The following is a 57,671-nucleotide window of genomic DNA, read 5'->3' on the forward strand; positions in this document are numbered from 1 at the left end:
CGATACCTCTCGCTTTCCGTGGGCGGCTGGTGAGCCTCCTCGGGCTGTCGCCCTGCGGGGTCTCACCTAGGCCTGTCCTCCCACAGGAGTCTCGAGGTATCGGGACTGCTCCCAGCAAAAACCTGACTTGGAACCCTATTTATTATATCAGGAATAGAACGCTTATCATAACACGGGATAGATACCATTGATAATAACCCTCTCTACCAGTTCAGTTGCCCGGCGGACGGTGACTCCTACGGGAAAAGCACGTGTCCAGACCAGAGCAGGAAGCGGTTTTCTTCCGAGGAGGCTGAGGCCGTGCCCTTAGGATGCGCATCCGTCCGTCGGACAACTGAACGGCGACCAGAACGCTAAACTTAATGAATGATCAAAACCCTTACGCTGAATGGGAGTAGTAAGTTTGGTGTTTAACGGAAATAATTGCGGATTGTTTCTTCGTCATCGGCAAGCTGGGCGATTAGCTCTTCTTTGCCGGCAAATTTCTTCTCATCCCGTATAAACTCATGCCACTCCAGCTGTAATTCTTCTCCGTATAAATCATTATTATAATCAAAAATGTTTACCTCAACAGATAAATTTCCTTTATCTTCTTTGAAAGTCGGGTTTGTTCCGACACTTGCCATTCCTTCATAAATTGCATTTTTATATCTTACTTTTACAGCATAGACACCGAGTTTAGGAAGGAGTGCATCTTCGTTAATCCTTAAATTTGCTGTCGGATATCCTAATTCCGGGCCTCCGCGCTGGGCACCATGAATAACGACACTTGTATATTTTAAGGGTCGTCCGAGCAACCGATTAATCGTTGCAACTTCGCCTTGTTTTAACAAATCTCTTATCCTCGTAGAGCTTACCTTTTCGTCATCCATCGTTACTTTATCGATTACAGTATAATCAAATCTGCCTCTGGAATAGTCCGAGATATTCGACATATTCCCAGCCCCTTTATGTCCAAAGCTATAATCAAAGCCTGCAACAAGATGCTTTATATGTAAGCCGATTATGAAATGATCAATGAAATCTTCAGGACTTAGCTTCGATAGTTCTTCATTAAATTTAATAATATATAGCCGATCAACATTCATTTGTTGAAGGATTTCCTGTTTTTCACGGAGAGGTGTAATATATTGCACACGCTCTGTTCCTTTCTTTAAGACAACAGAGGGATGGGGATGAAATGTTATGACAGCACTCTCCATGTTTTTTTCCTTTGCGACTTCGACAGCCTTCTCGATTAATCGCTGATGTCCTTTATGTATCCCATCAAAAAAACCAATCGCACATACAGTTTCGGGGATATCTGCTTCTGTAAGGGTATGCGGATAAGTTAATTCAAAAGTTCTCATATCTATTCACCTACTTTTTATCAAACTGAAATACACGAACAGGCTTTATTTCTCGCTCGTTCTTTTCATGAATCTGATAGATGGCCAGCAGCTCACCTTGATGCATCATTAAGAATGGATTCGTCTCCGGCAATTCGTCGGGTCTTGACAGTTTTTGACCATATTGCACTTTATGCTTTACTTGTTCAGACACTTCAAGAGCAGATAAATGATCAACGCCAGTGAGGAGAGGCTTTAGCCATGCAGCTCGTTCCAGATCATTTGACGCCTGTTCAATCTGATCGAAAGTGATTGCTTCTTGTTTTGTAAAGTTTCCAGTCCGGATCCGCTCAAGAAATGACATATGAGCAGGGTACCCCAACTGCTTTCCAATGTCGACACATAGCGTTCGGATATAAGTACCCTTCGAACAAGTAACTTGGAATCGGATTGTATGATCATTTTCATTTTGTGCTATGCGTTCAATAGAATGTACCTCGATATTACGTACTGGACGCACGACTTCTTCATTCGCTCTTGCATATTCATAAAGTTTCTTTCCATTTACTTTAACAGCTGAATACATTGGCGGGATTTGCTTCGTTACGCCTAAAAAAGACTGTAAGCAAGCATCTATTTCACCGATTTCAGGGAAAACATCGACATTCACTGCTTCAACAATTCCACCGTAGCTATCTTCTGTTTCTGTTGTTTGACCGAGTTTTACTTCAGCGATATATGTTTTCTTTGTATCTGTTAAAAATGGCACGATTTTCGTAGCTTGACCAATACAAATAGGAAGTACCCCTTCCACTTCTGGATCAAGTGTCCCAGTATGTCCGACCTTTCTTGTCTTGTACAGTCTTCTAATTTTCATGACGCAATCATGAGAGGTCATCCCTCTTGGTTTCCATAATGGCAAAATTCCGTTCATATCATTCACTTCCGTTCCATACAGGTAAAAGAATCATGGAAAAATCTGACCCTGTCCACATAAGATAAGGAGTCAGATTTACCATTTATTTATTTAAATCTCGCAAAATAGATTCGATTCGATTCCCGTACTCATAAGCTTCGTCAAATTCAATAAGCAGCTCAGGTGTCTTTCTAAGACGGATTCGTTTTCCGATTTCTGAACGGATGAACCCTTTAGCCTTCGTCAATCCGAGTAGTGTATCTTGTTTTTCTTTCTCCGAGCCAAGTACAGAAATATAGATGGTAGCTTGCTGAAGGTCTCCTGTGACTTCCACATCTGTAACTGTTACAAAACCAATTCTCGGATCCTTCAGTTTCGTCGTTAAAATTTCACCTAATTCTTTTTTCATCTGTTCAGCAACCCGATTAGCACGTAATTCCGACATCTTCTCACCTCATTCATAAAATCATTAATCGTTTGAAGGAGGGTTAGCGTTCCTCAACCGTCGTAATGGTTCGCTCCAGTTCCGGATACTGATCAAGCACCCGCAATACCTGCTGGATTACTTTTTCTGCATGTACTGCGCTTTCTGATACTGTCACAACGCCAAACTTTGTCCGCTGCCAGAGATCTTGATATTCTAACTCGGCAACGGCAACATTAAAGTCTTTCGTCAATTTGGCAAATATCCTTTTCAATAAAGAGCGTTTCGCTTTAAGCGAATTCCCTTCGTAAAAGAAGCACTCTATTTCCGCATAGAGAATCATGTATGTTTGATTTCCTCCATAATAAATGCTTCGATAACGTCTCCTTCTTTTATATCATTAAAGTTCGAAATTGTAATTCCGCACTCGTAGTTTGTCGCTACTTCACGCACATCATCTTTAAATCGTTTCAGTGCAGCAATTTCACCTTCAAATAGAACGACCCCGTCCCGGATTACTCTTACTCCTGAGTCTCTCGTAATCTTACCATCCGTTACATAGCTTCCAGCGATTGTTCCGATTCGGGAAACTTTAAACGTTTCGCGGACTTCCGCTTGTCCGATAACTTTCTCTTCGTATTCAGGATCGAGTAAACCTTTCATCGCTGCTTCGATTTCTTCAATTGCTTTATAGATGACACGATGCGTTCTTACATCGACTTTTTCTCTTTCCGCAGCATTTTTCGCATTTACATCAGGTCTTACGTTGAAGCCGATGACGATTGCGTTGGAAGCAGATGCGAGGATGATATCAGATTCCGTAATCGCACCTACACCGGTGTGGATGATTTTCACCTTAACGCCTTCAACTTCGATTTTTTGTAAAGAAGAAGAAAGTGCTTCAGCTGAACCTTGAACGTCTGCTTTAATAATAATATTTAAGTCTTTCATTTCACCTTGTTTAATTTGTTCGAATAAATCATCAAGGCTTACTTTGCTCTGTTGACCGCGATTTTCCACGATAAACTTCTGTTCCCGTGCTTCACCGACCTGTCTTGCCTTCTTCTCATCTTCAAAGACAAGGAATTGATCTCCAGCTTGCGGTACACCGCTAAGACCAGTAATCTCAACTGGTGTGGACGGTCCAACTTGTTCAATCCGTTCTCTCATATCATTCACCATCGCACGCACACGCCCGTATGTGTTTCCGACAACGAGGGAATCACCTACATGCAGTGTTCCATTTTGAACGAGCAAGGTCGCGACAGACCCTCTTCCTTTATCTAGTTGAGCGTCAATAACTGTACCAGATGCATTAGCGTTCGGATTCGCTTTTAATTCCTCAACTTCCGCGACAAGTAATACCATCTCAAGAAGATCATCAATACCTTCATGTTTGATCGCTGAGATATTAACGAAAATTGTATCTCCGCCCCAGTCTTCAGGAATCAGTTCATATTCCGTTAACTCTTGCATGACACGGTCGGGATTCGCTGATTCTTTATCCATTTTATTAACAGCCACAATAATCGGAACTTCAGCTGCTTTTGCATGGTTGATCGCTTCAACAGTCTGTGGCATTACACCATCGTCTGCAGCGACAACTAATATCGCAATATCCGTAACTTGAGCACCACGTGAACGCATGCTTGTGAAAGCGGCGTGCCCCGGTGTATCAAGAAATGTGATTTTTTTTCCATTTGATTCCACTTGATAAGCTCCAATATGCTGTGTGATTCCTCCAGCTTCTCCTGCTGTTACCTTTGTTTTTCGAATGGAGTCCAGTGTCGTTGTCTTCCCGTGGTCAACGTGCCCCATAATCGTCACAACTGCAGGACGTTCCTCCAAGTTCTCTTCTTTTTCTTCCACGCGATATTTCTCAAAATCTGTATCTTCTAACACAATTTCTTTTTCTACTTCAACATTGTACTCACCGCAGATTAATTCAATCGTATCATCATCAAGATCCTGGTTTTTCGTAGCCATAACCCCTAAAAACATGAGTCTCTTAATAATCTCAGATTCTTTTTTGTGTAGTTTTGCCGCAAGTTCACTAACCGTCAGCGTATTACCATACGTAATCTTGTCTGGTGTTAAATCTGGTGCGGGTTGTGCTGGCTTCCTTCTTTGCTGATCCCGTCTCTTATGATTACGACTTTTATTATGGTGAGTCTTTTGCTGTCCTCTTTTTCCTGTCATTTGTTGACTCCCTTTGTTGTTTTGTCTTTTATCAGAATACTTTTTATTATCTTCCTTTTTCTGGTTAGGTTTCGAATTCGTCGGTGTCTTCTGTCCTTCTTTATCGTTAGTCGATGGATTGAACTTTTTATCAAGTGATTTCACGGTGTTTTCCGATATCGTAGACATGTGATTCGTTACTTCCACATTCATTTCTTTTAAATAATTAATCACTTGTTTACTCGTTACTTGATTCTTTTTAGCATATTCATATACACGCATTTTAGTCATACGTTCACCCCCGAAATTAATTACCTTAGAAAACTTGGCATTCGTCAAGGTTTTACGGCGAATGCCTTAGTTGCACTTATGCAGTAAGAGAGGATTCACTTTCTTATCTGTCAAAATAGGAGCTGATTTTCTTAGCAAACCCTGCATCCAATATAGCGATTGCAACTCTTTGGGATTTCCCTATCGCATTCGATAATGTTTCCCTGTCGTCTTCCACAATAATATATGGAATCCGGTAGTACTTACATTTATCCGTAATGCGCTTCTTCGTCCGGTCCCCTGTATCACGGGCAAGTATTACGAGCTTTGCCTTCTCGCTGCGGACATCTCGTAAAATAGCATCTTCCCCGACGGAACATTTTCCGGCCCGAAAGGCGAGACCGAGTAAATTCAAATAATTGTTCATGATTCACTACTCACAAGCTTTCGTAATTCTTCATAGATTGTTGACTCAATCTCTGTATTTAATGTCCGGGCAAGAATGTTCGATTGTTCAGCTTTCTCGATTACTTCCAACGTTTTAGTTACGTATGCGCCCCTGCCGTTCTTTTTCCCTGTTGGGTCGACAAACACTTCCCCGTCTTTATTACGGACAATACGGATCAGTTCTTTTTTCGGTCGCATTTCACCGGTTACAACACATTTTCTTTCTGGTATTTTACGTTTTGTCGCCATTTCATTTCCTCCTATTCAAACAGATCGTCATCATTCATTGAATAAGATTCTTCTTCGGTTACTTCGCTATCAATTTCCATCAGGCCTTCATTTCTAGCCTCAGTTTCACTCTTGATATCGATTTTCCAACCGGTCAGCTTAGCAGCAAGCCTGGCATTCTGCCCACGTTTACCAATTGCTAGTGAGAGCTGGTAATCAGGGACAATAACCGTTGTTGCTTTTTCTTCTTCATTCACAAGCACGTCAATAACCTTGGAAGGACTGAGTGCATTCGATACGTAAACAACCGGGTCTTCTGCCCATTCAACGATATCAATCTTCTCACCCTTCAACTCATCGACAATTGCTTGGACACGCTGTCCTCTTGGACCGACACAAGAACCTACTGCATCAATCTCTTCGTTCTCCGCATATACGGAAATTTTTGACCGGTCGCCGGCTTCCCTTGCCACCGATTTGATTTCCACAATACCATCATAAATTTCAGGTACTTCCATTTCAAATAAACGCTTTAACAAGCCAGGATGAGACCTAGAAATATAGATCTGCGGCCCTTTGCTTGTATTTTCCACTTTCGTTACATATACTTTGAGACGGTCATGGATATCGTATTCTTCTGTTGGCATTTGTTCCGCTTCTGCAAGCTTTGCTTCAATCTTTCCTAAGTTTACGTAAATGAAGCGGGCATCTTTACGCTGGATGATCCCAGTCATGACGTCATCTTCCCGGTCGACATATTCGGAATAAATAACGCCCCGTTCTGCCTCTCTTACTCGCTGTGTCACTACTTGCTTAGCCGCTTGAGCCGCAATCCGACCAAAGTCTTTCGGTGTAACTTCCACTTCAATTACATCATCTAACTCATAATTCGGATCAATTTCTTTTGCTTCATCTAAAGATATTTCTTGTTGGCTGTCTTCTACTTCTTCTACAATTGCTTTTCTGGAAAAAACTTTCATACTGCCTTTTTCTTCATTAAGTTCAACTCGTACATTCGTTGCGGATTGAAAATTCTTTTTATAAGCCGATATTAATGCTGCTTCCAACGCTTCAATTAATATGTCTTTTTCAATGCCTTTTTCCTCTGCTAATAAATCAATCGCATCAAACAACTGACTGCTCACTTTTCATTGTCCCCCTTTTAAAACGTTACAGCTAATCTTGCTTTAGCTATCTTTTCATATGGAATTTCAACTTGTTTCTTTGCTGCTTTGACCTTATATTCAATGGTCAGATGATCATTTTCAAAGCTGGTTAATATACCTTCATATTCCTTCGCACCATCAATTGGTGCGTATAATGTTACATAAACATTTTTATTAACATTTGCTTTTAGATCTGCTTTTGTTTTTAGCGGTCTTTCTGCTCCAGGGGAAGAAACCTCAAGGAAATAGGCAGCTTTAATCGGGTCGGTTTCATCAAGCCTCTCACTCAGTTGCTCTGAAACAAGGCCGCATTCAGCGATATCGACACCACCCGGCTTATCAATATAAACACGCAAGAACCAATTTTTACCTTCCTTCACATATTCAATATCCACGAGTTCTAAACCATTTTCTTCTAAAATCGGATTCACTAATTGTTCTGTCGTTTCAATAACCGAAGTCATCCGTCATCCTCCTTCTATTACCATTTATTCCTTATTATGCACAAGTTTAATCTTTTTCATCTTAAAGTAGTAAAGTGGCAATATAAAACCCTAGCCTATTATGTAGGGGCTAGGGGCGAAGTTAGAGCATAAATTCCTAAGAAGAAGGAGTGGGCTTTAGACCCACTCCTTTAAATCGTTCAATCGACACTTTCCGAAAATTATTATATCATAGCTGGAATATGTTTGCAAATCACTGATATATTAAAAGAGAGAAAGTTGGTTCTTTTCTGCCATCCCCTCCAGACAGCCGTGTTGATCAAGATATTCAAGAACTGTCTTTGGAACTTTACTTCGTTCATGAAAATCTTCTTTCGATAAGAACTCTCCATCTTTTCTTGCTTCCACAATATTCAAAGCTGCGTTCGTACCTAGACCGTCGACTGCATTAAATGGTGGAATTAATGTATCTCCTTCCACAATAAATTCTGTTGCACTTGAACGGTATAAATCAACTTTTTGGAAAGAAAAGCCACGCTCACACATTTCAAGAGCAACCTCAAGAACGGTTAAGAGAGATTTCTCTTTCGGCGAAGCATCATTTCCTTTTGCTGTGATTCCGTCGATTTGTTGTCTGATTGCAGCTGAACCTTTAATCATGGAATCAAGGTCAAAGTCATTCGCACGGACAGTGAAATACGCTGCATAGAAAAGAATCGGGTGATGCACCTTGAAATATGCAATCCGTATTGCCATTAACACGTAAGCTGCTGCGTGGGCCTTAGGGAACATATACTTAATCTTTTTACAAGATTCAATGTACCAATCCGGCACGTTATGTTTCTTCATCTCTTCAATCCATTCGTCTTTCAATCCTCTTCCTTTACGGACGAATTCCATAATGGTAAAGGCAAGTGCTGGTTCGAGGCCTTTCTGCATCAGGTACACCATAATATCATCACGGCAACCAATTACATCAGACAATTCGCAAATTCCTTCATTAATTAAATCTTGAGCATTCCCTAACCATACATCCGTACCATGAGACAGCCCGGAAATAATTAATAACTCTGCAAACGTACTTGGTTTTGTATCTTCCAGCATCTGCCGGACAAAACGTGTTCCAAATTCCGGCACTCCAAGTGTTCCTGTTTTACAATTTATTTGTTCCGAAGTCACTCCGAGTGATTCCGTTCCAGAAAAGATTTTCATTACTTCCGCATCATCGGTAGGAATAGCTTGAGGGTCAATTCCACTCAAGTCTTGCAGCATCCGGATAACGGTTGGATCATCATGTCCGAGTATATCAAGTTTCAGCAGGTTCTCATCAATAGAATGGAAGTCAAAATGGGTCGTTCGCCACTCACTCTTCCGGTCATCTGCAGGAAATTGAATTGGTGTGAAGTCAAAGATTTCTTTATCCTCGGGAACAACAATTATTCCACCAGGGTGTTGACCAGTTGTCCGTTTTACTCCGGTACAGCCTTGAACAAGCCGATCGATTTCCGCCCGTTTAAATTTCAAATCCCGGTCATTTGCATAACCTTTAACATAACCATAAGCAGTTTTTTCTGCGACCGTTCCTATTGTTCCTGCTCGGTAAACATAATCGTCCCCAAATAGTTCTTTTGTATAATTATGAGCTCTTGGCTGATATGTACCAGAGAAGTTCAAATCAATATCCGGTACTTTATCTCCTTTAAACCCAAGGAACGTTTCAAATGGAATATCTTGACCATCTTTGGTTAAATCTGTTCCACATTCTGGACAAGCTTTATCAGGTAGGTCGAAACCACTTGCAACCGAACCATCTGTGATGAACTCGCTATAATTACAATCCAAGCAGACATAATGTGGCACAAGGGGGTTAACCTCTGTAATTTCCGTCATCGTAGCAACAAAAGACGAACCGACAGATCCCCTGGAACCTACAAGATAACCGTCGTCCAATGATTTTTTAACGAGTTTATGGGAAATCAGGTAAATAACAGAGAACCCGTTCCCAATTATACTATCCAACTCTTTTTCCAGACGAGCTGTAACAATTTCCGGTAGCGGATCACCATAAATTTCTTTCGCTTTTGTATAGCAAAGGTCCCGCATTTCTTGTTCTGCACCTTCGATCCTCGGTGTAAATAAGCCGTCTTTAATCGGAGAAATTGCTTCAATTCGATCAGCGAGCTCTTGTGTGTTTTTCACGACAACTTCATATGCTTTTTCTTCACCTAAAAACTTGAAGGCTTCAAGCATTTCTTCTGTCGTACGCATTGGTGTATCTGGTAATGTTTGGCGATTCAACGGATTCCCCGCTTGGGATGAGATCAATATTTGCCGGTATTGTTTATCATTTTCATCCAAATAATGGACGTTCCCAGTCGCTACTACGGGTTTATTCAGTCTTTCCCCTAATGCAATTAGCTTCTTCAGAATATCAAATATTTGCGCTTCGTTTTGTACTAGTTCTTTATCGATTAAATGGACATAGTTAGATGGTGGCTGTATTTCAATATAATCATAAAAGCTTGCTACTTTCTCCGCTTCATCCGCAGATGTTTGCATCATTTTTTCAAAAACTTCACCTTGATCACAAGCCGTCCCAATTATTAATCCTTCCCTGTTTTTCTCCAAGACGGAGCGGGGTATCCGCGGAACCCTGTAGAAATAATTAATATGGGCATAAGAAACAAGCTTGTACAAGTTCTTCAAACCAATTTCATTTTGGGCTAAAATCGTACAGTGAGATGGGCGGGAGCGCTGATAGGCATCACTTTCACCCATATGATCATTCAATTTCATATGATTCGTAATCTCTTGCTCTAGTAACTGCCGCACAAATTTCCACGTTAAATAACCTGTCGCTTCCGCATCATATATTGCTCGGTGATGCTGTGTCAATTCAATGTCCATATGTTTACACAATGTATTCAGACGGTGGTTTTTCAATTGTGGAAGTAAAAACCTTGCAAGTTCTAATGTGTCAATAACCGGATTTTTAACTTTTTCAATACCGATTCTTTCAAAACCTTGGTTAAGGAACCCAATGTCAAAGGATGCGTTATGGGCTACAAGAATATCGTCACCCATCCAATCGTAGAAGTCTTTTAAGACATCCCCTACTTCGGGTGCATTTCTTACCATGTCATCCGTAATCCCGGTTAAGTTAATCGTCGTTTCCGACAAGGCATGATGCGGATTAGCGAAAGATTCGAAGCGATCGACAATTTCGCCTTGTTGGATACGCACTCCTGCAAGTTCAATGATCGTATCATATACGGCGGAAAGCCCTGTCGTTTCCACGTCGAAAACGACATAACTTGCATCAGCGAGCTCAATGTCTGCTGAATTATAAGCAATCGGAACACCATCATCAACTAAATTCGCTTCTACTCCGTACAAAACTTTAATATCGTGCTTTTTACTAGCGTCATGTGCCTCCGGGAAACCTTGCACTCCGGCGTGATCTGTTATCGCGACAGCTTTATGTCCCCACTTTGCTGCTTGTGCGACGAGTGCACCAGGAGAGACGACCGCATCCATTTGACTCATCGTCGTATGTGCATGCAACTCGACCCGTTTTTCTTCTTCAGGTGCTGTATCCAAGCGCTCAGCTACTTCTACTTCTTGGATATCATTCGCCATCATTGCAAGCTCATTGGAATACATGTCTGTCTGGATACTTCCCCGTGCTTTAATCCATATCCCTTTTTTAGCAGATTTGAATTTCTCTGCATCTTCATCTCCGCGGGAAAACATTTTAATCTCTAATGAATCGGTGTAATCTGTTGCTTTTATGATGAGTAAACTACGTCCAGACCTTAGCTCTCTTATGTCCGATGAGAATACATAGCCTTGAACAGTGACCCTTCTTTCCTCTTCTTCGATAACTTCCATCGCTATCGGTTCGTCCGGAATCCGGTAACCGAGAAGTAATGGTTTATTATCATCTTCCACTTTAGCTTTATCACGTTTCGCCTTTTCTTTCACCGTGTTCATGACAATTCTCTGATCTTCAAGTACAGTCTGTTCTTTGAAGCGTTGGATGGCATCTGGGTTACTGTTCACTGTCATCTCTAACATGAATTGCATGGCACCAATAGCAGAAAAGTAGTTTTGCATCGGTTCAATTAATCTATTTTTCAAGGCTTGAGCCTCTGCTTCATTTCTTGCTGTTAACATAATTTTATTACCGTTAACTTTAGGAGTTTGTTGTTCAACTAGTTCTTTGTAAGCTGGAGATAGTGGCGGAACTTTTTGTAAGAAATCATTCCAATAACTAACTAAATTATCCTCAGCTATATCGGTGTCAGCTGCTTCAATCGTCAGCTCGACACTCGCTATTTCGCGAAAAGCATCGTTAAGTTTCATGCAAAAAACTTCATATACTTGATAAGGAAGGATAGAATCTACGTGTACATAAAAATGCCAGATTCGTGTTTTCTTATGAACAACTAATTTTTTTAAATAACTATTTGAAAAATGACTCGCCATATCCTGTGGAAGTTCGATCTGTTCGAGCAGGATATTCATTTTTTCTTGTTTGGATAAATCCATCATTTCTCCTCCCCTTGGTTATTAATTACACAACCATTTTAAAACCCTTAATCTTCATTATAAGACAAGGGTTTCGTAATTTGAACTATTTAAGATTAAACGATTTGAAAAGATACAATTCTATCCGGGGTCCGCAGTCCCGATACCTCTCGCTTTCCGTGGGGGCTGCGGAGCTGGGAAGAGTCGTTGGTTTACAGGAATAGTCGTTGGATGTCGTTCCAAGTTACTACGATCATGAGTAGCATGAGTAATGCGAATCCGACGAAATGGAAAAGTCCTTCTTTTTCAGGTGGAACTGGTTTGCCACGTAAGAGTTCAATTCCCACAAATAAGAGCCTGCCACCGTCAAGGGCTGGTAATGGAACAAGGTTGATGACACCTAAGTTTACACTGAGCATTGCTGTCCAGAGCAGGAAATTCCAGAATCCGGTTTGAACAATCTGGTCTGTTGCATCATATATCCCGACTGGCCCTGACAATAATTCGATGGATACTTGACCTGTAACTAACATCATTAGGTTAGTAAGAATGAGCTTTGTCGTTTCGTACGTTCGCTCAAAGCCATAGGTCAGTGTACCAAGAACTGATTTTTCATAAGCGGGAAAGACACCGATTTGTCCAATTTGAATCGGCTCTCCTTTTTCATCAACAGTTTCGATTTCATTGGGTGTAACCATAACTTGTTCTTTTTGACCCTCACGTACAAAGGTTAATTGCAGTTCACTAGCCGGGTTTTCCCGAACAATCGAAGTGAACTCCTCCCAAGTTGAAATTGGGGTATCATTAATCCGGGTTACTTCATCTCCCTCGACCATCCCAACTTCTGCAGCTGGAGAATCGTCAACGATTTCTCCCATTTTCGCTTCCTCAACCGGCGTTCCTTGAATGATACCTAAAATAATGAATATGACAATTGCCAGCACAAAGTTCATCATCGGACCTGCAAATAATTGCATTGCCCGCTGAGCAGGACTTTTCGAAGCAAATTGTCGATCATAGGGAGCGATTTGCGTCTCTCTCTCATCCATAATGAAAAACGCCTTTTCATCAACGTGGAACGTCAATTTCGTATCTTCATCATCCAATTCATAACCCTCAATAATTAAATCATGATCAAGATCGACGCGCTCCACTTCAATAATCCGTGCATTCAGATGCTTGTCTTTATTATTGACAATAATCTTATCTACTTTATTATCTTTATTAAAATCAAGACCAATATGATGTCCAGGTTTCAATTCAATTATTTCCGGGTCTTCACCTGCAACACGCACGTACCCGCCTGCTAGAATAAGACGAATGGTATACAGTGTTTCATTTCTTGTAAAAGAAAACACTTTTGGACCAAAACCGATTGCAAATTCTCTAGCTAACATGCCAGCGCGTTTTGCAAAGATTAAATGACCCCATTCATGAATAAAAACGAGCAGGCCGAACATAAATATAAAGGCGATAACTGTAGTCAAATGAAGCACCTCTTTCAATCTGAAATCTTTACTTACCTCAATCTATTTAGCTAAGTTTACTCTTTTTCCCCTATTTGTACAACAGAGAACACGATTGGCCGGCTGTTTAAATAAACTGGATGATATGCAGGAATGGTAAAACAAAAAGCAGACTGTCAAAACGGTCTAGAATACCGCCGTGACCAGGTAATATTTTACCGGAATCTTTTACTCCGTAATGGCGCTTAAATGCAGATTCCACTAAATCCCCTACTTGTCCTACCATCGAAGCAAAAATAGTTACAACAATAACGATTAGCATCGAGTGTGGGAATGGATGGACAAGGTGGAAAATTACAGCAACAACGCATGCAGTGATAATTCCTCCGATTGCGCCTTCCACTGTTTTATTTGGGCTAATATCCGGCCATAATTTGCGGTTTCCAAATGATTTCCCAACAAAATATGCTCCCGTATCCGTTGCCCATATGATGAAAAAGGCAAACAGAATATTGCTGAATCCGCTGGCGCCAAGTCTTGTTTCAATCAAGAAATAAAACCCAATTCCTACATACAATGCAGCGAGGATAACAAATCCAGCCGCATCAAATGTAAATTTATTCCTGACTAATACAGTATAAGCGAGTAAAAATAGAATAATTACAGTAAACACATCGGTTATTGAGAAAAATCCGTTGGAAAACAGAGTCGATTTATCCGGTAGTAACACAAGCCATATTCCAATCGTTCCTATTAACCCCGGAATGGAAACAAGAGGTATTTCTCTCATTCGCAACAATTCCATCAAACCTATTGTCGCAAGTAAGTAGATGAACAAGATAAACGGCAAGTCACCGATAATTACAAACGGAAGGAATACGATTAATCCTAGAATTGCTGTTATAATTCGTTGCTTCATATAATTTTCATCACCTTAAATACCTCCGTAACGTCGTTTCCTCTTTTGATAATCTTGTATCGCTTGATTAAATGTATTCTCGTCCATATCCGGCCAAAGAACATCCGTAAACCAAAATTCACTATATGCAAGCTGCCAAAGCAAGAAGTTGCTGAGCCGCTTCTCACCACTTGTACGGATGAGTAAGTCAGGGTCAGACAAACCATTTGTATAAAGGTATTTTGAAAACACTTCTTCGTTCAATGATTGAATGGAAACTTTATTTCCATCCACATCATGCATAATCTGTTTGATTGCATGCATAATTTCATATCTGCTACCATAGTTCAAAGCAAAATTAAGTAATAATCCATCGTTTTCTTTTGTTTTATTCATGGCGTATTGAACCGTTTTTTGAGTATGTGCTGGAAGTGCATCAAAATTGCCGATTGTTTCGATTCTAACATTGTTGGTCATTAACTCTGGAAGATAAATATGCAAGAACTCTTTTGGCAGTTTCATTAAAAAATCAATTTCCGATTTTGGACGATTCCAATTTTCCGTAGAAAAAGCGTACAAAGTCAATATCTTCACATTTGCTTGATTAGCAGCCCGAACCACTTTCATCACTGCTTTTACGCCTTCCTTATGTCCTGAAATTCTTGGTAAACGACGGCTTTCTGCCCAGCGTCCGTTTCCATCCATAATGATTGCTACATGGTTGGGTATATTCTCTGATAAGTTGATGAGCTTGTCATCAGTTTCTTTGTTTTTAATAAACGGTATTTTCATAGACATCTTAGGTCCTCCGAATTTCTGACTTCCTATTCCATCTGCAGAATATATCACTTTCATCTATATGCTTGCAGCATGTCCTTCATTACTCAACTTTCATACTCTAAAGCAACAAAACATCTCATAAAATAATAATAAAGATGTAAATCACTTTCATTCAGCGTAAGTGTGTGTCAAACTCCGAAACTTCTACTGGAGGTCCGCAGTCCAGACACCTCTCGCACCTGCTGAGCGGCCGGCAAGCTTCCTCGCTCAGCCCGAGGAGCTCAGCCCGTGCCTAGGATGCGCATCCGTCCACCGGGCAACTGAACGGCGATTGGAAATCTATCCAAGAGAATGCGCAAATACTTAAGCTGAATGAAAGCAACAGGAAGTGCATTTGATTTTTAAATGCTAAAGTTGAGATCATTAGTTATAACCCATTCATTTGTCACTAAGTGTTACAAATTACATTATAACGATATTCCAGTAAAAATACAAAAGCCCCCTTATAGAAAGAGGGCTACATTGATTTTACACGTTTAAGCAGTAATAATAAAGTGTGAACTATATATTATACTTCCATAATTTCATTTTCTTTATCTTTTACAAGCTGTTCAATCTTGGTAATGAATTGGTCTGTTTCTTTTTGAACATCATCCTGGAATTTACGTAATTCATCTTCTGTAATCCCTGAATCCTTTTCCAAAGCTTTCAATTGATCATTAGCTTCACGGCGAATATTTCGCACCTGAACACGAGATTCTTCCGCAAATTTACCGACAACCTTCACAAGCTCTTTCCGTCGTTCTTCTGTTAATGCAGGAATGCTGATGCGGATTACATTTCCATCATTAGATGGAGAAAGTCCGAGATTTGCTTTCTGAATGCCTTTTTCAATGTCTCCTAAAGCTGTCTTGTCATAAGGTGTTACGACTAGTAAACGCGCTTCAGGCGCACCAACTGATGCAAGCTGATTAAGAGGTGTTGCTGCACCATAGTAATCGACAAAAACACTGTCTAACAGGTTAGGGTTTGCTCTTCCTGCTCGAACAGTAGCTAAGTTTCGCGTAAATGCTTGTACTGCAAGTTCCATTTTTTCTTTCATTTCATTTAACACAGAATTTGCCATCATTTATTTCCCCCTTATTGTTGTTCCAATTGTCTCGCCTTCAACAACGCGTTTAATATTACCTTCTTCCGTTATCGAAAAGACAATTAATGGAATGTTATTATCCATACAGAGTGATGAAGCCGTGGAATCCATTACTCCAAGACCTTCATTAATCATATCCAAATAAGATAAATTATCATATTTGACAGCATCTTTATTTACTAGCGGGTCATCCGAATAAACGCCATCAACATTATTTTTTGCCATTAAAATTACTTCTGCTTCAATTTCTGCGGCTCTTAATGCTGCAGTCGTATCGGTTGAAAAATAAGGGTTTCCTGTACCGGCGGCAAAAATGACAACACGCTTCTTCTCCAAGTGGCGAATTGCTTTTCTTCTTATGTACGGTTCAGCAACTTGGCGCATTTCAATGGATGTCTGAACTCTTGTTGGAATTCCAATCATTTCCAGTCCATCTTGTAATGCTAATGAATTCATAACGGTTGCCAGCATACCCATGTAGTCAGCCGATGCACGGTCCATACCCATTTCACTACCGACCTTACCTCTCCAGATGTTTCCTCCGCCAACAACGATTGCGACTTCTACTCCAAGGTCTGCAACCTCTTTTACTTGGCCTGCAATGGAGTGAATGACTTTTGGATCAATACCACTGCCTTGATCCCCACTCAATGCTTCTCCACTTAATTTTAATACAATTCTCTGGTACTTTGCTGTTGTCATAATAACCTCCATCACAATTATATTATTATGATATGTTTTTTCTTCATTTATTCATTTGTATGCAACCATGGTAAAATAGGGAACATTTACGTTCCCTATTTTACATTTAGCTTACTTTTTAATTTGGCTCATTACTTCTTCAGCAAAGTTTTCTTCACGTTTTTCCATTCCTTCGCCTACTTCATAGCGTACGAATGTCTTCACGCTTGCACCTTTGTCTGCTACAAATTTCTTCACTTTAACATCAGGATCTTTAACAAATGCTTGTTCAACAAGAACGATTTGTTCAAAGAATTTGCCAAGACGGCCTTCAACCATTTTTTCAACAATATTGGCTGGTTTACCTTCGTTAAGCGCTTGTTGTTTTAGAACTTCACGTTCGCGATTTACTTCGTCCTCTGCCACATCTTCACGATTTACATAGCGAGGGTTAATTGCTGCTGCGTGCATTGCCACGTCTTTGGCAACTTCTTCATCGGTTGTTCCTTCAAGAACAGTTACAACACCGATTGTTCCGCCCATATGCAAGTAAGAACCGAATGCATCGTTATCTGTTTTTTCGAAAATAGTGAAACGGCGTAAAGAGATTTTCTCACCGATTGTAGAAATTGCATTGTTAATAAGTGCTTCTAATTTCTCGCCTTCGACCGTTCCTTCTAGTGCAGCTTCAACCGTTTCTGGTTTGTTAGCTAGAAGTCCTTTACCAATTTTAACTAATAACTCTTTAAACTGATCGTTCTTTGATGCGAAGTCTGTTTCACAGTTTACTTCAAGTAAAACTGCAGTGTTGCCATCAATTTCAACGTGAGTAAGTCCTTCTGCAGCAATTCGGTCTGCTTTCTTAGCAGCGGAAGCCATCCCTTTTTCACGTAAGAAATCGATTGCTTTATCAATGTCACCATCTGTTGCTTCAAGTGCTTTCTTACAGTCCATCATACCTGCACCAGTTTTTTCACGTAATTCTTTAACCAATTTAGCTGTAATTGCCATTTGTAAAAATCCTCCTTTAAAGATTCCGTATTTCCTTCTTTAAAAAAAGGTGATAAAAGGTAATTATCCTCTTATCACCCTCACTTTTTTAGAAAATTATTCTTGAGTTGAGGCTTCTGCAGTTGCTTCAGCTTCAGCTTCTGTTTCAGCTTTATTTTCTTCAGCTGTTTCTTCAACTGGAGCTTCCACTTCTGCTGTTTCTTCACCTTGTTTCCCTTCTAAAATAGCATCAGCCATTTTTGAAGTCAATAATTTAACAGCACGGATTGCATCATCGTTAGCTGGGATTACATAGTCAATTTCATCCGGATCACAGTTTGTATCGACAATACCGATGATCGGAATATTCAATTTATGAGCTTCAGCAATTGCAATTCGTTCTTTACGTGGATCAATAACGAACATTGCATCTGGAAGCTTCTTCATATCTTTGATTCCACCTAGGAATTTAACAAGACGATCTCTTTCTTTTAGAAGCTCTCCTACTTCTTTCTTAGGAAGCACTTCAAATGTACCGTCTTCTTCCATTCTTTCAATTTCTTTCAAACGCTCGATACGTTTACGGATTGTTTGGAAGTTCGTTAGCGTTCCACCTAACCAGCGCTGGTTCACATAGAACATGCCGGAGCGGAGTGCTTCATCACGAACAGAGTCCTGTGCTTGTTTTTTTGTACCTACGAAAAGAAGTGTACCGCCATTTGCCGCCAATTCTCTTACGTAGTTATAAGCTTCTTCAACCTTTTTCACAGTCTTTTGCAGGTCGATGATGTAAATACCGTTACGTTCCGTGAAGATATATTTCTTCATTTTCGGGTTCCAACGGCGTGTCTGGTGACCGAAATGTACACCAGCTTCAAGTAATTGTTTCATTGAAATTGCTGCCATTTTAAATTCCTCCTATTGGTTAGTTTTCCTCCGCCCCGTTCCTTTCTGCTCATAGACCATTGGCAATCTGGCACCTTATAAGCAAATCCCGGGACGTGTGTTATTACTTGTCTTAATTCGACAAGAGTTTTACACCAAAGATTAATATACCATAACTAGATAGAGTAAGCAAGTTTTTTATTTATTGTATAAACGAGTAATCAACTCTGCTTCCGTTTTACCACAATCAAGGGTCTTAGCGATTTCTTCAATTGTAAGACCTTTTGCATAAAGTTGCATGACTCGGGATTCTAAAGATGCTTCCACTTTATAACCCGGTGCATCACCAATCAGATGATCTACATCTTCTTTCTCAACTGGCTGCGTTTCATTGGTAGGTACTTTTTCGTCGGCAGGCTCATCGATTGTGTTATCTTGGTCATCCTTCTTGACTTGTTTTTGATTCGTCATTAAAGTTTGCAATCGGTCGTTTTCCGCCTTGATTTCTTCTAAGGAACGTTCTAATGCTGCTGTGAGTTCATTAGAATTAGACATATTTTCCATTTGCTGAACTTTCTTTAGCAACTGAAAGATTGCTGCAAGTGTAATTAAATGTAAAATAAAACTGATCATTAATAATGAAACCATGACAGTACTCCTTATCCGCTATAATCGATTCGTTTACCGAGGTAAGGATGCTCCTTTATCTGCGTATGTTCTTGTAGTTCTTTTGCCTTTGTTTCTTCTTTTTCGACTTCACCGGATTCTTCCTTCTTCTTTAGCTTACTCGATTTCTCCGATTGCTGGACTTGTGTACGTTTTATTTTTTCTTTTTCCAGTTGGGATTGAAGTAATGCTCCTTGAAGTTGTTCTCCTTGTTTCTGCATCTGTTCTTGAACTTTTCCGGCATCCTGTGTTCGTGGTAGTGCTACTTGCATTTCAATCGATTTCAGCCCCATCCCTTTCACCGATCCTTTCCACATCTAGCCTGCTTACAGATACGAACTTATTGTTCCCCTAAAACAATTGCTGAAGCGCAATTTCATTGTGGAACAAGTTGAATTGTACATAATGATAATCGGTGTTCATCACCCGTTTATATTTCCCGAATGTAACCGTGACATTTTGATAAATGAAGTTTCTTACAACCAATTGAGTGTCGCGGAGATCTCCCATCTCTGCATTCATCTCGCCCAGCTCCTCTTGGATCTCATGAAGTTCATTTTTCACCATTTCCATGGAATGTTTCTGACGGAGTTTAGCGATTCGTACCTTAGCGTTATGATCACTTTGGGTTGCGAGTTTCTCTCCAAGCAATTTTAACTTTCTTAGCATCTCTTCCTGTTCTTTCTGTTTTTTCTTTAAAGCTTGTTCCTTGTCTGCCATTGCTTTATTAACTCCAAGTATAATTTCAGTTTTCGTATTGAGTTTCGTCCCGATATCCTTCACTTCAATTGTTTTCCCAGCTGATAGTGTTCCGCCAATAATATTCCCTTTTTGGGAGAAGACATGTCCGTGTACAACACATTCACTATGAAGAATAGAATTTTCCACATACAAATCATTGCCGGTGAAAATCTTCGCCTGATTAATGTAACCAAGTTGTATATTTCCCTGCGCTTTCAAGCATCCCTTCTCTTGTCCAGCAATCCCCTCTGAAATGTAAATTGATCCCCCGGCAATGAGTGTTGCAGCTTCGACCATTCCGAAAATCTTAATATCACCGTCAGCTTTAACAGTAAATCCAGTCGGAACATCCCCGTGGATAATAATCGATCCGACAAAGTTAAGGTTTCCAGTTTTCATCGTCAACGTCTCATTAACATGATATTCTGGGAAAACTTCTATTTTCCTTCCCGAATAGCTCAACTGCCCATTCTCCGTAGCATAATAACAATTGTCCGCTTCGTTGAACACAACATTTTTCCCGCGGAGGATAGCAATGGCTTTACCTTGTGGAGCTTTAACCACATTCCCCATCACGTTTTTACCGTCTGTCCCCTCTTCGGGATAAACAAGTTTAGCAAGTTTTTGACCTTTATTTACAGAAGGGATTGTCATCACTTCCCGGAAATTCCACTCCTCATCTTTTTTCATATCCTGTTTAAAATCGACTAAGAAAGCAAATTTACCATCCTTTCCCTTTTCCGGATGTAAGCCTTTTGCAATAACAATCGGATATTCAACGGTAGAAGGGTCCTCTGCTAATTGAGAAAGTGCTTGGTACTGGATACCGTAAACAACTTTGTTTTCGGTTAAATACTGCTTCCAAATTGTCATATCGATACGCATTTTTTCCTCTAAATCATGAAAATCATCAGTGCAATGTACTTCCGCAATCATATGGTTGGCTTTTAACCGTATCCGAAAATATTTATTTATTCTTTCCAAGCCAATTCCCCCAAAAACTGACAACCAAGTTATTCAACGATCTTTGTTAATACATTTCTTAATGTAAAAATCGCTTTTTTATGGATCTGTGAAATTCTAGATGTTGTCAGGTTTAATGTTTGTCCAATTTCAGTAAAGGTTAATTCTTGATGATAAAAAAGATCGATTACAAGCTGTTCCCTTTCATTTAGCCCCTTGATTCCATCCAATAAATCCTGCTTCAATTCTTCTTGATAAATTTCATCTTCAGGTGTTGCAGCGTTTTCATCTGGAATCGTATAACCAATTCCTTCATTAAATTCATCATTCGTTCTCGACTTTTCTTCAATTGAAAGCACATTCGCGAACAAGGAATCTTTTACAATGGATTCTACTTCGTCTTCTGACAGATCAAGCTGCTTGCCGATTTCTTTAGAGGTAGGTGTTCGTTGTAGTTGCTGCTCCAATTGTTCCGCTGTACGCTCAATTCTTTTCGTCTTCTCTCTTAACGAACGAGGCAGCCAATCTTCCTTACGAAGTCCGTCCATGATTGCTCCCTTAATTCGGAAGGAGGCATAGGTGTCAAATTTGAGATTTCGTTTCGATTCGAATTTCGTAACGGCATCATACAAGCCGAGGAGACCAAAACTTCTTATATCATCTTTACTCACATTGTTCGGCAAGTGACTGGAAATCCGCTCCGAATGATAATCTACAAGATACATATAATATGCAATGATTTCATTTAAAACGTCATGATGCTGTTGCGTATTCCACTGCTTCCAAAGCTGTTGTTCTTCCGATGACATTCCTGAATTCATGGTACTCCACTCCCTCCTTCTAAACATCCGTTCATGGTTCTCCTTACATGACGATTTCTTCTCTATTCACTTTTCTAATGTTTAATTCGCTTGTTGCAGGATTAAATTCAATCGTTCTTCCGATATTTCCTCCAACATCTTTAGCAATAACAGGGATTTTTAACTTTTCCAACTCTGTTAGCGTTGCTTCGATATTCCGCGGACCAATCCGTAATAAATCGGATCCGGAATCGAACTTGAACATTTCTGCCCCACCGGCTATTTTGGCCTTTAGCGCAGAATGTCTCGCCCCCATTTGCAATAACCTTTGGACTAAATATGGAATAGCAGTATCCGCATATTTATATGTATTGACCGTTTTTTGCCTCGTCACGGTTGAATCAGGTAATAAAATATGTGCCAGCCCAGCAATTTGTTTCATTTCATCATAAATGACAATCCCTACACAAGAGCCAAGTCCCAATGTTCGAATCCTATCTGGTGTACGAACCGTATTCAGATCGGCAATCCCAACTCTGACAACTGTTCCTACTTTATTCATTTTCTTGTATTCCTAACGCGCTGAATATAATTTGTAAAGACCCAGGGTTTGGCAACAGGAAAAAATTTCCCTCCAATACATCGCTTGTTCCCTGACTATTTACTTTTGAATCAATAACAATCGCATAGTCCGAAGCTTGAGAGATATCGATTAGGCCATATGTCAGAACTGCTGCTGCCATATCAATTCCCAAATGGGGAACGGAAGGCTGTAAATGTAAATGCGTAAAATCGGACAATGCCGAAATATAAGATCCGGTAACAATATTACCAACTTCCTCTAGTACTGAAAACTCCAGCGAATCTTTGCTTATATTCTCTTTGAATTCATATGTCGGGTTATTTGTCATCGTGCGGATCAGTAACTCAGCTTCTTCGACGGATAAAACAAAAAAGACGTTACTTGGTGCCTCACCATAGATGCGAAATAATATAGCGACAACTTTTTTCTCTGGTCCGCCAATCAATTCCATCATTTCATCAAAAGAAACAACATTAACAGAAGGGATGGCCATTTCGATTTTAAGGTTTAATAATTGGGATAATGCTGTAACAGCATTTCCAGCTCCAATATTTCCCACCTCTCGTAATACATCGAATTGGAAAGAAGATAAACTTTTATATTTCATAAGGCCTCTGTCCTTCTTCTTTCATCGCTTGAACATGCTGCTCCGAAAGAAGAATTTTCTCGAGATCAAGCAAGATAAGCAATCTGTCTTCAACTTTGATCACACCGTCAATATAATTGGCCGCTACAGAGCCGACAACTTCCGGTTTCGGTTCCATTTTATCCATTTCCAGATCGATGACATCACTTGCTGTGTCAACAATTAAGCCGACTTCAAGACCATTCTTATTCACAATAATGATACGATTCTCTTCCGACAGTTCCGTTTCAGGCATTCCGAAACGCAAGCGTAAATCAATAATCGGGATAATGACACCTCGTAAGTTAATAACACCTTTTACGAATTCCTCAGCGCGAGGAATACGTGTAATTGGATGAATTCTTTCAATCGCACCGATGTATTCAACTGGTAATGCATATTCCTCGTTGTGCAACTGAAAGACAATGACTTTTAAATGATTTCTTATAGAATGCTCCATGTTTCCATCTCCTTCTTTAACCCTGTTGCATACAGGTTTAAGGGTTTATGTTAATTTTCCGAGAAAATGTCCTATTTGATGTAATGGCAGTACCTGATCGACTAATCCCGTTTCATAAGCAGCTTTAGGCATTCCGTAAATGACGGTGCTTTCTATTGATTCAGCGATGACAAAAGCTCGCTTATCTACTTTTTTAATTTGACGGATACCGTCTGAACCATCACTTCCCATTCCAGTTAGGATAACTGCTGTTTTATTCACATTTTCAAGCATTGCAATCGAATGGAATAGGGAATCGACAGACGGACGATGATTATTCACTGGCGGGGATTTCGTAAGTTTTATCCTATATTCCGTCCCATGCTCTTCAACAACCATATGAAAGTCACCGGGAGCGATATAAATAGAGCGTGCTTGTAAACAATCGCCATCCATCGCTTCTTTCACATGAAGTTTTGTCAATTTATTTAAGCGTTCCGCAAGTGATTTTGTAAAATATGGCGGCATATGTTGTACAATCAGTATCGGTGTTTGAAAGTCTTCGGGTAAATCTGTGATGACCTGTTGCAGCGCTCTCGGACCGCCTGTAGATGTGCCTATTGCAATAAGGGAATTATCTTTAGCTGTTCGTCTTGTCGGCATGGAGGATTGAGGAAAGGTTCGGAATGCTTGTTCCTTAACCGGACGACGAGCTGAAATCATTGCATCCTTTGCAGCGATTACTTTAGAAATGATTTCTTTCTGGATCGTTTCGATGTTCAACGAAATCGCTCCAGAAGGTTTCATGATGAAGTCAACGGCTCCATTCTCTATCGCCTTCAACGTATGGTCCGTCCCTCTTCCTGATTTACTCGATAGCATAATGACAGGTAAAGGCATGGTAGTCATAATTTCCCTTAGTGCTGAGATTCCATCAAGAACTGGCATCGTAACATCCATTGTGACAACATCCGGCTGAAACCTTTTGATTTTTTCAATACCATCGCTTCCGTTTCTTGCTGTGCCAATTACTTTAATACGCTCATCACTTTCTAATATGTCTGTGATCATCTTCCGCATAAAAGCAGAATCGTCTACAACAAGTACACGAACTTTTTCCATTAAAGTTTACCTCTTAGCAGATTTTTTATTTTTTTAAGAAAAGCCGGCTTATCTGTTAATGTAATATCTGTTTCATTGTGCAGGTAGCTTTCCGTAATTTGTTTAATTGATCGAGCGGCCGGGGCTTTTTCATTAAAGATAGAATATGGAATTTGCCGGATAACTGCTTGAACGACATGCTTATCTTCGGGTATGAGACCTAATGGATATACTTCAATTTGAAGAAACTGTCTAATTACTTTCTGAAGTTGCTTGAGCGTAGTTGATTCGCCTTGTGATCTAGCCCGGTTTAAAATAAGATGGATTGGCATCGTTCCTCCATTACTCGTAATCTGCTTAATCATACTATAGGCATCCGTTATTGCAGTTGGTTCTCCTGTCGTAACTACCATACATTCGTCTGCAGCCAAAATAAAAAATAGACTCGTCTCTGTTATGCCGGCACCCATATCGAAAATAATATAATCATACATCTCTGTCAGCAGTTCAAACTGTTCATAAAAAAAATCCTTATCCGCCTGCTTCATTTCTAAAAATCGACTAAGGCCAGTCCCGCCTGCAATATAAGCCAAGCCTTCTGGACCCTTTTCAATCGTTTCAATGATTGATAACTGTTCATTGAATAAGTCTACAATTGTATTTTTAGGCTGTAGACCGAGTAGGATGTTTATATTACCCATACCCACATCGAGATCAAAGAGAACCACCTTTTTATTGCGACGTATCAACTCGAGTGAGAAGTTGAGTGAAATATTAGACTTGCCCACACCACCTTTACCACTAATGAAAGCAATCGTCCTCGCCCCACGCGTTGGATGTGGTGTCTTCATCTTCCTTCTTAGACTATTCGCTTGATCAGTCATCGGCTTTCCCCACAATCAGATCACTAATGAAAGTGGCATCAGGTTTTATTAAATCATCCGGAACATCCTGTCCGTTTGTTAAATAGGCGATCCCAATCCGATTATTTAAAGCAATAGATAGAATTGTCCCATATTGTGTTGTTTCGTCTATTTTCGTAAAAATCACTTCAGTAAGTGGTATGTCATGAAATTGGTCAAATACTTCCTGTACATCCTTTGATTTAGCAGTAAGCGCCAATACAAGATAAGTTGCAATGGGCGGTACATCGTCCATCATTTCTTTGAGTTGGTTAACATACGTTTTAGTACGGAAATTCCTTCCTGCTGTATCGACAAGAATAACGTCGTAATCGGTAAACCTTTCAATTGCCTGTTTATAATCTTCGACATGGTAAGCGACTTCCAGTGGTATATTTAGAATTCGAGCATAGGTTTTTAATTGTTCTACCGCAGCAATCCGATATGTATCTGTTGTAATGAATGCAACCTTCTTTTTCTCTTGAAGAATAAGCCCGGCCGCAATTTTAGCAATCGTTGTTGTCTTACCGACTCCAGTAGGACCGACAAATTGAACGATTTGCCGTTCACCCGTAATACCGCGGGAGGGCAATGTATTCAGCTCACTATGAATCACTCGTTTCATTGCCATTAAGATATCCGCTTCCGTTACTTCATTTTCTCCATCATCCAGCAGAGCGATTGTTTCTCGAATGATTTCTTCGGCGAGCCGATTCTCCACTTCTTGGTCAAGAAGCTGCTGAAGAGCAAGCTGATAAACTGCCGGAAGATCGTCAGCATTTTTTGACGCTTCCAGTTCCATCAACTTCTTTAAACTTTGAATTTCTTTAAGTATTGGATCTGTTGTTTGCTGACGAGCTTGAGGTTTATTCGTTTGTTTCGATGTAAATTCCTGATTGACCGCAAGCTTTGTATCACGTTCAAGTGGCTCTGGATCATGCGCTGCGATGACTTCAATTTTCTTCTTTTGAAAAAGACCAAGGAAACCTCTTTGTTTAATTTCTTTCGATCGAAGAATAACTGCTTCCGGGCCGAACTCTTTCCTCACTTCATGCATTGCCTCTGGCATTGTATTGGCTATATATTTTTTAATCTTCACGCAATATTCACCACCCCTACACTTTGTACTTGAACATCCGGCTCTAATTCGTTATAGGAAAGGACAACAACCTGCGGCAAGAAGCGATCAAGCAGTTGCTTTAAATACATTCTAATTGCAGGTGAGCATAAAACAATCGCAGTATCTTCTTGAAGCGTTAACTTCTCCACTTCCTGATGAATCGTTGTAATCACTTCTTGTTGTTTATCTGGGTCAAGTGATAAATAATTCCCATGTTCAGTATGCTGAATACTTTCTGCCAGCAGCTTCTCCACTTTCCCTGATACGGTAAGGACAGTAAGACTGCGGTCGGGATTCGTATACTGTGTTGTTAATTGAGGTGATAATGATTGTCTAACATATTCTGCCAGTAATTCTGTGTCATTCGTCATCTTAGAAAAGTCAGCCAGTGTTTCAAAAATCACCGGTAAATTACGAATGGATACATTTTCTCGCAGCAGTTTTGCCAATACTTTTTGAATATCTCCAATTGCAAGTGGCTCAGGACTAACTTCTTCGACAAGCAGGGGATTCGATTCCTTCAAGTGGTCGATAAGCTGTTTCGTTTCCTCTCTGCCAAGTAAGATATGTGCATGCTGTTTAATTACTTCTGTAATATGAGTAGAAACGACAGATGGCGGGTCAACGACTGTATAACCAGAAAGTTCCGCTTCATCTTTATATTCTTCAGTAATCCATTTCGCAGGTAAACCAAAGGCTGGTTCCAATGTATCAATTCCTTCAATTCCGTCATCATCCATATCCGGTGCCATTGCTAAGTAATGATCGAGCATCAATTCACCTTTTGCCACTTCATTGCCTTTGATCTTCAAGCGATATTCATTCGGATTCAGCTGAATATTGTCTCTGATTCGTACAACCGGGATAACCATCCCAAGTTCAATTGCCAATTGCCGTCGAATCATAATTACTCTTTCCAGTAAATCCCCACCTTGATTCGCATCGGCAAGTGGGATCAGCGCATACCCGAACTCGAATTCAATCGGATCAAGATTAATTAAATTTACAACATTTTCCGGTGTATGCAATTTCGCACTCTCTGCTTCATCCAATTCTTCTTCATCCGGTTCATCCGGTATGTCGGGTCTTCGGTCCATCATATAGCCGGTGAAAAATAATAGACCTGCAAGGCCTGTCGTCAGGAAAAAATTGATAGGTGTTAAACCAAGCAGAAATACCGTTCCTGCGGCCACGTATAAAAGTTTAGGATATTGGGTGATTTGTTTTACAACATCTGTACTCAGATTCTCCCCATCACTTGCTCGAGTAACGACAATTCCAGTTGCCGTCGACATTAGAAGTGCTGGAATCTGAGTAACTAATCCATCACCTACTGTTAGACTAGTAAACAATCCAACCGATTCATTTAAGGATAATCCCATCTGAAGCATACCGATAATAATCCCAACTACGATATTGATAATAACAATGATGATCCCAGCAATCGCATCACCTTTTACAAATTTACTTGCACCGTCCATTGAACCGTGAAAATCTGCTTCCTTTTCGATTTTCTTTCGGCGTTCTTTTGATTCTTGTTCTGTAATTAGTCCTGCATTCAGGTCTGCATCGACACTCATTTGCTTACCTGGCATGGAATCCAGCGAGAATCTAGCTGCTACTTCTGCTACCCGTTCCGAACCCTTTGTAATGACTAAGAAGTTAATAATTACGAGAATAATAAAGACGACAAATCCAACAAGCGGGTTACCCCCAATAACGAACGATCCGAATGTTTCAACGACACCGCCCGCATCACCTTCAGAAAGGATTGCTCTTGTTGTCGAGACGTTTAAACCTAACCTAAATAATGTAACCAATAGAAGAAGGGTCGGGAAAACAGAGAACTGAAGTACTTCCGTTGTGTTCATCGCGACAAGAATTACGATTAAGGATATTATAATATTAACAAGAATAAGTACACTTAAAATGCCACCCGGAAGCGGAATGACGAGCATCATAATAATTAATATAACTCCAATTAGTACAGATAAATCTCTTACCTTCATTCAGTGTCTCTCCTCAAGATCTCGCTTTATTATCCATTTGATACACATAGGCTAATATTTCCGCCACTGCCTGATAGAAATCTTCCGGTATTGCTTCCCCAATTTCAACGATGCTATAAAGCGACCTGGCTAGGGGCTTGTCTTCTACAGTTGCTATATCATGTTGCGTGGCAATTTCTCTAATCCTTCGTGCGGTATGGTCCACACCTTTAGCAACCACATAAGGTGCACTCGCCTTATCTTCATCATATTTTAAAGCAATTGCGAAATGGGTAGGGTTAGTGATCACAACATCTGCTTCCGGCACCTCTGCCATCATCCGTCTTGCGGCCATCATCCGCTGCTTTTCTTTAATTTTCGATTTGATCAGCGGGTCACCTTCCATATTTTTATACTCATCTTTGATATCCTGCTTCGACATCCGCATGTTCTTTTCAAAATCAAATCTTTGATAAAAATAATCGAGAATCGCTAAGAAAAGAAGTGCTGCCGTTGCTGAGAACCCCATTATAATTGCAACCCTTCCAAATAACGCAAGTGCACTCTCTGCATTTGTAAACAGAAGCATCAGCACTTCGTCTTTATATATCCAAATCACCGTGAAGGTAATTGCACCAATAAAGGTGATTTTTAAAAAGGATTTTAAAAGCTCGACTAATGCTCGAATGGAAAAGATTCGTTTCGCTCCTTGAATCGGGTCAATTCGCTTCAAATCAAACTTTAACGGTTCCGTTGAAAACAATAAACCTCTTGTTTGGATGAGGTTGGAAGCAAATCCTGCAATCACGGCAATCAACATAATTGGTGCAAGCATTTTTGCCGCTTCAAGTGCTGCCCCGTTCAGTACCGCGGCCACAGATTCTACCGTCACATCCCAATGGATGAAGTTTGTAAATGCCTGAATAAAGAACAGCAACATTGTTTCAAGAATAAATCCACCAAAAATGAACAAAGCAAGAAAGCAAAGAGCAAGTAATATAGCGGTATTAATATCTTGACTTTTTGCAACCCGCCCTTTTCTTCGTTCATCCTGGCGCTTTTTCGGGGTTGCTTTTTCGGTTTTTTCACCAGCAAAAAACTGCAAATCCATTATTAATCGCATGCTAAGCACCTCCGAAAATCCCCAATAATTGCCGCATCGTTTGAAGCATGGTACCAAACAAATTCTCTACTGCAGTCATAAAGAGGGAAAGGAAAATTAAGATTGCCATAAAACTAACGAAAATCTTAAGCGGCAAACCAACAACAAATACATTCAATTGCGGGACAGTACGTGCAATAATCCCAAGTGCAATATCGACAAGAAATAACGTACCGACAATGGGAATTGCCATTTGAAACGCAATAATAAACATGTAGTTAAATGTTTGAATGACGAATTCTGCAATCGATCCATCCTGAAATGGAATAAAGGCTTCGATCGGCATGAATTGATAACTTGTAAAGATTCCATCTATAATCAAATGATGCCCATCCACTGCAAGTAGAAACAAAAGAGCAATCATATAAAAGAATTGTCCGGTTAATGGACTTTGTGCCCCGGTTTGCGGATCGACGACATTGGCGATTGCAAAGCCCATCTGGAAATCAACAAACCCTCCAGCAACTTGCAATGCAGAGACAATGATGAATGCAATCAGCCCGATCAGTAATCCTACAAGCGCCTCTTTCATAATGAGAAAAATATATGTATGGTCCAGCACAAAAATGGATGAATCAATTGTCTGGAAAAGTATTAATGCTAAAAAGAAACTGAATCCGAGGCGGAAAGGCATCGGAATCGTCCGATAAGAAAATAATGGGATTACGATAAAAAATGATAGCAAACGAACAAAAACAAGTAATAAGATTGGCAGTTGGTTTAAATCAATTAATTCGAGCATTGCTTACCCTACAAATATGTTCAAATTTTGAAATATATCGGCACCAAATTCCATCATCGTCTGCAACATCCATGGTCCGAAGAAAACGAGTCCGATTAAGACTGCAACAATCTTTGGAATAAAAGCTAATGTTTGTTCTTGAATTTGTGTCGTTGCCTGGAAAATACTTACTAATAAGCCGACTGCAAGAGCTAAAATGAGCAGTGGACCTGCTACAAGTAAAATCGTATAGATACCGCGCTCAGCAAGGGCCAAAACAAATTCGCTCGTCATTATAGAACACCTTCCTCCAGTAGATTCACGCTAAAACCCGGTAAGTAATGAATGGGTAACCAAATACCAACCATCAACAAGAACAAATAAAAGAATTTTAAAAGGGAGTGAAATCATTACCGGCGGAAGCATCATCATCCCCATTGACATAAGAATACTTGCAACTGCCATATCAATTACGAGGAAAGGAATAAAGATCATGAACCCCATTTGAAAAGCGGTTTTAAGCTCACTGATTGCAAAGGCGGGGATCAACGTTGTTAACGGAATATCTTGCACTGTTTCAGGCGGTTCAGCTTCCGTATAATTTAAAAATAATGCTAGATCTTTTTGCCTCGTATGTTGTGCCATGAATTCTTTCATTGGGACACTAGCACTCTCATAAGCTTCATCCAAGGTAATCTCCTCGGCGAATAATGGTTCGAGCGCGTCATCGTACACTTCTTGGAAGGTAGGCGCCATAATAAAGAACGACAGGAATAATGCTAAACCAATTAACACCTGGTTGGGCGGCATTTGCTGTGTTGCAAGGGATGTACGAACAAATGAAAGCACGATGACAATTCTCGTAAAGCTTGTCATTAAAATTAAAATCCCAGGTGCAAGCGAAAAAATCGTCAGCAACAAAATCAAACGAACAGAAGTTGATATATTTGTAGGATCTGAACTGGAAAATATCTCTATAAATTCATTCATTTCTATCTTCCTTATGTTTATCAATAATAGATTTTCGGTTTCTTTGCAGACGATTTAATTCTTGGTTAAACAGTTGGTTAAATTGACTTTCTTTCTCTTCTTCTTTCCGATTCTTTTTCAAAATAGAAGAAAATATATTACTTGCATCCAGTTCCGTTTGTTCTTCTTTTGCTTTCATAATATTTTCCATTAATATCGGGTCTTCAATTTCTTCCAGCAGGGTGATATTTTCAGCGACACCAATTAGGTAAAGCTTGTCACCTAATCGAATCAGTTGCACTGTTTTATTCTGCCCAACTGATATACCTCCGACATTTTCCAGGTTTTTAATACGATTCCCGAATTTATTTCTTCTTTTTAAAAAGTAAAGAAAAACATAAATCAGTCCTACTACGAGCAATAACGCAAACACAAGTCGAACAATCTGAAAGAATAAGGATTCAGGTTCTTCTTGTTGCAGCAGTTCCGGATTACCCCCGTTATCTTCTTCTGTCAGTGATTCCTCACAGTGTTCCGGATTTTCCAGGCATTCATCAACATATCCTGGTGCTGCCAGTGAAACATTAACATTTCCAAATAAGATAAATAATACGACCGGAACGAAAATGACATACCTAACGATAGATTCCATACCCATACCGCGCTTAGCTCAATGCTTTTTGAATAGCTTCTAATACACGATCAGCCTGGAATGGTTTTACGATAAAGTCTTTTGCGCCTGCCTGAATCGCATCTATCACCATAGCCTGTTGTCCCATTGCTGAACACATAATGATAGTGGCGTCAGGGTTTATTTCTTTAATTTCCTTCAAAGCAGTAATCCCATCCATTTCTGGCATTGTAATGTCCATTGTGACAAGGTCAGGCTGCAATTCCTTATATTTTTCAACCGCTTCTCTACCGTCCTGAGCTTCTCCAGCAATTTCATAACCATTTTTCGTTAAAATATCCTTTATCATCATACGCATAAATGCTGCATCATCCACAATTAAAATTTTATTAGCCATTTCTTAATCCTCCTACGACAATTTATTTAAGTTTCATGATTCGGTCGGACTGACTGATAATATCCGTTACCCTTACACCGAAGTTTTCTTCAATAACGATGACTTCGCCTTTTGCAATCAATTTTCCATTAACTAATATATCAACCGGTTCTCCGGCAAGCTTATCTAATTCCAGAATCGAACCTTGTGATAAATCAAGAATATCTTTGATTGTTTTCTTCGTCTTCCCTAATTCCACGGTCACTTTGAGTGGTATATCGAGCAACATATCTAGATTATTCTGCTCATTTTGCGTGAGTGGTGCAGGCTGAAACGCTGAAAACGTAGCTTGTTCAATTGTTGCATGTTGTTGATCAAATGTATGTCCAAGATGCTGGGGTTCATTCGGCTGAACTTGACCTGCATTGGATTGCGCTTGTTCTCTTTGCATTCCCGGTACCTGGACGGATTCCCCGGCTCGTTCAGCCTCTGTAAACGTCTTTTCCGGCGGAGCTTCAAGTGTGCTCGTTGCAGCAGCTTCCTTGGCAGCCTGTGATGTTTCTTCTACATTCTCGACATCCCCTGATAGCAAATCATTCACCAGTTCTTTCGCAAAACCTAAAGGAATAAGCTGCATCATATTTGAATCGATCAAGTCACCAACAATAAGTCGGAAAAATATTTTTACATAAATATCTTCCTGAAAAATTTCTTTTGCTTCCGATTCAATTGATCCTTCAATGATTGCTGGCGGAGATATATCTACTTTTTTATTAAAAACAGAAGACATGCTTGTTGCCGCTGTTCCCATCATTTGGTTCATCGCCTCTTGAACAGCACTCATGTAAATTTCCGGAAGGGTTTCATCGGGATTTTTCCCGTCTCCTCCAAGCATAATGTCAGCAATAATAGCTGCATCTGTCGCTTTGATGACAAGGATATTTCTTCCAGTGAACCCTTTCGTATAATCGACTTGGATACTGACCGGCTGAAAAGTGAATTCTTTTGCGAGCTCTTCATTTTCGATAATACTTACAGAGGGAGTAGTGATTTCCACCTTCTGATTGAGTAATGTCGATAGCGTTGTAGCGGAACTTCCGAAAGAAATGTTCCCAATCTCACCAATTGTATCAATCTCCATTTCGGATAAGTAAGCTTGATTATCAGGTTCTTGTGCTTTGTTTTTTTCTTCACCAATACTAAGAAGTGCATCAATTTCATCCTGAGATAACATACCGTCATTCATGGGTGTTTACCCCCTTTTTAATTTCTTCAAGTACTTGAACCGCAGCCTTTCTCTTATGCTTACCAGCTTGAACAAAGAATTTCGGTTCCTCGTTCACCGTAAGCAACAATGGATTTTCTATCTGCTGGTCAAGTGCTATAACATCATTCAATTGCAATTTCAAAAACTCATTAATCGAAATGGTTGTTTCACCGAGAATTGCCTGAACATCCACTTCAGCAGTTTGCAAGTTACTGCTCAACTTCCGGTAAGCTTCTTCATCTGGTTCTGCTGCAGTATGATCCATCCAATAATGATCAGACAACTTTGGTATAATCGGCTCCAGCAATGTATGCGGAATACATAAATTAATCATGCCTGTCGTTTCTCCGATTGCAGCCGACATTGACACGACAACAACCGTATCATTCGGTGCCACCATTTGGATGAATTGCGGATTTTCTTCAAACTCCTCCAGAACTGGTTCGACTTCAATTAAAGAAGACCATGCATCTTTCAAATTATAAGTCGCTTTTTCAAAAATTTGTTTCAGTAGTAAAATTTCAATTTCGGTTAAACTTTCCGTTTTGGAAACGGAAGTTCCTTTTCCGCCTAAGATTCGGTCAAGTAGCGCGTAAGCTACATTGGAATTGATTTCAATAACCAAGCTTCCTTTTAATGGCGCCATACTGTATATATTTAATACGGTCAGCGAGGAGATGGACCGTACAAACTCTTCGTATGGTACTTGATCGACCGAGGTTACTGCAATATGTACATAGGTTCGTAAGTGCGAAGAAAGAAAAGTTGTGAGCATTCGGGCATAGTTTTCATGGATTCTGGAAATACTGCGAATCTGGTCTTTTGAAAATCGTAATGCCCGTTTGAAATCATAGACTCGAATTCTTTTCTCTTCTTCTTCTTTTTTCAGTTCTTCTGCATCCATTTCTCCTGATGTAATTGCCGAAAGCAGTACATCAATCTCATTTTGCGACAGTATTTCTTCCATCTCATTCCACACCTCCTCTAGGGGGAGACTTTACTGAAGTATTTTATTGATTGTGTATACATCGGTAATCGTACCTTCTGTCATCACTTCATTTAAACTGTCTTTAAGCGTTGCTTCCAGATCGCCTAATCCCTCTTTAAATGCTTCCTCGTCCATCAATGCAAGTTCTTTAATCAGTATATTCACTAATTGGAAATCTCGTAAACTAATTTCTTCATGGGCTTCTTTTCCATCTGTTAAAATCCGGAATTGAATTCGGACAAAAGTTCCATCCTGCAGATCGGTGACGATTTCCTCTGTCTCATAAGAATACTTTACGACTTTATCAATTGATAACTCTTCTGCGCCTTCCACATTCAATACGACAATCAAAACGGAAATTGCCCCGACTAAAAGAATTGCGAGAGAAGTGATCATAACCTTTACTAATCTACTCATTTTGGTCACCTACTTGTTTATAAACTTGCTGCAAGCCAATTTCCTTGTAAAACATTTTTGTTACGTGAAGTACTTCAGCTACTGTGTTTTGAACGATTACCTTTTTGCCATTAATTAGGGTAATTGTCGTATCTGGCAGCGCTTGGACTTGCTCAATCAAAATTGCATTCAGAGTGAACAGTTCACCATTTAATTTCTTTAATTCAATCATAAATTTGGCGGGAGTGACGAAGCGCATCGCCAGTCACCCCCTCCTCCTTATTATCGTTTTAGATTAACAAGCTCTTGAAGAATCTCATCGGATGTCGTAATAATTCTTGTGTTCGCTTGGAAACCACGCTGTGCGGAAATCATTTCTGTGAATTCTTCTGCCAAGTCAACGTTGGACATCTCAAGTGAGTTGCTGATGATTTGCGCACTGCTATCCGCTGATTGCGGTGCTACAATAACAGCTTCTCCAGAACTTCCTGTCGCTCTGTATAAGTTGCCCCCTTCTTTCTCTAGGCCAGATGGATTAGAGAACGTAGCGATTGCGATAACTTGAGGGTCTTGCTCTTCTCCATCCTCACCGCTAGCGATAATCTCCACAGTTCCGTTTGGTAAAATGTTAAAGCTTTGGTCTTCTGAAATGTGTATTCGTGATTCTTCAAGATTCCCATTAACAACGTCAGTAGTTGTATCCAATAGATAGTAGCCATCGGCATTGACAATATATCCTTCATCATCTAAGTAGAAGTTTCCCGCTCTTGTATAAAAAACTTCATCATTCGATTCAACGACAAAATATCCATCTCCCTGAATGGAAAGGTCCAGCGGATTATTTGTCGTTTGGCGGAACCCAGGTGTGTGGATATTATCAATTGTTCCTTGTTGTGAGCCTAGTCCAACCTGGGAAGCATTCTTACCGCCCCGAGTCTCTGTTGAACCTTGTGCGGCTGACGTTGTCTGACTCATCATTTCCTGAAATGTAACCCGGCCTTTTTTAAATCCCGGAGTACTGACGTTGGCGATGTTATTCCCGATGACATCTAGTTTCGTTTGAAAGTTTTTCATACCTGAAATACCTGAATACATTGAACGTAACATAATTTTTTTCTCCTTTATTATCCATTATATTTTAGTAAGCTATGTCAATCAGTCGATAGCTTTTAAGGCTTCCTGTGAGGTCCAGCCTATTCATCAATTAAAATTGTTCCATTAATATTCGTAAAAATCCGGTTTCGTGCTTCTTGCCGATTCAATGCAGTTACAACGGTATTATTCTTTGCACTGACTAATAGGGTCGCATCATTTAATACGACTAATGAATCGGTAATACCCTTTTGCCTCGCTTCTTGTACTTTTTCTCCAATGGTTTGCCAAAGCTCATCTGGTATATCAATGTTCCTTTCCTTGATTCGATCTGACGCATGCTTGCTCACTTTTAACTTCTGCTGTTCCGTTAAAATTTCATTAAAAGAAACATTCGGTGTCTTTTGCTTTGGCGGAATGGGTTTAGGAAAATGTAATGCTTGCTTCGGTATTTGGTGTATGCGGTGATCCATGACCATTCACATCCTCTTTATCTCTTTTTAATCATTTATTTCTTACTTCTATAACAGCATCTGCATAAATCTTATCGCCATTTTCAAGCTCAAGTATCGCCCAACCATCCTGTTGACTAATCGCAACCACTTGGCTCGTTTTTGTTTCATGTGCAATTTCTTCTTCCGAGTCCCCATTATCCAATTCATAGGAAACAAACTTCCCAATCATATGACTATATTCAATCACTGGTGAAACAAGTTGACTTTGGACAAGCATTTCGATGGAACTAGACATATTCATCATCTGTTCTAAAGATGAAAGTTGTGTCATTTGTGCCACCATTTCCTGGCTATTCATCGGCGCAGTTGGATCTTGTTCCTGGAGCTGTGCGATAAGAATTTTAATAAAACCTTCTTTATCAAGATCTGGCTTTGGCTCTCTCGTCTTTGGCTGATTAGATAAGTATAAGGATGGATCAATTTTATACATGTCTTCACCTACACTTTCTCATTTAAAATCAATTCGTCGAAAAGGCTGGCGAATGTTTCGTTATCATCCTTTTCTTGCTGATTACCAGATGATGATTGATCGTCTTGCTTTTGTTTCTCCGCTTGACCTTCTTCTTTATAAGCTGCTTGCGCCTGCTGTACGTTCGGATCGTTTCTTTCAATCACAACTTGATGCGGCGCAAACATATGCCTTAATTGCTGGCTGTTCGCTTCAAGCATCTCTTTTGCGGCCTTCGTTGTAACCATGATTTTTACAAGCATTTCTCCGTCAACTTGGGTAAAGCGTACGAGCATTTCGCCTAGGTTTGCCGGCTTTAAAGTGATCGCAAGCTGCCCTTTTAGTTGCTGGGAGGCTAGGCTTTTCGTATCAATGAATCGGTTGAACTGCTCCAGCAAGGCTTTTCCCGCTTGATTGTTATCCGAGTTCTGCGGCAGCTGGATAACCATTTGTTCTACTTGTGAAATCGGCATTTGCACGGTTTGGGCTTGAGGTGTTGCAATCGGCTGTTCTTGATGGACCGTCATATTCAGTGTATTGCTGAGCCAACGGACAATATCTGTATTCGTTACTTTTGATTCAAGTGCATAGACACTTTTTGTATGAAAGTTCATCTTTTGTTGATAGAGTTTTACGAGATCTTGCCACATTACCGGTGTTTGCTGATTGCCTCCCCTTATGACTAACGGCATTAATTCAGTGTGATTACCTGCTTTTCCACTCAATTGTTGCCAGGCCATTAAATACTCAAGAACTTTCGGAGCAGCTTTTACTGCGTCTTCTTGTGTTTTGACCTGCATGAGTTGCTGTTCAATTTTTGCGAACAACTCATTTACTTCGCTCTCCAGTTCTGGAAAATCTACTGGACGATTTACGGTAATGTTGTTTGGGAAGTTCTGTGGAAGTCCTTCTGCTATTTGTACCGAATCAAATTCAGGAATCTGTTCCATTTCACTTGTGAATAAATCGCGCAATTCTTCCTTCACTTGTTTAGGCAATGAATGAATCAAGGTCAGAATGGTTTCAACAAGATCAGTCTTTGGCATGATTTCAACCAAGCTATCTGCACGATCATTTTTCTCTTCAGTATGTCCTTTGACATTTTCAGGATAATAGTACGCTTCTCCGATTGGAAACTTCGTATTATTTTCTTGTAAGCTTTCAACAGGCTCCTCAGCCTCTTCCTGAACAAAAACATTGAACTTGTCCACTTCTTCGTTTTCTGTCTTCGCGAAAAGGGCGCGAATCAATGTACCTAAGCGATGCTGTTCATCTTCTGATAACTCTACCTTTGCAACAAGCTGATGTTCGTCCGCCATTTCTTTGTTTGGTGGCGTCACATGAAGCTCCATGTCAGCTCTTTCCTCAGCAGGCAGCGGTGCCTTCCAAGAAATATCATTGGTTTCTTGCAGTTCGGCAAGTAAAGATAATACATCTTCTTTATCAGTTGTTATCGGTAATGATTGTATCAAGTCATCCAAGCGATGCTGTTCCTCTTTCGAAAACACTATATCTTTATCAAACTGATGTTCGTCCGCAACTTCTTTTTTCGGAAGTGTTTCGCGAAGCTCCGTGTCAGCTCTTCTATCAGCAGTTAGCATGTCTTTCCAAGAAACATCATAGATTTCTTCCAACTCAACGAGCAAAGATAGCAAATCTTCTTTATCCGTCTTCACAAAGATAGAGCGCATCATTTCAAGTAATTCATCTTGCTCCGCAACAGGTTTTTCTTGTTTTGCCTTTGTAAATTCTGTCCTTTTCTCATCAAGCATTTCAGTGAAATCAGACCCATTTTTTAATTCAGCCGGCTCTGTAGGTGATGACTCCGTTTTAGTCGGATAATCCATAAAGGCAACCCATTTCCATAAAGTCATTTTGGCTTCTATTTTTTTCACCCCCTTTCAAAGGTAAAATAAACTTTATTCAGTTGGGGGTTTCCTTACCTCCCGCACCGAATGTTAGTTGAACAGAATCAGGGATTTACGGACTGTTTATCCCCCCAGCTTTACCTTTTGGGTTTCCCTCATCTTTAAAAGTGGGAAGGATTACAGACCATTAATGCGTGGTAGAAGTGCATTAATCAAGCATTTCCGCAGCAAGTGTTGCGGCAAGCTCTGCTTCCATTGCTTGTAAAATATCGCCTCGCGCGTCATTCGGAAGCTCTCTTAAGATAAGCACAATCTGTTCCTCATCCATATTGCCGAGAATGGCTGCAGCACCTGCTGCTTTCATCTCTTCAAATGTTTTTGCCATATCCCTTAAAGATTCGTCTATCTCCTCTATTGTTTCATTCTCCGCGTCTTCGTCCGCAGATTCATCCGGTGCGTTTGTTGCTTCCTCACGAGCTGCATCTTGCTCCCTTTGATCCATTGTCATTTCTAAATCAGCTATCTGTGCTTCCAATTGTTCGACTTCGATTGTTTTTGTCTCCAGTTCTTCTGTTAAACGGGAAACTTCTTCATCCAATGCATCTTCTTCTGGGTTTGTTATAAAATTTGAGATAACTGGAAGCTCGCTCCCTTTCTCCTTTGTCCAATCGATTACACTGAATCCGGAAAAGTTTAAGATGACAACAATAATAGCAATGACAATGAGAAGAGGAATAATGACCGCAAACAACAGCCAGAGGATTGGATTTATTTTCTTTTTTTCGTTATGAACGTTCCTGGCCATTTTATTCACCTATTTTGATTACTTAAGAATTGATTAATTGATATCTCATCCATAAACGCTTTTTCAAGCTTTGCTGTTCTTTCTACTTCTTGCTGTTTTCTTTTTTCGATAATGCTTTCGAATTTCTTAACTTCGATGTAAGCGGCGGTTAAACTTTGTTGTTTCTGCTCCATTTGTTTTCTTGCAAACTGAACTTCTCGTTGTAATTGAATGATTGCATCGTTCAATTTCTCAATATACGCAATTTGTTCCTTTATCCGCTCGAGCGGTGTCATGCTTTGGATAAATTCATCGTAGGATGCTTCCGCTATTTCTTTTTTCTTAAGGAGATTGTAGAGCTTTGTAGCTACTTTTTCGAAAGCTTCCTGTGAATTCAAAAATGCTTTCTGCGCAACTTTTTTCTCATTCTCTCGAACGTGCAAGACCTTTGTTAATGAGACTGTTTGTGACATCAGGACATTCCTCCGTTAATAATCTGACTCATCGTGTCAATCGCTTCCTCTAATGTTTTGTATTCATGGACATCTTGTTTTAAGAAACGTTGGATTACCGGATAATACGCGATGGCTCGATCAATTTCTTGATTGGATCCTTTTTTATAGGCACCAATATGGATGAGTTCACTATTTTCTTCATAAATTGCCATCAAGGAACGTATCTCTCCTGCGATTTCTTTATGCTCCTGGGTCGCAATTTGGTTCATGACTCGACTGATTGATTTCAATACATTTATTGCCGGATACTGTCCGCGTTCTGCTAACTTCCGGTCCATTACAAAGTGTCCATCCAAAATTCCCCGTACAGCATCCGCAATCGGTTCATTCATATCATCCCCATCAACGAGAACCGTATAGAAGGCGGTAATTGTTCCAAATGCATTCGTTCCTGTTCGCTCCAGCAACTTAGGTAAGATGGAAAAGACAGATGGAGTGTATCCTTTCGTTGTTGGCGGCTCACCGACAGCAAGACCAATTTCTCGTTGGGCCATGGCAACACGAGTAACAGAATCCATTAACAAGTTTACCTGGAATCCGAGTTCACGAAAATATTCACTAATGGCGGTAGCAGTATAAGCACCTTTAATGCGCATAAGTGCTGGTTGGTCGGATGTTGCAACAACAACAATCGATTTAGCTAATCCTTCCGGCCCTAAATCTTTCTCGATAAATTCCCGCACTTCTCTTCCACGCTCACCGATTAAGGCAATAACATTAACATCAGCGTTACTGTTTCTAGCAATCATTCCTAACAAAGTACTTTTCCCCACACCACTTCCTGCAAACAAGCCAACACGTTGACCTTTCCCCATTGTGAGCAGGGAATCAATCACTTTTACACCAACTTGATTCGCTTCATGAATTGGTGGTCTTTCGAGCGGGTTAGGTGGGGATTGCTCTGTCAAATAATTCGATAATCCTTTCGGTAATGGAGATCCGTCAAGCGGGTTACCTAATGAATCAACAACCGTACCTATTAACCCTCTACCCACTTTAATTGTCAAAGGCTTACCAGTCGCTTCTACTAAACAGCCCGGTCCAATCTCCGTCACTTCGCTGTAGGGCATAAGAATAATATTTTCGTTATTAAAACCTACTACTTCAGCTAGGATCGGTTCCCGTCTTTTTGTCGCAGAATGAATGTGACAAACCTCTCCAATATTCGCTTCAGGCCCAACTGATTCAATCATAATTCCAACGACACGAGAAACCATTCCATATCGTTTGTAAGGATCAGCTTTTTCAATTGCTTGGATGTAATCTGCTACTATCATGATTCATGCTCCATTACTAATTCTTTTAAGGCGTTGCGGATTGCTTCAAGTTGAGTGTCAACGGAAGCATCGATTTGCCCAAATGGATGTTCAATTAGACAACTACCTTCCTGTAACTCATCATTAATATATAGTGATAGCTTCGTATCTTTCTCCAACATACGTTTCAGTTCAGACTTTTGCATTAAAACCGTTTCGTAATTAGCTGGATGAAGATAGATAGATACAACAGACTGATCACTTATTTCTTTTAATGCTAATCTAACTATTTTCAAAAACTTTTCAGGCGCTTCATTTAGCTTTTCGCCGAGAATTTTTTCCGCTGTATGAATGGCTATGTCTATAATAACGTCTTCTGTTTGTTCTAAAGTCTTTTGATAATCCATTTTCACCAGTTCGACGATACGATTAGCTTCAGCAATCTCAGCTGCATATACTTTCATACTCGCTTCTCTTCCTGTTTGAAAACCAGCTTCGTATCCAGCTTCCTGTGCCGATTCCATGAGTGCTGCTTTTTCTTCTTTCCAGTTCTCCCTTGCTCTATTAATCTCATCCTGTACATTAGCAAGCATTGCAGCCTTCTGTTGTTCTAATTGCTTTAGTTCTTCTTTTGCTTGCCCGACATTCACTAAAACACTCTCAACAGTTTCTTCTTGCTGTTTTTCTGGTGTTTGCTTTTTTATATATTCAATCGGTTTGATTTTAATTTCTCGCCTTGGAAGTTCATTTGAATTCATCATTCTAGACAATGATGTCGTCACCTCCACCTCTTGCGATTACAATTTCACCAATATCTTCTAATCTGCGGATCGTTGCAACTATTCTCATTTGTGCTTCTTCCACATCACGTAAGCGAACCGGCCCCATATATTCCATCTCTTCCTTGAAAGTCACAGCCATCCGTTCGGACATATTAGTAAAGAGGACATCTTTCACCTCTTCGCTAGCAACCTTTAACGCAAGACGAAGATCATCATTCTCTACTTCCCTGATGACACGCTGTATCGCCCGATTATCAAGTATGACAATATCTTCAAAGACAAACATCCGTTTCTTAATCTCATCAGCAAGCTCTGGATCTTGAGTTTCTAGTGTGTCAAGAATGGTTCGCTCCGTACTGCGGTCCACTCCGTTTAGCACCTCAACTACTGCCTGGATGCCGCCGGTTTGTGTATAATCCTCAGTTAAAGAAGCCGACAGATTACTTTCTAATACCCGTTCTACCTGACTAATTATCTCAGGTGAGGTGGAGTCCATTGTTGCAATTCTTCGCGCGACATCTGCCTGCACGTCTTGCGGCAATTCAGATAGGATCTGTCCGGATTGTTCTGGTTCTAGGTAAGATAGCACAAGTGCAATTGTTTGAGGGTGCTCATTTTGAATAAAATTAAGTACTTGCTGGGGATCTGCCTTTCTAGCAAAGTCAAAAGGCCTTACCTGTAAGGATGAGGTAAGGCGATTGATAATAGAAGCGGCCTCCTGCTTACCAAAAGCTTTTTCAAGAACCGTGTTTGCATAACCAATACCACCCTGTGTAATATAATCCTGAGCGATTGCTATTTGATGAAATTGTTCTATAACTTCTTCTTTCATTTCCGAATCTACCCGTTTAACAGAAGATATCTCTAGGCTTAGCTTCTCGATTTCTTCTTCCGTTAAATGTTTATAAACTTGAGCGGAGACATCGGGACCTAACGAGATTAATAGAATTGCTGCTTTCTGTTTCCCGGTAAGTTTTTGTCTTGCCATGAATGTCTTCCTCCTAATCCTCGCCAATCCAGCTTCTTAATAACTTAGCAAAGTCTTCCGGTTTTTCCTCGGCTATCTTCTCTAACTGCTTCCTGCGAACAACAGATTCTGATTCATCTTGCTCAGGCAAATCAGGTACTTCTGATGTGAATTCTCTAATCGGCACTTCTTCTACCGACTCTGGTTCCGATTCTCTTCTTCTGTTCCGGATAAGTAACACAGCGAGTAATACAATGAGTAAAAATAGAACTCCAGCAACAACATAAACCCAAGTAGGAATGCCGGCACGTTCTACATCTTCGGCAACCGGATTACTCGTAAATTCTTGAAAAACGATAGAAAACTTTTCTTCAGGCTCTACTTCTCCGTAATCTGTATCGATCGAAGTGTTAAGAATAGAAGCAAGAATGGATGATATCCCTTCTTCGACCGTATTTTGTTCCTGTTGGGTTAGAAATTCAAGGTTTTCGTCATCCGCATCTCTCGCTTGGTCGACAGCAACCTGAATACCGAGGTCACGAATTTTATAAGGGCTCTCGACAATTTCTTTTCGAATTCGATTGAACTCATAATTGATTGCTTCCTTATCATATTCATGGTCCCCGCCTTCACCAGCTACAGCACCAGGATAGTTTGTCACATCATTGTCACCAGTTCCTCCTGTGCCACCATCTGCTGCATTTCCTGTGTAAGATTCCTGAATGGTCTCTACACTTACCGGAAGACCTTCCATGTTTTCGATATCGACTGGTTCAACTAATTCTTCTACACGATTTTCTTGGGTAAAGTCAATATCTGCGGTAACAGACACAATTACATTATCCGGACCGACCATTGCACCTAACATTTGCTGTAGTCTGCGCTGCACATCACGCTCTACTTCTTTTTTTACTGTTTGTTGATACGTATGGGTATTTTGAACGGCATATTGTGAATTGCTGTCCAGGTCAAAATACTCGAAGTACTGATTCATAATTCCGATATTTTCTTCTGCTAAATTAGGAACTGCATTTGCCACTAAATGATAAAGGGCACGTATTTGATGCTCTTCAAATTGATAGCCAGGCTGTGTTTCAAGCACGATTGCCGCGGTCGTTTCTCCTGTATCGTCACCGACAAAAACAGTCTGTTCCGGAAGATTAATCATCACTTCCGCACTTTGAATGCCGTCAATACTTGTGATTAAATTTGCAAGTTCTGTTTGCATCGCATCTAATTTCATCATATTAAACTCATTATCGGTAATTCCGAAAGATGAGTTCTCACTAAAGAAAGAGTAATCAATATTCCCGCTGCTCGGAAGTCCTTGACCTGCAAGTTCCACAAGTAAGGTATCGACCCGCTCTTCAGGTACGGTTATAGTCGTACCATTGTCCTTTAACTCGTAGGGTACCCCTCTTGTATCAAGTTCAGCTTTTATCTGACTCGTTTCCTGAATAGATAAATTTGAATATAATGGCACAAACTTTTCAGATGAGCTAAACAAATAAAAAAAGATGCCGATAATAACGATAAGGATGCTTGCGGCCAATCCAATGTATATCATTTGCCGTTTTGGACGTTTTTTCCAAAACGTTGTGAATGACTCTTTCCATTTCAATAACTGTTCCTTCATAAAATCCTCCACCAATTTGCATTGCTCATCGAATAGTTACAAGTTGTATTTGTCTTCGATACTCGTTCTAAATTATATTTGCATCCGCATTATTTCATTATAGGCATCAATTGCTTTTTGCTGTATTTGTACAGTGGTCTCAAGAGTGATACTTGCTTTTTGGGCAGTTATCATTACTTGATGTAAGTCTTGTGCTTCACCGGCAGCAAGTCTCTCCGTCATTTTGTCGGATTCAGTTTGTATTTCGTTTAAATTTTCGATTGCGACTTTGAATGTATTTGCAAAGTTTGCTTGGGCCTCTGCCGGAGTTGTCTTCGTGCTTGTTGATGTATCCGGTTGGACACCCATACTTGGGTTGAAGTGAATATTCATTTTATTTGCTCCTTACCTCTTTATTTCCCGATTTCGAGTGCCTTCATGAGAAGCCCTTTACTTGCATTCAAGGCAGTAATATTCGCTTCATAAGATCTTGTGGCGCTCATCAGATCCACCATTTCCTGCAATGGATCAACATTTGGCATGGCTACAAACCCGGCTTCATCGGCATCTGGGTGATTTGGGTTAAAAACCATTTTAAATGGGGATTCGTCCTCTGTAATTACGGAAGCACGCACACCATTTGCTCCATCTCCTTTACGCTCAGCAGCTCGTAAATGGGAACTAAAGCTCGCCCCTTCACTTTGGAGAGAAACCATTTTTCTTCGGTATGGTTCCCATTCATCATTTTCATTCACTCGTGCCCGAGTTGACTCGCTATTTGCGATGTTTGATGAGACGACATCCATCCGTAGGCGTTGCGCAGTTAATGCACTTCCGCTTGTATTGATGCTATGGAAAATCGACATTACTTAGTTCCCTCCTCTTAGAACAGTTTGCAGGCTGCCAAACTTACCGTTAATCCGATCGATCAAACCATTATAATAGATTTGATTTTTTGCAAGTTCCGTCATTTCTCTATCAATGTCCACATTATTTCCATTATGATTATACGTTGTGTTGTTATTTGCAACGACCTGATAATTCGTTCCTGTCTCTCCAGAAAACGGGATATGCCTTGGATCTGTTCGCTTCGCTTGAATTTGGTTGCTCATTGCATCAGTTAATACATGTTTAAAAACAACATCCTGTGACTTATAATTCGGGGTGTCTACATTTGCGATGTTGTTTGAAATCGTCCGGTTTCTAGCTGAAGCATAATCTAAAGACCGTTCCAAATTCGAAATGGTTCCGCCAAATAAATCCATTCGATTTTTCCTCCTATTTCCAAATTACAAAGTACGGTCATCTAATAAATTACTCCTACGAATATTGTAATTTAATTCCTATCTAAAGTCTATCTTTTTCATGTAAAACTAACACAATTCGACAAAATAGTTATAAATAACTAGTCAATTAGTATTGTTTTACGTTTTATAATGATTTGGTAATTAGAAAACTCAAGTAAAATCGCTTTATGTATACTTTTTCGCCGATATTATTCGACAACTAATTATAACACAGTTCTTTATGCTTACGCCAAAGGTTTTATTAAACTTTCTTAAAGCTCCTATATCCTTATAATAATATTTGACAAAAAATAAACAAATGAAAAACATTTTCTTCATGTTTTCCATTTGTTTATTTATCTTAACATTAGCTTAACGCAGTCTTAACCTGAATTTATCTGGAGCGTAATTTTTCAAGCTCAACTAGGAATTTATCATTTAGAACTTTAATGTATGTTCCTTTCATACCTAGTGAACGAGATTCGATTACCCCCGCACTTTCAAGTTTACGAAGTGCATTTACAATGACAGAACGAGTAATACCTACACGGTCTGCAATTTTACTTGCAACGAGCAGCCCTTCATTACCATTCAACTCTTCAAAGATATGGTCAATAGCTTCTAATTCACTGTAAGAAAGGGAACTAATTGCCATCTGGACAACTGCTTTACTTCTTGCTTCCATTTCAATTTCTTCTGTTTTCTCTTGAAGAATTTCCATACCTACAACCGTTGCACCATATTCAGCTAGCAGTAAATCATCGTCATTAAACTCATTTTCCATACGCCCGAGAATTAATGTTCCAAGACGTTCTCCTCCGCCTAGGATTGGTACAATTGTTGTCAGTCCATCTTTAAAGAGCTCTTTGTTCTCTTCAGGGAACACGGTTTGTGGACTGTCGATGTCAAGGTTAGCTGTTGTTTCATAAATATTGTATAAACCTTGTGTATAATCTTCAGGGAAACGTCTTTCTTCAAGCATTTGCTTCATACGCTCGTTTTCAACTTCTTGGCTAACCGCTACTCCAAGAAGTTTCCCTCTTCTGCTAACGATATAAATGTTGCCACCGATTACGTCACGTAGTGTTGCTGACATTTCGTTGAAGTTCACCGATTTCCCTGCTGTTTTTTGTAACATAGCATTAATTTTTCTTGCTCGATCTAATAGTTTCATTAAAAATCCTCCATTTGCATTTTTATTTTATAAGATGAATTGGCTTAAATCCTTATTCTTAACAATATTACCTAATTTTTGATCAACATATGCCGATGTTATTTCAATTGTTTCCATCGTAATATCCGGAGCTTCAAACAATAAATCTTCCAGTAATTTTTCAAGAATGGTATGAAGTCTCCGAGCGCCGATATTATCGGTATCTTGGTTCACTTGATATGCTACTTCGGCGAGGCGTTCGATTGCATCCTCTTTAAATACAATCTGGATTTCTTCAGTTTCCAACAACGCCTCATATTGCTTCGTCAACGCATTGGATGGATCCGTCAGTATTTGTTTGAAATCTTCTACTGATAACTTTTCCAATTCCACTCGGATCGGGAACCTTCCTTGTAGTTCAGGTATTAAATCAGATGGCTTCGACATATGGAAAGCACCTGCAGCGATAAATAACATATAATCCGTTTTAACAGGTCCGTGTTTTGTAACAACAGTGGAACCCTCGACTATCGGTAAAATATCTCGCTGTACGCCCTCACGCGAAACGTTCGCCTGGTCACTTCCTCCACCAGCCACCTTATCGATTTCATCGACGAAGATTATCCCTGTCTGCTCCGCACGCCTTGTTGCTTCTTGAGCAACCTCTTCCATATCTACAAGCTTCTGTGCTTCTTGCTGAATGAGCACTTCCCTTGCTTCACGGACTGGCAGTTTACGTTTTTTCTTTTTTGATGGCATGAATTGGCCAAGAGCATCTTGCATGTTCATTCCCATTTGCTCCATACCCGAGCCTTGCAACATATCAAACATGGAAGGCGGTGTTTCCACAATCTCCACGGTGACGATTTTATCTTCTAATTCCCCGAGGGTAAGCATTCGTTCGACTCGCTCACGTTTGTTTCTTACTTCTTCATCTTTTGGAGCTTCCATTTCTTCATCATCGTTTGCTGACTGGTTTGCGAAAAGCATTTCAAAAGGATTTTTCATTTGGTTCTGTTTTTTAGCCTGTGGAACGAGTAAATTCACTAAACGTTTATTTGCTTCCTTCTCAGCTGCATCTTGCACCTTTAAAAGCTTCTCTTCTTTCACCATTCGGACAGACATTTCTACGAGATCACGAACCATCGATTCCACATCCCTGCCAACATAACCGACTTCTGTAAATTTCGTTGCTTCTACTTTAACAAAGGGTGCTTTGACCATTTTTGCAAGCCTGCGGGCAATTTCAGTTTTCCCTACACCAGTAGGCCCAATCATTAAAATGTTTTTCGGTACAATTTCTTCTTTAATCGTCTCATCCAGTTGCATCCGGCGGTAACGATTTCGGAGGGCTACAGCGACAGATCGCTTTGCACTCTTTTGTCCAATAACATACTTATCCAATTGTTCAACAATTTGTTTTGGAGTAAGCTCCATCCCCATACTTTGGAAATACCTCCTATTAATTGAGTACTTCTAAGGTAAGTTGGTCATTCGTATAGATATCAATTTCTCCAGCCACCTCAAGAGCAGTTCTTGCTATTTGTTCAGCAGACAAACTATTCGCATTTTTAACTAGCGCTCTTCCAGCACTTAGCGCATAGTTACCACCTGAACCGATAGCTAGAATCCCATCGTCAGGCTCAATTACTTCTCCTGTCCCTGATACAAGGTACATGCTTTCTTTATTCATCACAATCAACATGGCCTCCAACTTCCGGAGTACCCGGTCACTTCGCCATTCCTTAGCGAGTTCGACGGCTGCCCGGGTCAGATTGCCGTTATATGCATTCAAGTAACTCTCGAATTTTTCAAACAAGGTAAACGCATCAGCTACAGATCCTGCAAATCCAGCCAATACTTGCTCATTATATAATTTACGGACTTTTTTTGCCCGATGTTTCATAATTACCGCGTTTCCTAACGTAACTTGACCGTCCCCGCACATCGCACAACTTCCATTATGCTGAATGGCAAAAATCGTTGTAGCATGCATTTCATTTGACATCTTCTTCACCTCGCATCCGATTTGCTATTTATCATTTGCTCTTGGATGTGTCTTCATATACACTTCTCGCAATCGATCCTTCGTAACATGAGTATAGATTTGGGTAGAAGATAGATTTTCATGACCTAATAATTCTTGCACTGTACGCAGATCTGCTCCTTCATTCAATAGATGAGTTGCAAATGTGTGACGTAATTTATGCGGGTGAAGGTTGATTGTAAGTGCCGCTTTCTTCACCATTTTATCCAGGATAAGTCGAATCCCTCTCGTTGTAAGAGGTGCTCCCCTGGCATTTAAAAATAAGGCATCTGTATTGTTTTTCGCCTTTTCCAATAATGTAACGCGGCCCTCGTTCAAATAGGTCCGAAGAGCAATCTCTGCAAATCTACCGAAAGGCACATACCTTTCCTTTCTTCCCTTACCTCTCACCAATATCGTCCCTATGGAAAAATCGATATCCCCAAGAAGTAAGCCTTGACATTCACTTACACGCATACCAGTTCCGTATAAAATTTCCAGTAATGCCTGGTCACGTTGACCTAACGGGTCTGTCATATCATTTACTTCAAACAGTTTTTCCAGTTCTTCCATATATAAAAATCCAGGAACAGCTTGCTCCTGCTTTGGTAAATGAATATGGATGAAAGGATTCGTATACATGTCATCTTCCCTTTCCAAATACTTATAAAAGCTTCTAAGGGATGATATTTTTCGAGATACGGTTATTCTTGTTAACTTTTGATTAAACAATTGGGTTAAATAAACACGAACGACTTGTGGGTCAACATCGCGAAGATTCGCTATCCCTTCTCCTTGTAAAAATTGAAAAAAGGCTTGCAGATCATCTTGGTAATATTCGATTGTATAAGGGGAAGCATTTTTTTCAATTTGAAGATATGCTACAAATCCTTGACATTTTTGTACAAAATCCTCCAATTCTTCACCCCATTAATTTCCTGAATAAATAATAACATAGCCTATCTTCGAAATCAATTTATTTACCAAAATAAAAACAAAATTCAGAATCGGTCTACATTACAGCATATCAAAATAATTAGACTTATCTTTTCATTCCATTCCTTGAATTTACCCGCCACTAGATAATTATATGCCTATGATATTGTATAGTCAAACAAGAGTATTTTAATTTATTTTAAGAAATACAATTCGGTGAACATTTTGTGAATGCCCCATTAAATAAGTCTAAATTTTTACCGTTGTATAGTATCTCATATTTCACAAAATTAATCTATTGAAATAAGATCTCATGTTCACAGTATGAAACAGTTCATGATCCTTCGGCGGAATCCATTAGGCTACTCTAAATGTTTGTTATGTTTTTTCACTAACACCCTCTCAAAGAAACTGACTGCTTTCATTCACCGAAAGTATTTTGCGCATTCTCTAGACTGGATAGCTCAGCGCGAGGAGGTTTGCCGGCCGCTCAGCAGGTGCGAGAGGTGTCTGGACTGCGAACCTCCAGAAGGAAGTTTCGGATTTAGCCACACACTCACGCTGTATGAAAGTGATTGGGTGATTAAATATGTCCAAGAATATATTTCCTGGGTGTAAATTATTTCCTTAATATCACTATTACCATTCTATTCCTAATGTATTCATAATTTAGCCAAAAAATAAAGCTGTTCATTGGAATGAACAGCTAGCTTTGTTCGACTTCTTTATAATCACAGTTTGTGCATTGTACTTGTATTGCTTTTTTCACTTTCTTTTCAACTAATAAAGATTCACATTTTGGACAAGGACGTGCGATTGGTTTGTCCCAAGATACGAAGTCACAGTCTGGAAAACGGTCACAACCATAGAAAACACGGCGTTTTTTCGATTTACGCTCGACGATATTCCCTTCTTTACATGTCGGACAATCTACTCCAATTTCTTTTAAAATCGGTTTCGTATTACGGCAATCCGGGAAGTTCGAACAAGCAATAAACGTTCCGTACCTTCCCATTTTATAGACCATTTCATGACCGCATTTCTCACAATCGATTCCGGCAGGTTCGTCTTTGATTTCGATTTTTTCCATTTCTTTCTCAGCAAAATCTAAACGTTTCTCGAAATCTTTGTAGAAGTTATCAATTACTTCTACCCATCCTGATTTGCCTTCTTCAACGGCATCTAAATCTTTTTCCATATCTGCCGTAAAGTCTACATCAATTATTTCCGGAAAATACTCTTCTACAGCTTCACTTACAATTGTTCCGAGTTCTGTTGGAATGAATCTTTTATTATCAATAGACACATAGCCTCTTCGTTGAATTGTATCGAGGGTAGGTGCATACGTGGATGGTCTACCTATTCCTAGTTCTTCCATTGCACGGACAAGGCGAGCCTCGGTAAATCTTGGAGGCGGCTGTGTGAAGTGTTGCTTTGGATTAATTTCCTTCGCTGCAATCTTCATTCCTTCTTCAAGATCTGGAAGAAGTTTATTCTCTACCTTTTTATTATCATCTGTACCTTCAATGTAAACTTTCATAAATCCTTCAAATTTGATTTGAGAACCAGTTGCCCTAAATTCAACATCATTATTGATTAAATGAGCGGTTACAGTATCCATTACTGCAGCTGACATCTGACTGGCAATAAATCTTTCCCAAATTAATTTATAAAGACGGTATTGATCATTAGAAAGAACTTCTTTTAATGAACGGGGGTCACGGAGCGCTGACGTTGGCCGAATTGCTTCGTGAGCGTCTTGTGCTCCTGTTTTATTTGCGGATCCTTTTTGCGAACCTATAAATTCCTTCCCGTACTTATCTTCAATATAGCCTTTAGCTTCTTCTTTCGCTGTATTAGAAATTCTTGTGGAATCAGTACGCATATATGTGATTAACCCAGTAATACCTCCAGATTTTCTTCCTAAGTCAATTCCTTCATAAAGCTGTTGGGCTACCATCATCGTCTTTCTTGCTCTGAAATTTAATTTTCTTGCTGCTTCTTGTTGTAAGGATGATGTAATAAACGGTTTAGCAGGATTCCTTTTTCTTTCTCGTTTGTTTACTTTTTGGACGCGGAAATGATCCTCTGTAAGCTTTTTCTGGATGCTTTGCACATCTGTTTCGCTTTTTAGTTCATGCTTCTTACCATCTATTCCGTAGAAATTACCTTCAAATGTTTCCTTATCTTTTTGAAATAACGCCTCAATCGTCCAATATTCCTCTGGTGTAAAATTAATAATTTCTTTTTCCCGATCAATAATCATCTTAAGTGCGACGGATTGAACTCTCCCCGCGCTTAATCCTTTTTTCACTTTCTTCCATAGTAATGGGCTGATATTGTAACCAACAAGTCGGTCGAGTATTCTTCTTGCTTGTTGAGCATCAACCAAATCATGATCAATGGAACGTGGGTGTTTAAAAGATTCTTTAATCGCATCTTTTGTAATTTCATTGAATACGACTCGGCAATCCGAATCTTCATCAACGTTTAATGCATGAGCAAGGTGCCACGCAATTGCTTCCCCTTCTCTGTCCGGGTCAGCTGCAAGATATATTTTCTTTGCTTTCTTCGCGGCTTTACGAAGTTCTTTTAATACTTCTCCTTTGCCACGGATTGTAATATATTTCGGCGTGTAATTATTTTCTACATCCACACCGGTTTGGCTTTTCGGCAAATCACGGACATGTCCCATTGAAGCTTTTACTGTATATTTTTTTCCTAAATATCGTTCGATTGTCTTCGCTTTTGCTGGCGATTCAACAATCACTAAGTAATCTGACATGACATTTCCTCCTAAGATGAGGTTTAAAAATGAAATCTTCACTTATACTAATGACTTACATCGCTTTTGTCAAACTTATTATCAAAAAATACTATTTCCACTTTTAAAAAACCAATGTTTTCATGGTGTTAAAATGACATTATAATAGAAGAAACTACATTCACTTTCCGATTCCGCAATACCCACATACCTTCGTTTTCCGTGTGTCCAATAGAAGACTTAAGCGTCAACGCACAGCTTTACAGTTGTCTAGTTGTTGTTGTGATAGCCATTCTTCTTGTATGTCACTGGCGTGCTGGGTTAGTTTAGCTCCTTCCTGGATAAGGAGGTGGCATCCTTTTGCTTGGGGGATGAGTGGTGAACCTGGCACAGCGAATACTTCCCTTCCTTGGTCAAGAGCCTGTTCAACCGTAATCATTGTTCCGCTCCTTTCCATTGCTTCTATCACTAAAATACCAAAGGATAGTCCGCTAATAATCCGATTTCGCTCCGGAAAATGATGTTTCGCGGGTCTAACAGATGGGGGATATTCACTAATGATTAGGCCAGTTCTTTTTATCTCCTTGAATAATGGAATATGTTCTCTCGGGTAAATATATTCAAAACCACCACCCAAAACGGCAATTGTTTTCTGTTGATGGGAAAGTGTAAGTTGGTGAGCATAACCATCTATCCCTTTTGCCATGCCACTTGTAATCACCCAATTATCTTCTAATAAGGGCTTGAGAATATGTTTCATTTTCGGTATTGCTTCGCGGGATGGTTTCCTGGAACCGATGACACTTAATATCTTTCTTTGTTCCAATAAAGACTCGTCCCCACTGGTATATAGTACAAGTGGCGCGTCATTTATTGTTCTTAACATAGAAGGATAGGTTTCGTCAATTATTGTAATAACCTCATATTGCTTCATCACATCGATAAAATGTTTTTTTAACTTGGGATCTTTTAAGCTGGAATGAAGCTTAACAGCTGTGTCGATACGAAGGGAAAAATGCAGGTTTAGTTCCGTTGGGGTCATTTCATAAATCGAGGCAAGAGTTGGATCTTTCCACAAAAAGCGGTAAATCATTTTCCTGCTTGCAATATTTGTCAGGTGAATATGGATTAAACGATAACGAATATCCTTCAGTTCCATCACTTCCTTACTTTATTAATAAAGAGGGCTAAAAGTGTACTTCCAGCCCTCTTTCATCTTAATTAAAGGGTTTTACATTTTTCAGCTAAGCCCTTTTCTTGCAATACTTTAATCATTGTTTCACCCATAACTGCTGGAGTATCAGCAACAGTAATACCACATTCTCTCATAACGCGTGTTTTCTCCGCAGCGGTTCCTTTTCCACCTGAAATGATCGCACCAGCATGTCCCATACGCTTCCCTGGTGGTGCAGTAGCACCGCCAATAAAGCCGACTACCGGTTTCGTCATATTATTTCTTACCCACTCTGCAGCTTCTTCTTCTGCAGTACCGCCGATTTCTCCAATCATGATGACTGCTTCCGTTTCCGGATCTTGATTAAAGGCATCAAGCACATCGATAAAGTCTGTACCATTAACAGGATCCCCACCAATTCCGACAGCAGATGTTTGGCCATAACCGGCCTGTGTCAATTGATGTACCGCTTCATACGTAAGTGTTCCAGACCTAGAAACTACTCCTATATGACCTTTCTTATGAATGTATCCCGGCATAATTCCAATCTTCGTCTCATCCGCTGTAATGACACCTGGACAGTTCGGGCCGATTAAACGAGTTTTCTTTCCTTCCATATAACGTTTCACTTTCACCATATCAAGTACTGGAATATGTTCTGTGATACAGATGACAAGATCAAGTTCCGCATCGGTTGCTTCGATAATTGCATCTGCTGCAAAAGGTGCCGGTACATAGATTACAGATGCGTTTGCACCCGTAGCCTCGACTGCTTCTTGAACAGTATCAAAGACAGGTACAACTTCTACTTCGGAACCACCTTTTTTCGGTGAAGTTCCTCCAACAATTTTTGTCCCATATTCAAGCATTTGTTTCGTATGGAATCTAGCAGTTCCACCGGTAATGCCCTGGACAATTACTTTTGTATCTTTATTAACAAATACACCCATTTAGTTTGTCCGCCCCTTCTCTATTTTCCAATTTTCATAGATTAATTTTGATTTATTTCACAAGAGAAACAATTCTTTCCGCACCATCTGCCATGGAGCTTGCAGGAGTAATATTTAAGCCAGATTCATTTAGAATCTTCTTACCTAAATCTACGTTTGTTCCTTCTAAACGGACTACTAAGGGAATTTGCAAGCCGACTTCCTTCGTAGCAGCCACAACTCCCTCCGCAATGACATCACACTTCATGATTCCACCAAAAATATTGACGAAAATACCTTTCACATTCTCATCGGATAGTATGATTTTAAATGCTTCGGTAACTTTTTCTGCCGTCGCACCACCGCCAACATCAAGGAAGTTAGCCGGTTCACCGCCATAATATTTAATAATGTCCATTGTAGACATCGCAAGACCTGCACCATTTACCATACAACCGATATTTCCATCAAGGGAAACATAGCTTAAGTCATATTTACTTGCTTCAATTTCCTTTTCATCTTCTTCATCCAAATCACGAAGTTCTTGCACTTCCGGTTGACGGTAAAGTGCGTTTTCATCAAAATTCAACTTAGCATCAAGTGCCAGAACATCCCCGTCACCTGTTGTAACAAGTGGATTAATCTCTGCAATCGAGCAGTCTTTTGCCACAAATGCTTCGTATAGAGAAGTCATGAAGCCGACTGCTTTGTTTATCAAGTCATGTGGAATATTCATATTGAATGCCATACGGCGAGCTTGGAAGGGCATAAGGCCCACAACTGGATCAACTACTTCATAAAAAATCTTTTCTGGCGTTTCTTCTGCGACTTCTTCAATTTCCGTACCGCCTTCTTCAGAACCCATCATGACGACACGTGAACTTGCCCGGTCTAACACTACGCCAATATAGTATTCTTTCTGGATATCGCAGCCCTCTTCAATCAAGAGCCGCTTTACTTCCTTGCCTTCCGGACCAGTTTGCGCTGTAACTAGTACCTTCCCAAGGATTTCATCTGCATATGTACGGACTTCATCCATATTTTTTGCTACTTTAACCCCTCCGGCTTTACCACGTCCACCTGCGTGGATTTGCGCTTTTACTACATTGACGTCTGTTCCTAATTTTTCAGCTGCTTCAACTGCTTCATCAACAGTGTAAGCAACATAGCCTCTAGGAACTTTCACACCAAATTCACGTAGTAGTTCTTTGGCTTGATATTCATGAATGTTCATCTTTCATCCTCCCAACATAATAAATGCAACTCTATTGTATTAAATTAAAACCGTTTTCACAAGAAAAAAGAGATGTTCGATTATAAATCTTGTACATATTTACGATTTATCAGCATATTTACGATCCGCTTCATAAATAAATGCGAATACTTCCGCGACTACTTGGTACAATTCTTCGGGAATTGCTTCATTCACATTCAATTCCGTCAATAGCTCTGCAAGACTTTCATCCTCGACAATCGGTACGTTATGTTCTTTGGCGAGTTTTATAATATCTTCTGCAACATAGCCTTTACCTGCAGCACTGACAATAGGAGCTTGATGCTTATCTAGATTATAGCTTAAAGAAGCTGCTTTTCTTCGTTTTTCATTCATATGAGAAAGTCAACCCCTTGTTTGTTATCTCGTAATTTTTCATCAGAAATAACTGATCGATTATCTTTTTTCTCAAGCTTTTTAAAAACGATTGAAGTTAAACGGTAATTTAAGTTTGTCAGATTTTCACTTAACTTATCTTTAAATGTATTGGCGAGAATCGGGATTCCAGCTGTGTTATTAAAAACAGTCAACGAAACTGCCCGTTGCTGAATATTTACATCAATGACCGTTTCTTTAAGGTTCTTTAGCTCCAAGTAAAAAAGAATACGACAATAATCCGGATTGACCTCGCCATCCTCATTTTTCTTTCCTTCAAATTCAATCACCAAATCCTTAACAAGTCCAAGTCGTTCAGCTGGTATCTGCAGCATCGCTTGGATAAATGACGGCGTCTCATTCACGCTCTGCAGTTGCAGACCTTGAATCAAATGCAGTAACCTAGTCTGTTGCTTCACTTCGGTACTGTTCTCTCCAGACGCAAGCTGGAGGAGGAGGCCTTTTATTGTATCACTAAGATTCTCCGGTTCTTTCTCCGTAGCTAAACGGTTCTCATAATTTAACCCAAGCATGGCAAGAGACTGGCGCAATTGTTCTAAAAACATTTGCTTGGACGGGAAACTTTGAAAAGATTCAATGTCCGCTGCCTGCTTATTAGGAATTAATGTTGTAATAATTTGTCGTAAACGTTGTTCTGTATCTGTTCCGTTTCTTAAGGTGAGATTTGGTGCTTC

General features: G+C 39.9%; 61 protein-coding genes (1 of these 61 only partly in view). All 61 read right to left on the bottom strand.

Annotated features, from left to right (window positions below; genetic code table 11):
* Nucleotides 1-410: 410 nt before the first annotated feature.
* Entirely contained in the window at nucleotides 411-1,349 is a 939-nt protein-coding gene (locus L3V42_RS07555) for a bifunctional riboflavin kinase/FAD synthetase (RefSeq protein ID WP_238471703.1), read from the bottom strand.
* 10 nt (nucleotides 1,350-1,359) lie between these two features.
* The gene (gene truB, locus L3V42_RS07560; protein ID WP_235761525.1) at nucleotides 1,360-2,262 is read right to left on the bottom strand and encodes a tRNA pseudouridine(55) synthase TruB; all 903 of its coding nucleotides are present in this window, start codon (nucleotides 2,260-2,262) and stop codon (nucleotides 1,360-1,362) included.
* Nucleotides 2,263-2,347: 85 nt separating this feature from the next.
* A complete protein-coding gene (gene rbfA / locus L3V42_RS07565; RefSeq protein ID WP_235761526.1) occupies nucleotides 2,348-2,689 on the bottom strand; it encodes a 30S ribosome-binding factor RbfA in 342 nt (113 codons plus the stop codon).
* Between the two features lie 43 nt (nucleotides 2,690-2,732).
* On the bottom strand, nucleotides 2,733-3,011 hold the full coding sequence (locus L3V42_RS07570; protein WP_235761527.1) for a DUF503 domain-containing protein: 279 nt from the start codon (nucleotides 3,009-3,011) through the stop codon (nucleotides 2,733-2,735).
* Complete coding sequence (gene infB, locus L3V42_RS07575) at nucleotides 3,008-5,137, bottom strand: translation initiation factor IF-2 (protein WP_235761528.1); 2,130 nt, start codon at nucleotides 5,135-5,137, stop codon at nucleotides 3,008-3,010. The genes L3V42_RS07570 and infB overlap by 4 nt, the downstream gene beginning before the upstream one ends.
* A 103-nt stretch (nucleotides 5,138-5,240) precedes the next feature.
* Complete coding sequence (locus tag L3V42_RS07580) at nucleotides 5,241-5,543, bottom strand: L7Ae/L30e/S12e/Gadd45 family ribosomal protein (protein ID WP_235761529.1); 303 nt, start codon at nucleotides 5,541-5,543, stop codon at nucleotides 5,241-5,243.
* Nucleotides 5,540-5,812 (bottom strand): RNase P modulator RnpM, encoded by a 273-nt coding sequence (rnpM, locus tag L3V42_RS07585; RefSeq protein WP_238471704.1) that lies wholly within the window; start codon nucleotides 5,810-5,812, stop codon nucleotides 5,540-5,542. Before rnpM ends, L3V42_RS07580 begins: the two co-directional genes overlap by 4 nt.
* A gap of 11 nt (nucleotides 5,813-5,823) precedes the next feature.
* On the bottom strand, nucleotides 5,824-6,936 hold the full coding sequence (gene nusA / locus L3V42_RS07590) for a transcription termination factor NusA (RefSeq protein ID WP_235761531.1): 1,113 nt from the start codon (nucleotides 6,934-6,936) through the stop codon (nucleotides 5,824-5,826).
* A 17-nt stretch (nucleotides 6,937-6,953) separates the two neighbouring features.
* Complete coding sequence (gene rimP / locus L3V42_RS07595) at nucleotides 6,954-7,421, bottom strand: ribosome maturation factor RimP (protein ID WP_235761532.1); 468 nt, start codon at nucleotides 7,419-7,421, stop codon at nucleotides 6,954-6,956.
* Between the two features lie 243 nt (nucleotides 7,422-7,664).
* Entirely contained in the window at nucleotides 7,665-11,951 is a 4,287-nt protein-coding gene (locus tag L3V42_RS07600) for a PolC-type DNA polymerase III (RefSeq protein WP_238471705.1), read from the bottom strand.
* A 191-nt stretch (nucleotides 11,952-12,142) separates the two neighbouring features.
* Nucleotides 12,143-13,417, bottom strand: a complete 1,275-nt coding sequence (gene rseP / locus L3V42_RS07605; protein WP_238471706.1) for an RIP metalloprotease RseP — start codon at nucleotides 13,415-13,417, stop codon at nucleotides 12,143-12,145.
* 106 nt (nucleotides 13,418-13,523) lie between these two features.
* Nucleotides 13,524-14,315: a phosphatidate cytidylyltransferase gene (locus L3V42_RS07610; RefSeq protein ID WP_235761535.1), complete on the bottom strand. Its 792-nt coding sequence runs from the start codon at nucleotides 14,313-14,315 to the stop codon at nucleotides 13,524-13,526.
* Nucleotides 14,316-14,330: 15 nt separating this feature from the next.
* Nucleotides 14,331-15,092 (bottom strand): undecaprenyl pyrophosphate synthase, encoded by a 762-nt coding sequence (gene uppS / locus L3V42_RS07615; RefSeq protein WP_235761536.1) that lies wholly within the window; start codon nucleotides 15,090-15,092, stop codon nucleotides 14,331-14,333.
* Between the two features lie 550 nt (nucleotides 15,093-15,642).
* Complete coding sequence (gene frr / locus L3V42_RS07620; protein ID WP_235761700.1) at nucleotides 15,643-16,200, bottom strand: ribosome recycling factor; 558 nt, start codon at nucleotides 16,198-16,200, stop codon at nucleotides 15,643-15,645.
* Nucleotides 16,201-16,203: 3 nt separating this feature from the next.
* Nucleotides 16,204-16,926 carry a UMP kinase gene (gene pyrH / locus L3V42_RS07625; RefSeq protein WP_235761537.1) on the bottom strand — a complete coding sequence of 241 codons (723 nt, stop codon included), beginning with the start codon at nucleotides 16,924-16,926 and terminating at the stop codon, nucleotides 16,204-16,206.
* A 111-nt stretch (nucleotides 16,927-17,037) separates the two neighbouring features.
* The gene (gene tsf, locus L3V42_RS07630) at nucleotides 17,038-17,916 is read right to left on the bottom strand and encodes a translation elongation factor Ts (protein WP_235761538.1); all 879 of its coding nucleotides are present in this window, start codon (nucleotides 17,914-17,916) and stop codon (nucleotides 17,038-17,040) included.
* A gap of 96 nt (nucleotides 17,917-18,012) precedes the next feature.
* Nucleotides 18,013-18,801 (bottom strand): 30S ribosomal protein S2, encoded by a 789-nt coding sequence (gene rpsB / locus L3V42_RS07635; RefSeq protein WP_235761539.1) that lies wholly within the window; start codon nucleotides 18,799-18,801, stop codon nucleotides 18,013-18,015.
* Nucleotides 18,802-18,978: 177 nt separating this feature from the next.
* Nucleotides 18,979-19,428, bottom strand: coding sequence for a DUF2802 domain-containing protein (locus tag L3V42_RS07640; RefSeq protein WP_235761540.1), 450 nt, complete (start codon nucleotides 19,426-19,428; stop codon nucleotides 18,979-18,981).
* A gap of 11 nt (nucleotides 19,429-19,439) precedes the next feature.
* A complete protein-coding gene (locus tag L3V42_RS07645; protein WP_235761541.1) occupies nucleotides 19,440-19,763 on the bottom strand; it encodes a hypothetical protein in 324 nt (107 codons plus the stop codon).
* A gap of 34 nt (nucleotides 19,764-19,797) precedes the next feature.
* Nucleotides 19,798-21,171, bottom strand: coding sequence for a flagellar assembly protein A (locus tag L3V42_RS07650; RefSeq protein WP_238471707.1), 1,374 nt, complete (start codon nucleotides 21,169-21,171; stop codon nucleotides 19,798-19,800).
* 29 nt (nucleotides 21,172-21,200) lie between these two features.
* Nucleotides 21,201-21,971 carry a FliA/WhiG family RNA polymerase sigma factor gene (locus tag L3V42_RS07655; RefSeq protein WP_235761543.1) on the bottom strand — a complete coding sequence of 257 codons (771 nt, stop codon included), beginning with the start codon at nucleotides 21,969-21,971 and terminating at the stop codon, nucleotides 21,201-21,203.
* Between the two features lie 43 nt (nucleotides 21,972-22,014).
* Nucleotides 22,015-22,512 (bottom strand): chemotaxis protein CheD, encoded by a 498-nt coding sequence (locus L3V42_RS07660; RefSeq protein ID WP_235761544.1) that lies wholly within the window; start codon nucleotides 22,510-22,512, stop codon nucleotides 22,015-22,017.
* Nucleotides 22,505-23,140: a chemotaxis protein CheC gene (locus L3V42_RS07665; RefSeq protein WP_235761545.1), complete on the bottom strand. Its 636-nt coding sequence runs from the start codon at nucleotides 23,138-23,140 to the stop codon at nucleotides 22,505-22,507. The genes L3V42_RS07660 and L3V42_RS07665 overlap by 8 nt, the downstream gene beginning before the upstream one ends.
* A complete protein-coding gene (locus L3V42_RS07670) occupies nucleotides 23,130-23,618 on the bottom strand; it encodes a chemotaxis protein CheW (RefSeq protein ID WP_238471708.1) in 489 nt (162 codons plus the stop codon). Before L3V42_RS07670 ends, L3V42_RS07665 begins: the two co-directional genes overlap by 11 nt.
* A 45-nt stretch (nucleotides 23,619-23,663) precedes the next feature.
* On the bottom strand, nucleotides 23,664-24,719 hold the full coding sequence (locus tag L3V42_RS07675) for a protein-glutamate methylesterase/protein-glutamine glutaminase (protein ID WP_238471709.1): 1,056 nt from the start codon (nucleotides 24,717-24,719) through the stop codon (nucleotides 23,664-23,666).
* A complete protein-coding gene (locus L3V42_RS07680) occupies nucleotides 24,719-25,582 on the bottom strand; it encodes a MinD/ParA family protein (protein WP_235761548.1) in 864 nt (287 codons plus the stop codon). The genes L3V42_RS07675 and L3V42_RS07680 overlap by 1 nt, the downstream gene beginning before the upstream one ends.
* Nucleotides 25,575-26,699, bottom strand: a complete 1,125-nt coding sequence (gene flhF / locus L3V42_RS07685) for a flagellar biosynthesis GTPase FlhF (RefSeq protein ID WP_235761549.1) — start codon at nucleotides 26,697-26,699, stop codon at nucleotides 25,575-25,577. Before flhF ends, L3V42_RS07680 begins: the two co-directional genes overlap by 8 nt.
* Complete coding sequence (gene flhA / locus L3V42_RS07690; protein WP_235761550.1) at nucleotides 26,696-28,729, bottom strand: flagellar biosynthesis protein FlhA; 2,034 nt, start codon at nucleotides 28,727-28,729, stop codon at nucleotides 26,696-26,698. Before flhA ends, flhF begins: the two co-directional genes overlap by 4 nt.
* Nucleotides 28,730-28,742: 13 nt before the next feature.
* A complete protein-coding gene (gene flhB, locus L3V42_RS07695; protein WP_235761551.1) occupies nucleotides 28,743-29,831 on the bottom strand; it encodes a flagellar biosynthesis protein FlhB in 1,089 nt (362 codons plus the stop codon).
* A 1-nt stretch (nucleotide 29,832) separates the two neighbouring features.
* The gene (fliR, locus tag L3V42_RS07700; RefSeq protein WP_235761552.1) at nucleotides 29,833-30,612 is read right to left on the bottom strand and encodes a flagellar biosynthetic protein FliR; all 780 of its coding nucleotides are present in this window, start codon (nucleotides 30,610-30,612) and stop codon (nucleotides 29,833-29,835) included.
* 3 nt (nucleotides 30,613-30,615) lie between these two features.
* Complete coding sequence (fliQ, locus tag L3V42_RS07705) at nucleotides 30,616-30,885, bottom strand: flagellar biosynthesis protein FliQ (RefSeq protein WP_235761553.1); 270 nt, start codon at nucleotides 30,883-30,885, stop codon at nucleotides 30,616-30,618.
* A gap of 30 nt (nucleotides 30,886-30,915) precedes the next feature.
* Nucleotides 30,916-31,581, bottom strand: coding sequence for a flagellar type III secretion system pore protein FliP (gene fliP, locus L3V42_RS07710; protein WP_235761554.1), 666 nt, complete (start codon nucleotides 31,579-31,581; stop codon nucleotides 30,916-30,918).
* Entirely contained in the window at nucleotides 31,574-32,212 is a 639-nt protein-coding gene (locus tag L3V42_RS07715; protein ID WP_235761555.1) for a flagellar biosynthetic protein FliO, read from the bottom strand. The genes fliP and L3V42_RS07715 overlap by 8 nt, the downstream gene beginning before the upstream one ends.
* 13 nt (nucleotides 32,213-32,225) lie before the next feature.
* Nucleotides 32,226-32,588, bottom strand: a complete 363-nt coding sequence (locus L3V42_RS07720) for a response regulator (protein ID WP_235761556.1) — start codon at nucleotides 32,586-32,588, stop codon at nucleotides 32,226-32,228.
* A 22-nt stretch (nucleotides 32,589-32,610) separates the two neighbouring features.
* Nucleotides 32,611-33,813 (bottom strand): flagellar motor switch phosphatase FliY, encoded by a 1,203-nt coding sequence (fliY, locus tag L3V42_RS07725; protein ID WP_235761557.1) that lies wholly within the window; start codon nucleotides 33,811-33,813, stop codon nucleotides 32,611-32,613.
* Nucleotides 33,806-34,801, bottom strand: coding sequence for a flagellar motor switch protein FliM (fliM, locus tag L3V42_RS07730; RefSeq protein ID WP_238471710.1), 996 nt, complete (start codon nucleotides 34,799-34,801; stop codon nucleotides 33,806-33,808). Before fliM ends, fliY begins: the two co-directional genes overlap by 8 nt.
* Before the next feature lie 30 nt (nucleotides 34,802-34,831).
* Nucleotides 34,832-35,239, bottom strand: coding sequence for a flagellar basal body-associated FliL family protein (locus L3V42_RS07735; protein WP_238471711.1), 408 nt, complete (start codon nucleotides 35,237-35,239; stop codon nucleotides 34,832-34,834).
* Nucleotides 35,232-35,477, bottom strand: coding sequence for a flagellar FlbD family protein (locus L3V42_RS07740; RefSeq protein ID WP_310739774.1), 246 nt, complete (start codon nucleotides 35,475-35,477; stop codon nucleotides 35,232-35,234). Before L3V42_RS07740 ends, L3V42_RS07735 begins: the two co-directional genes overlap by 8 nt.
* A gap of 23 nt (nucleotides 35,478-35,500) precedes the next feature.
* The gene (flgG, locus tag L3V42_RS07745) at nucleotides 35,501-36,325 is read right to left on the bottom strand and encodes a flagellar basal body rod protein FlgG (RefSeq protein WP_235761560.1); all 825 of its coding nucleotides are present in this window, start codon (nucleotides 36,323-36,325) and stop codon (nucleotides 35,501-35,503) included.
* An 86-nt stretch (nucleotides 36,326-36,411) separates the two neighbouring features.
* Complete coding sequence (locus L3V42_RS07750) at nucleotides 36,412-36,783, bottom strand: TIGR02530 family flagellar biosynthesis protein (RefSeq protein WP_238471712.1); 372 nt, start codon at nucleotides 36,781-36,783, stop codon at nucleotides 36,412-36,414.
* A 31-nt stretch (nucleotides 36,784-36,814) separates the two neighbouring features.
* Entirely contained in the window at nucleotides 36,815-37,255 is a 441-nt protein-coding gene (locus tag L3V42_RS07755) for a flagellar hook capping FlgD N-terminal domain-containing protein (protein WP_235761562.1), read from the bottom strand.
* A gap of 8 nt (nucleotides 37,256-37,263) precedes the next feature.
* Nucleotides 37,264-39,147, bottom strand: a complete 1,884-nt coding sequence (locus L3V42_RS07760; protein ID WP_238471713.1) for a flagellar hook-length control protein FliK — start codon at nucleotides 39,145-39,147, stop codon at nucleotides 37,264-37,266.
* Nucleotides 39,148-39,349: 202 nt separating this feature from the next.
* Nucleotides 39,350-39,946, bottom strand: a complete 597-nt coding sequence (locus L3V42_RS07765; protein ID WP_238471714.1) for a magnesium transporter MgtE N-terminal domain-containing protein — start codon at nucleotides 39,944-39,946, stop codon at nucleotides 39,350-39,352.
* 5 nt (nucleotides 39,947-39,951) lie between these two features.
* Nucleotides 39,952-40,398, bottom strand: a complete 447-nt coding sequence (gene fliJ / locus L3V42_RS07770) for a flagellar export protein FliJ (RefSeq protein ID WP_235761565.1) — start codon at nucleotides 40,396-40,398, stop codon at nucleotides 39,952-39,954.
* A complete protein-coding gene (gene fliI, locus L3V42_RS07775; RefSeq protein WP_238471715.1) occupies nucleotides 40,398-41,717 on the bottom strand; it encodes a flagellar protein export ATPase FliI in 1,320 nt (439 codons plus the stop codon). Before fliI ends, fliJ begins: the two co-directional genes overlap by 1 nt.
* Nucleotides 41,714-42,457: a flagellar assembly protein FliH gene (gene fliH, locus L3V42_RS07780; protein WP_235761702.1), complete on the bottom strand. Its 744-nt coding sequence runs from the start codon at nucleotides 42,455-42,457 to the stop codon at nucleotides 41,714-41,716. The genes fliI and fliH overlap by 4 nt, the downstream gene beginning before the upstream one ends.
* 1 nt (nucleotide 42,458) lies before the next feature.
* A complete protein-coding gene (gene fliG / locus L3V42_RS07785) occupies nucleotides 42,459-43,466 on the bottom strand; it encodes a flagellar motor switch protein FliG (protein ID WP_235761567.1) in 1,008 nt (335 codons plus the stop codon).
* Between the two features lie 13 nt (nucleotides 43,467-43,479).
* On the bottom strand, nucleotides 43,480-45,081 hold the full coding sequence (gene fliF / locus L3V42_RS07790; protein ID WP_235761568.1) for a flagellar basal-body MS-ring/collar protein FliF: 1,602 nt from the start codon (nucleotides 45,079-45,081) through the stop codon (nucleotides 43,480-43,482).
* 72 nt (nucleotides 45,082-45,153) lie between these two features.
* On the bottom strand, nucleotides 45,154-45,453 hold the full coding sequence (fliE, locus tag L3V42_RS07795) for a flagellar hook-basal body complex protein FliE (RefSeq protein ID WP_235761569.1): 300 nt from the start codon (nucleotides 45,451-45,453) through the stop codon (nucleotides 45,154-45,156).
* Nucleotides 45,454-45,473: 20 nt separating this feature from the next.
* Nucleotides 45,474-45,926, bottom strand: coding sequence for a flagellar basal body rod protein FlgC (gene flgC / locus L3V42_RS07800; RefSeq protein ID WP_235761570.1), 453 nt, complete (start codon nucleotides 45,924-45,926; stop codon nucleotides 45,474-45,476).
* Between the two features lie 3 nt (nucleotides 45,927-45,929).
* On the bottom strand, nucleotides 45,930-46,325 hold the full coding sequence (gene flgB, locus L3V42_RS07805) for a flagellar basal body rod protein FlgB (RefSeq protein ID WP_235761571.1): 396 nt from the start codon (nucleotides 46,323-46,325) through the stop codon (nucleotides 45,930-45,932).
* A gap of 415 nt (nucleotides 46,326-46,740) precedes the next feature.
* The gene (codY, locus tag L3V42_RS07810) at nucleotides 46,741-47,520 is read right to left on the bottom strand and encodes a GTP-sensing pleiotropic transcriptional regulator CodY (RefSeq protein ID WP_235761572.1); all 780 of its coding nucleotides are present in this window, start codon (nucleotides 47,518-47,520) and stop codon (nucleotides 46,741-46,743) included.
* Nucleotides 47,521-47,547: 27 nt separating this feature from the next.
* Entirely contained in the window at nucleotides 47,548-48,942 is a 1,395-nt protein-coding gene (hslU, locus tag L3V42_RS07815; protein WP_438822744.1) for an ATP-dependent protease ATPase subunit HslU, read from the bottom strand.
* Nucleotides 48,943-48,961: 19 nt separating this feature from the next.
* Nucleotides 48,962-49,507, bottom strand: coding sequence for an ATP-dependent protease subunit HslV (hslV, locus tag L3V42_RS07820; RefSeq protein WP_235761573.1), 546 nt, complete (start codon nucleotides 49,505-49,507; stop codon nucleotides 48,962-48,964).
* Between the two features lie 24 nt (nucleotides 49,508-49,531).
* The gene (gene xerC, locus L3V42_RS07825; protein ID WP_238471716.1) at nucleotides 49,532-50,443 is read right to left on the bottom strand and encodes a tyrosine recombinase XerC; all 912 of its coding nucleotides are present in this window, start codon (nucleotides 50,441-50,443) and stop codon (nucleotides 49,532-49,534) included.
* Nucleotides 50,444-51,167: 724 nt separating this feature from the next.
* Nucleotides 51,168-53,246: a type I DNA topoisomerase gene (gene topA / locus L3V42_RS07830; RefSeq protein WP_238471717.1), complete on the bottom strand. Its 2,079-nt coding sequence runs from the start codon at nucleotides 53,244-53,246 to the stop codon at nucleotides 51,168-51,170.
* A gap of 226 nt (nucleotides 53,247-53,472) precedes the next feature.
* On the bottom strand, nucleotides 53,473-54,384 hold the full coding sequence (dprA, locus tag L3V42_RS07835; protein ID WP_238471718.1) for a DNA-processing protein DprA: 912 nt from the start codon (nucleotides 54,382-54,384) through the stop codon (nucleotides 53,473-53,475).
* Nucleotides 54,385-54,446: 62 nt separating this feature from the next.
* Nucleotides 54,447-55,349, bottom strand: coding sequence for a succinate--CoA ligase subunit alpha (gene sucD, locus L3V42_RS07840; RefSeq protein WP_238471719.1), 903 nt, complete (start codon nucleotides 55,347-55,349; stop codon nucleotides 54,447-54,449).
* A 52-nt stretch (nucleotides 55,350-55,401) separates the two neighbouring features.
* The gene (gene sucC, locus L3V42_RS07845) at nucleotides 55,402-56,562 is read right to left on the bottom strand and encodes an ADP-forming succinate--CoA ligase subunit beta (RefSeq protein ID WP_238471720.1); all 1,161 of its coding nucleotides are present in this window, start codon (nucleotides 56,560-56,562) and stop codon (nucleotides 55,402-55,404) included.
* 99 nt (nucleotides 56,563-56,661) lie between these two features.
* Nucleotides 56,662-56,937, bottom strand: a complete 276-nt coding sequence (locus tag L3V42_RS07850) for an EscU/YscU/HrcU family type III secretion system export apparatus switch protein (protein ID WP_235761579.1) — start codon at nucleotides 56,935-56,937, stop codon at nucleotides 56,662-56,664.
* A protein-coding gene (locus L3V42_RS07855) for a TP0910 N-terminal domain-containing protein (protein WP_238471721.1) crosses the window boundary here: on the bottom strand, nucleotides 56,934-57,671 show its 3' portion. 573 nt of this gene lie beyond the right edge of the window; the window shows 738 of its 1,311 coding nt (coding positions 574-1,311); the start codon falls outside the window, past its right edge; its stop codon occupies nucleotides 56,934-56,936. Before L3V42_RS07855 ends, L3V42_RS07850 begins: the two co-directional genes overlap by 4 nt.

The sequence above is a fragment of the Oceanobacillus alkalisoli genome, assembly GCF_022213125.1.
Taxonomy (GTDB): Bacteria; Bacillota; Bacilli; order Bacillales; family Amphibacillaceae; genus Oceanobacillus; species Oceanobacillus alkalisoli.

Coding starts and splice junctions, on each gene's coding strand:
- L3V42_RS07555 (WP_238471703.1), bottom strand. CDS start 1,349: ATGAGAACTTTTGAATTAACTTATCCGCATACCCTTACAGAAGCAGAT.
- truB (WP_235761525.1), bottom strand. CDS start 2,262: ATGAACGGAATTTTGCCATTATGGAAACCAAGAGGGATGACCTCTCAT.
- rbfA (WP_235761526.1), bottom strand. CDS start 2,689: ATGTCGGAATTACGTGCTAATCGGGTTGCTGAACAGATGAAAAAAGAA.
- L3V42_RS07570 (WP_235761527.1), bottom strand. CDS start 3,011: ATGATTCTCTATGCGGAAATAGAGTGCTTCTTTTACGAAGGGAATTCG.
- infB (WP_235761528.1), bottom strand. CDS start 5,137: ATGACTAAAATGCGTGTATATGAATATGCTAAAAAGAATCAAGTAACG.
- L3V42_RS07580 (WP_235761529.1), bottom strand. CDS start 5,543: ATGAACAATTATTTGAATTTACTCGGTCTCGCCTTTCGGGCCGGAAAA.
- rnpM (WP_238471704.1), bottom strand. CDS start 5,812: ATGGCGACAAAACGTAAAATACCAGAAAGAAAATGTGTTGTAACCGGT.
- rimP (WP_235761532.1), bottom strand. CDS start 7,421: ATGACTTCGGTTATTGAAACGACAGAACAATTAGTGAATCCGATTTTA.
- L3V42_RS07600 (WP_238471705.1), bottom strand. CDS start 11,951: ATGGATTTATCCAAACAAGAAAAAATGAATATCCTGCTCGAACAGATC.
- L3V42_RS07610 (WP_235761535.1), bottom strand. CDS start 14,315: ATGAAGCAACGAATTATAACAGCAATTCTAGGATTAATCGTATTCCTT.
- uppS (WP_235761536.1), bottom strand. CDS start 15,092: ATGTCTATGAAAATACCGTTTATTAAAAACAAAGAAACTGATGACAAG.
- frr (WP_235761700.1), bottom strand. CDS start 16,200: ATGGCAAATTCTGTGTTAAATGAAATGAAAGAAAAAATGGAACTTGCA.
- pyrH (WP_235761537.1), bottom strand. CDS start 16,926: ATGACAACAGCAAAGTACCAGAGAATTGTATTAAAATTAAGTGGAGAA.
- tsf (WP_235761538.1), bottom strand. CDS start 17,916: ATGGCAATTACAGCTAAATTGGTTAAAGAATTACGTGAAAAAACTGGT.
- rpsB (WP_235761539.1), bottom strand. CDS start 18,801: ATGGCAGCAATTTCAATGAAACAATTACTTGAAGCTGGTGTACATTTC.
- L3V42_RS07640 (WP_235761540.1), bottom strand. CDS start 19,428: ATGGTTTCATTATTAATGATCAGTTTTATTTTACATTTAATTACACTT.
- L3V42_RS07645 (WP_235761541.1), bottom strand. CDS start 19,763: ATGTGGAAAGGATCGGTGAAAGGGATGGGGCTGAAATCGATTGAAATG.
- L3V42_RS07655 (WP_235761543.1), bottom strand. CDS start 21,971: ATGAATTCAGGAATGTCATCGGAAGAACAACAGCTTTGGAAGCAGTGG.
- L3V42_RS07660 (WP_235761544.1), bottom strand. CDS start 22,512: ATGAATAAAGTAGGAACAGTTGTCAGAGTTGGGATTGCCGATCTGAAT.
- L3V42_RS07665 (WP_235761545.1), bottom strand. CDS start 23,140: ATGAAATATAAAAGTTTATCTTCTTTCCAATTCGATGTATTACGAGAG.
- L3V42_RS07670 (WP_238471708.1), bottom strand. CDS start 23,618: ATGGAGCATTCTATAAGAAATCATTTAAAAGTCATTGTCTTTCAGTTG.
- L3V42_RS07675 (WP_238471709.1), bottom strand. CDS start 24,719: ATGGAAAAAGTTCGTGTACTTGTTGTAGACGATTCTGCTTTTATGCGG.
- L3V42_RS07680 (WP_235761548.1), bottom strand. CDS start 25,582: ATGACTGATCAAGCGAATAGTCTAAGAAGGAAGATGAAGACACCACAT.
- flhA (WP_235761550.1), bottom strand. CDS start 28,729: ATGAAGGTAAGAGATTTATCTGTACTAATTGGAGTTATATTAATTATT.
- flhB (WP_235761551.1), bottom strand. CDS start 29,831: ATGCGATTAATAATGGATTTGCAGTTTTTTGCTGGTGAAAAAACCGAA.
- fliR (WP_235761552.1), bottom strand. CDS start 30,612: ATGCTCGAATTAATTGATTTAAACCAACTGCCAATCTTATTACTTGTT.
- fliQ (WP_235761553.1), bottom strand. CDS start 30,885: ATGACGAGCGAATTTGTTTTGGCCCTTGCTGAGCGCGGTATCTATACG.
- fliP (WP_235761554.1), bottom strand. CDS start 31,581: ATGAATGAATTTATAGAGATATTTTCCAGTTCAGATCCTACAAATATA.
- L3V42_RS07715 (WP_235761555.1), bottom strand. CDS start 32,212: ATGGAATCTATCGTTAGGTATGTCATTTTCGTTCCGGTCGTATTATTT.
- L3V42_RS07720 (WP_235761556.1), bottom strand. CDS start 32,588: ATGGCTAATAAAATTTTAATTGTGGATGATGCAGCATTTATGCGTATG.
- fliY (WP_235761557.1), bottom strand. CDS start 33,813: ATGAATGACGGTATGTTATCTCAGGATGAAATTGATGCACTTCTTAGT.
- fliM (WP_238471710.1), bottom strand. CDS start 34,801: ATGGAAGAAATACTGTCGCAAAATGAGATTGATGTACTGCTTTCGGCA.
- L3V42_RS07735 (WP_238471711.1), bottom strand. CDS start 35,239: ATGAGTAGATTAGTAAAGGTTATGATCACTTCTCTCGCAATTCTTTTA.
- L3V42_RS07740 (WP_310739774.1), bottom strand. CDS start 35,477: ATGCGCTTCGTCACTCCCGCCAAATTTATGATTGAATTAAAGAAATTA.
- flgG (WP_235761560.1), bottom strand. CDS start 36,325: ATGTTACGTTCAATGTATTCAGGTATTTCAGGTATGAAAAACTTTCAA.
- L3V42_RS07750 (WP_238471712.1), bottom strand. CDS start 36,783: ATGGATCACCGCATACACCAAATACCGAAGCAAGCATTACATTTTCCT.
- L3V42_RS07755 (WP_235761562.1), bottom strand. CDS start 37,255: ATGTATAAAATTGATCCATCCTTATACTTATCTAATCAGCCAAAGACG.
- L3V42_RS07760 (WP_238471713.1), bottom strand. CDS start 39,147: ATGACTTTATGGAAATGGGTTGCCTTTATGGATTATCCGACTAAAACG.
- L3V42_RS07765 (WP_238471714.1), bottom strand. CDS start 39,946: ATGGCCAGGAACGTTCATAACGAAAAAAAGAAAATAAATCCAATCCTC.
- fliJ (WP_235761565.1), bottom strand. CDS start 40,398: ATGTCACAAACAGTCTCATTAACAAAGGTCTTGCACGTTCGAGAGAAT.
- fliI (WP_238471715.1), bottom strand. CDS start 41,717: ATGATAGTAGCAGATTACATCCAAGCAATTGAAAAAGCTGATCCTTAC.
- fliH (WP_235761702.1), bottom strand. CDS start 42,457: ATGATGAATTCAAATGAACTTCCAAGGCGAGAAATTAAAATCAAACCG.
- fliG (WP_235761567.1), bottom strand. CDS start 43,466: ATGGCAAGACAAAAACTTACCGGGAAACAGAAAGCAGCAATTCTATTA.
- fliF (WP_235761568.1), bottom strand. CDS start 45,081: ATGAAGGAACAGTTATTGAAATGGAAAGAGTCATTCACAACGTTTTGG.
- fliE (WP_235761569.1), bottom strand. CDS start 45,453: ATGAATATTCACTTCAACCCAAGTATGGGTGTCCAACCGGATACATCA.
- flgC (WP_235761570.1), bottom strand. CDS start 45,926: ATGTCGATTTTCCATAGCATCAATACAAGCGGAAGTGCATTAACTGCG.
- flgB (WP_235761571.1), bottom strand. CDS start 46,325: ATGGATTTATTTGGCGGAACCATTTCGAATTTGGAACGGTCTTTAGAT.
- codY (WP_235761572.1), bottom strand. CDS start 47,520: ATGAAACTATTAGATCGAGCAAGAAAAATTAATGCTATGTTACAAAAA.
- hslU (WP_438822744.1), bottom strand. CDS start 48,942: ATGGGGATGGAGCTTACTCCAAAACAAATTGTTGAACAATTGGATAAG.
- hslV (WP_235761573.1), bottom strand. CDS start 49,507: ATGTCAAATGAAATGCATGCTACAACGATTTTTGCCATTCAGCATAAT.
- topA (WP_238471717.1), bottom strand. CDS start 53,246: ATGTCAGATTACTTAGTGATTGTTGAATCGCCAGCAAAAGCGAAGACA.
- dprA (WP_238471718.1), bottom strand. CDS start 54,384: ATGGAACTGAAGGATATTCGTTATCGTTTAATCCATATTCACCTGACA.
- sucD (WP_238471719.1), bottom strand. CDS start 55,349: ATGGGTGTATTTGTTAATAAAGATACAAAAGTAATTGTCCAGGGCATT.
- sucC (WP_238471720.1), bottom strand. CDS start 56,562: ATGAACATTCATGAATATCAAGCCAAAGAACTACTACGTGAATTTGGT.
- L3V42_RS07850 (WP_235761579.1), bottom strand. CDS start 56,937: ATGAATGAAAAACGAAGAAAAGCAGCTTCTTTAAGCTATAATCTAGAT.